This is a genomic window from Streptomyces sp. Act143 (assembly GCF_003143935.1).
Lineage (GTDB): Bacteria > Actinomycetota > Actinomycetes > Streptomycetales > Streptomycetaceae > Streptomyces.
Map to the genome: position 1 here is coordinate 2,074,695 of NZ_QFRX01000001.1, position 56,338 is coordinate 2,131,032.

Genomic DNA, 56,338 nt, shown 5'->3' on the forward strand with positions numbered 1-56,338 from the left:
CGGCTGTGGGCCAACCAGTTCCTGCCCGGTGAGCTGGCCCAGGTGCTGCCCTCGCCGAGCCACTTCGAGCAGGCGCAGTCGCTGGTCACCGAGGACATGGTGCGGGACAAGGCGGTGTGCGGCGACGACGCCGACGAGCACGTGGCGGCCCTGTCCGCCTTCGCGGACGCGGGCTTCGACCGGATCTACGTCAACCAGATCGGCCCCGACCAGCGCGGCTTCTTCGACTTCTACCGTACGAAGGTGCTGCCCCAGCTCCAGCAGGACTGACGATGAAGCTGCACCGGCCGGCGGTGTCGGTCTACACGGTGCCCACCGACGCACCCGAGGCCGACGGGACCCTGAGCTGGGACTCCACGACCATCGTGATCACGGAGGTGACGGCGGGCGACGCGACCGGCACGGGCTGGACGTACGGTCCGCGGGCGGTCGGCGCCTTCCTCGGCGAGCATCTCGCCCCGCTCGTCGAGGGCCGCAGCGCGCTGGACATCCCGGCGACGCACGAGGCGATGTGCCGATCGGTCCGCAACGCGGGGCGCCCGGGCATCGCCGCGTGCGCGATCTCGGCGCTGGACATCGCCCTGTGGGACCTCAAGGCACGGCTCCTGGAACTGCCGCTGGCCCGGCTCCTGGGGACCGTCCGCGAACGGGTCCCGGTCTACGGCAGCGGCGGCTTCACGACGTACGACGACACGCATCTGACGGCGCAGCTGGGCGGTTGGGTGCACGGGCAGCAGATCCCGCGCGTGAAGATCAAGATCGGCGAGAGCGGGGGCCGCGCGGTGCGCCGCGATCTCGCCCGCGTCCGCTCCGCCCGCCAGGTGATCGGCTCGCAGGCCGAGTTGTACGTCGACGCGAACGGCGCGTACGCCCGCAAACAGGCGGTCCGGGTCGGCCGGGAGCTCGACGAACTCGGCGTGAGCTGGTTCGAGGAGCCGGTGTCGTCGGACGACCTGACCGGCCTGCGGCTGGTACGGGACGCGCTGGCGTGCGATGTGACGGCGGGCGAGTACGGCTACGACCTCCCCTATTTCGCCCGCATGATCGCCGCGGGGGCGGTCGACTGCCTCCAGATCGACGCGACCCGCTGCGGCGGCCTGACGGAGTTCCTCCGCGCCGCCGCCCTGGCCCGGGCCCACGGCCTGGAGGTCTCCACCCACTGCGCCCCGCACGCCCACGCGGCGGCGGCCGCCTCCCTGCCCGATCTCCGCCACATGGAGTGGTTCCACGACCACGTCCGCATCGAGGACATGCTCTTCGACGGCGCCCTGGACCCGACGGGCGGAACGATCCGTCCCACCACCGGAATCGGCCACGGCCTGACGCTGCGCGCCGAGGAGGCCCTGGAGTTCAGGGTGGCGTGATGGATGTCCGGGGACGGATGCGGGGGCGTCACCCGCCGGTCACGAAATCCCGGCGGGACGGTGCAAGAACTCAGGCTGGTGCGGTGGTTGTGACGGGGGCGCATTCCGGCGAGCGGCAGACCGTTTGGCGGGTGCATTGATTCAGGTGTGCCGACCATCTTCCGGATTGCGCCGGATTTGCCACCAGTTGCTCATTCAGAAGGGGACGCAGTCGGTCAGCGGCGCACAGGAACTGACGCCATTCCCGCTGCGGAGCCGTGCGTTCCCGAGAATGCCGTTCCGCCGCGTTCGACATCCGTCGCCGGAAGTAAAGCGCATTGCGATCTCCCCGGGACCGGGAGCAGCCTGTGGATTCCATTCCAGGAGCTCCGCCGGAGCTCCATTCGAATTCGGGGGGACAATGTCCGACGGAAACACCAACAGGCGCCCACCGCGCGGGTTCCCGACCGCGGTGGCACAGGTCGTGGCGGCACTGATCGCCGCCACGGGAGTGATCACGGCCGCGTGGGTGGGGATTCAAGAGGTCGCGGCGGACGACGGGGAACAACGGCCTGCCGTGGCGGATCAGACACCGGGACGCCATGAGGAAGAGCCGAACCGGGGCCCGCAGAATTCGCCGAACGGCCATCCGGACAAGAGCGATCCGTCGGACGGGCCGTCGAAAACGCCCCGGCTTCCGGAACCGCCCACCGGCCTGGTCGCGGACGCGACACCGACCTCCTGCACCGTGACCTGGAATGCGGCCGAGGACACGGATGAATTCGCCGTGACACTGGACGGCGAACCGGTCGCCCAGGGACCGGAGACCGACTACACCGCGGAAGGCCTCGAACCGGAGACCACCTACACCTTCTCCGTCACCGCGCTGAACAGCGACGGCGATTCGGACGCCGCCACCGTCGACTGCACGACGGAATCCGACACCACCGACCCCTCGCCCAGCGAGTCACTCCTCGGCTAACCCCGACGCCACACCGCACGGGCGGTCAGGACCCCCGCTCCCACCGCGAGCGCGGCTCCTGCCCGCCCGCGGTTGCGCGAGAACCATTCCTGCGAACTCGCCGGCAGCGACTCCTCGTCGAAGCGCCCGTGAGCTCCGTAGTCCCGGCCATGAGGCCCGTCCGCCGGGCTCCACAGGTTTCCGGTCCCGCCGCCCGTCGCACCGTCCTGCTGGGCGGAGAACGCGTTCCGCGCCAGGTACCGGTCGAGCAGCCCCGGCGCCACCGCGTTGGCGAGCAGCGTCGCCACGGTCGAGCCGCCGACCCAGTACTCCCGCCGCCGGCCGTGGGACGCGGCGTGCACGATCGCCCGTGCCGCCACCTCCGGCTGGTACACCGGCGCCACCGGACGGGCCCGTCCCGGCATCCGGGTCAACACCCAGTCGAACTGCGGGGTGTTGACGGCGGGCAGTTGCACCATCGTGGTGCGGACGCCGCTGCCGGCGTGCAACAGCTCGCAGCGCAGCGACTCGTTGAACCCCTGGATGGCGTGCTTGGCCCCGCAGTACGCGGACTGCAACGGAATCCCGCGGTAGGCGAGCGCCGAACCGACCTGGACCACGGTCCCCCGGTCGCGCGGCAGCATGTGCCGCAGCGCGGCCCGGGTGCCGAACACATAGCCCAGGTACGTCACTTCGGTGACCCGCCGGAACTCGTCCGGGGTGATCTCCGTGAACGGTCCGAAGACCCCGGCGAAGGCGTTGTTGACCCAGACGTCCACGCCGCCGAACGAGTCCGCGACCTTCTGCGCCGCGTCGTCGACCGCCTTGGCGTCGGACATGTCCACGGGGACGACGAGCGCCTCACCCCCGGCGCGCTGCACCTCGTCCGCCGCCGCGGCGAGACCCTCGCGGCCCCGGGCCAGCAGGGCGACCCGGTCGCCCCGGGCGGCGAAGGCCCGGGCCGTGGCCCGTCCCACGCCGCCGCTGGCCCCGGTCACCACGACGGCCCTGCCGTGCCGGGCGAGGCCACTCCAAGGCCGGCCCACCGCGCATCACGCCCGGTGGTGCGGCTGCTCGGGGTCGATGTCGTCGGGGCGCGGCGCCGCACCGCTGCCGGGTGTCCCGCTCGCCGGCGTGCCCGCGCCGGGCGCCCCGGTCGCGCCGCCCGCGCCACCGGGCGCGACCGGCGGCATCGGCGGATACGGCATGCCCAGCCCGCTCGGCGGCGTGCCGGGGGCCGTGCCGCCCAGCACGCGGTCGCGGCCCGTGGCGAGTTCCGCCTCCCGCTCGGGGGTGGGCCGGGAGGCGGCCGGCCGGGCCGCGTTGCGCAGCACGAACGCGACGACGCCGAGGATCGCCGCGGTGATCAGCGCGGCCGCCCAGTCGGGCAGGCCCAGGGCCAGGGCCAGGCCCACCGTGAGGGCCAGGGCCGCGCCCGCGTACAGGGCCACGGCGCCGGACGCGGCGTAGAGCATGGCCGTGCGGCGCTGCTTGCGAGTCTGTTCGCGCAGTTCCTCGCGCACGGTCTCGCGCGCCACCTGCGCCAGCTCGTCGACGAGATGCTTGTCCAGGTGCTCCAGATGATCCAAGCGGTCCATGCCCGCCGAGTACCCGTACACCCGTACGCATAACGCGGTCCGTCACGGCCGATTACCGCCGCGTAGGGCCCGGGGCGCCGGGTACCCGCCCCGCTCGCAAGCCCCCATAGGAGAGAAGAGAAGAGGATGACCGCACGCACCGACGTCGTGGAGCTGCTGAAGGCGCAGCACACGCGGATCCGAGAACTGCTCGACGAGGTGGCGGCCAGCAAGGGCGACGAGCGGAAGCATGCCTTCCATGATCTCGTCCGCCTCCTCGCGGTGCACGAGACCGCAGAGGAAGAGGTCGTCCATCCCTTCGCCCGCAAGAACATCGACGGCGGTGAACTCGTCGTCAAGGACCGCATCGAGGAGGAGGAGAAGGCCAAGCAGGTGCTGGCGCGCCTGGACGACATGGATCCCGACTCCGCCGAGTTCCTCGATCTGTTCGCGGCCCTCAGGCAGGACGTGCTGACGCACGCCGACAACGAGGAGCGCTACGAGTTCGCGCACTTCGACCGCGTCGCCGACCGCGGCAGGCTGGAGAACCTGGCCCGTGCCGTGCAGGCCGCGGAGGCCCTCGCACCGACCCGCCCGCACCCGGGCACCGACACCGCCCTGAAGAACGTGGCGGTGGGCCCGGTCGCGGCCGTGATCGACCGCACCCGGGACGTCGTCCGCAAGGCCATGGGCTGATCCCCGCCCCGTGAGCGGCCGGGGCGGGGAGATCAGGTGAAACGATCTCCCCGCCCCGGCCGCCCCGACTAGGCTCGTCCGTATGGACATTCTGGGAGCCACGCTGCGCGTCTGCGTCGACGACCTGGAGACCGCGGTCCCCTTCTACGAACGGCTGGCGGGCGGTCCGGCGCTCCGCTTCGAGCGCGGCGGCGTCCAGGTCGCCGCCGTCGGCTGCTTCCTGCTGATGAGCGGCCCCGAGGCGGAGTTGGAGATCCTGCGCAAGGTCGCGGCCACGATCGCGGTCAAGGACGTCGACGAAGCCAACCGGGTCCTGACCGAGCTGGGCGCACGGGTGATCGCCGGGCCGGTGGGGACCCCGGCGGGCCGCAATCTGATCGCGGTGCATCCGGACGGGGCGGTGTACGAGTACGTGGACCGGCGGGTGTAGTCAGCGCATCCGGAAGTCGTAGCGCTCGGGCAGGGGTTCGTCGCTGACCCGTTCCCACAGCCGCCCGACGGCCTCCGCCCCCTCCCGGAGGTCGGCGACCTCGAAGTGCTCCTCGAACACGGCCCGCGCCGCGTCGCGCCGCCCCTCGGCCAGCAGCAGTCCGGCCTCGATGAACCGGAAGCGTCCCCGTGCCCGGGTCGCGGGGTGCAGCCGTTCCCACACCGTCCGCGCCTGGCCCGTACGCCGCACCGCGAGCAGTGCCTCGATCGCCTCACGCCCCAGCGCGGCGGTGGCCGCGGTCCACAACTCCCCCGCGTCGCGCCGCTCCCGGCACAGATCGTCGAAGGCCTCCGCGTACCGGTCGGCGGCCCGCTCGTGGTTGTCGATCTGCCGGTCGGCGACCGCGAGACAGCGCAGCAACGGCCAGACGGACGGCGCGAGTTCCAAAGCCCGCTCCCAACTGCGCACCGCCTGTGCGCGATCCCCCGCATGCCACTGGGCGACGCCGAGGTGGTACTCGGTGAGCGGAGTGGCGGGCGCGGTCTCCAGCATGTCCCGCCAGTGCGGGGCGACGAGCGTCCCGCCCGGTGGCCGCACCCGGCGCGGCTCGGGCAGCGAGCCGACCCGGAGCAGGTGCAGCCACGGCTCCTGCTCCTCGCCGAGGGTGCTCTCGTCGAAGGGGGTGCCGGGCATCTTCCAGTCGGCGCGCAGCACTTCGAGCGCACCCCAGCCGGAGCCGGTGGCGAGGGTCTCGCCGGGCTCGCTGTCGGCGTACGGCCTCCAGGCGGCGTACGCGGCATCGACGTCGGCGCGCGGCAGTACGGCTTCGAGCCGCGCCTCCACCTCGCCGGCCTCGGGTGCGCAGCTCAGCGGCCCGTACGCCTCCAGCCACGCGACCTCGCTCTCCGCGTCCAGCCGCACATGCTCCAACTGCGTGCGGGCGAGCCCTGCTTGGATCTCGCAGTAGCCGCCGGTGCCGGGTTCGGTCAGCCACTCCTGCCAGCGCCGCCCGCCCCGCCCCGCGCCCCACACGAACAGCTTGCGCCCGCGCAGCACGTCGGTGGAGGTCTGCACCAGCCCGTGTCCGTCCTCGTCGAGGGCGGCGATCCAGCGGCGCCGGCCCGCGGGAAGGTCGTAGAAGTAGTCGGCCGCGTGCGGCAGTTGCCGTACGTCCGCGTACGACGGGACCGGCACCCTGCGCAGCCGTCGCTCGTACCCGAAGTGGTAGGCCTCGTCCGCGGGCGCCAGCACCCGGCGCTCCTCCGGCACCGCGATGTTGGACCACCAGTACGTCGGCACCGGTTTCTCGTGCGGGTTGCGGACGCGGACGCCGACGTACAGGAAGTCGGAGTCCTCCGGGAGCCACAGGTCGACCTGGAAGGGCAGGTCACGCAGCCGTTCCCACTCCCACAGGCGCAGCATCTCCCCGCCGTCGGGGGCGGTGACGCGGGCGGCGTGCAGGGGTGCGCAGGCGAGGGTGGTGTGGCCGGTGGCGCCGATGTTCCATTCGATGCCGCCGGAGAACCAGGCGCCGTTGAGGGCGAAGTGGGCGGGCTGGAACACCGGGTTGCGGTAGAGCAGTTCGCGGCCGGTCGGCTTGTGGAGGAGGGAGGCGATCCGGCCACCGAGGCCCGGCAGCACGGTGGCCCGCAGCCGGTCGTTCTCGATGACGAGCGTGTCGAGGGCGCGGGGTTCGCGCACCCGCTCGTAGCCGTCCCGCACGTGAACGGGCAGCAGGCTGCGCAGTGGCTCGTACCCGATCTGCCGGGCCATCTCACGCGGCAGGCCGTCCCGGTCCTCGACGCGGTGCGGTTCGTCGAGCGGCCTGAGCGGGGGCAGGGGGTTGTCGGGTCCCAACTCCGCGGCGGGCAGCGTCAGTACGTCACGTCGGATCGTCGTCACGATCACCATGGAAGCCGCTCGCCGGGGAGCTGAACAGGGGCGCTACCGGTCAGGATTGGGCAAAGGCGGACACGACGATGTCCGCGAGGAGAGCGCCCGCCGTGCCGTCCGGGTCGAGGTCGGGGTCGTAGATGGTGACGTTGAGGCCGACACAGTGCGGGGACGCGAGCAACGGCCGGAGCAGGGCGACGAGTTCGTCCGGGAGCAGGCCGTCCGCGTCGGGGCTGTCCACGGCCGGCATCACGGACGGGTCGAGGACGTCGGCGTCCAAGTGGACCCAGAAACCGTCCAGTTCGGGGATCGCGAAGGCCTCGGCAGTGGCCCGCGCCAGCGGCTCCGCGCCCCACTCCCGGATGTCGCCGACGGTGACGACCGGGATCTTCAGGGCCGCGAGTTCAGCACGGTCGTCCTCGAACGCGTCCCGGTTGCCGAAGAGCCGTACGTCCTCGTCCCGCAGATAGGGCTTGAGTCCTTCCAGGTTCGTCAGGTCGTCCTGGCCGCGCCCGGTGCCGAGAGCCACCTCCTCGCCTCCGGCCGCCCCGATCCGGTTCGAGTTGCCGGGGTGCCGGAAGTCGGCTGAGGCGTCCACGGCGACCAGTCCGTAGCGGCCCAGGCGGCGCAGCGCGAGGGAGGCGCCGAGCTGGATCGAGCAGTCACCGCCGAGCACGACCGGGAACTCCCCGGCGCGCACATGCCGCTCGACGCGGTCGGCGAGTTTCACGGTGTAGGAGGCGAGGGCGGCCGCGTTGAAGACGCCGTCGCCCTCCTGCCAGTCACCCCGGTCGTAGCGCGGCGGCACGACCACACCGCCCTCCAGGGCACCCAGGCGCTGCACGATCCGCTGCTCACGCAGCGCCCCGGCCAGCTTGTAGCAGCCGGGGACGGTGCCGGGCGCGGGCGGGCGCAGTCCGAGGTTGGAGGGGGCGTCCAGCACCACACGGGTCCGCATCGGCGCCGTCACTTCGCCTTCCGGATCATCTCGGCGGTGATCGCCCACCGCTCGTGGTCCCGCCAGGCTCCGTCGATGTAGAGCATGTCCGGCGAGAAGCCCTCCAGGCGGAACCCGCAGGAGCGGGCGAGGCCGATCGAGGCGGCGTTGCCGGGCTGCACGTTGATCTCCAGCCGGTGCAGCCGCATCCCGCCGAAGGCGTAGCGCACGACGAGCCCGAGCCCCTCCCGCATCAGCCCCCGCCCGGCGGCATGGGTGAAGGCGCCGTAGCCGAGCGCTCCGCTGAGGAAGGCACCCTCGACGATGTTGTTGATGTTGATGTACCCGGCGACGGCCCCGCTGTCCTTCTCGCACACCAGGAACCCGACCTTGGTCGGGTCCTCGATCAGCCGCTCCGCGAACGCGGCGAAGCCGTTGGCGCTGTCCGGCGGAAAGAGCCATGGCTGATGCAGCTCTTTGCTCTCCCGGGCCCGGGCGGTGAACTCCGGACCGTCCTCGTAGGTGATGTGGCGTATGCCCACGCGGGGGCCCTCGGCGAGATAGCGGGATGCGGTGTGCGGCATCCCGCCACCCTACGTCGGGCTAGCTTCTGCGCTTCATGAAATACGCCCCGCACAGGGCACCGATGACGCCCGTGGCCAGCAGCGCCGTCCACAGCGGCATGGTCACCTCGGGGATCAGCAGTCTGATCTTGGTCTCGCCGGTGTTCTCGAAGATGAAGACGAGGGCGAGGGCGGCGAGCAGCAGGACGACGATCCTCGCGGGCGTCACCGCGTTGTTCTTGCCGCCTGCGGTGCCGCCGCTCGCGGAGGGCTTCGGGCTCATGCGACCAGGGTGGGTCCGAAGCGCCTGGCCCGCGATCCGGGCGCGGCCCACCGGGTGACTCAGCCGCCGGCGACCGGCAGCTCCAGCACCCCGGTGTCCCCGGGCGCGCTCACCACGGTCACCGGCTTGATCCCCCGGTTGCCGAAGTACGCGTCGTCGCTCGCCGCGACCACGAAGCGCAGCCGGTGCCCCTGCTCGTACCGGTGCACGATCCCCGGCAGCGTGACGGTGAAGCTCCGGGTCACGTCGGGCACCCGGACCGGCGCGACCAGCCGGTGCACCAGTGTCCGGGTGCCGTCGGGCGCGACGTCGTACAGCTTGGCGAACAGCACGAGCCGGTCGGCGGCGTTCCCGGAGTGCTGGGTGCGCTCGGCCTTGGGCGAGACGACCTTGAGCGTGGCCTTCGGCGCGCCCACGACGTCGGTGGTGCGGGCGAGCGGCTCGCTGGTCCAGCCGAGGTAGGTGCCCTTGGTGTCGTAGGGCGCGGGGTCGGGCAGTCCGACGATCCCGGCCAGCGAGCTCTCGGAGTGGCTCGTGGGCACGAGCCAGTTGCTGTAGGTCCGGCTGCCGCGGGTGACCTTGGCGCGATTGTCGACGAGCTTGCCGTCACCGGACAGGTACAGCCGCCGGCTGAGCACGGGCAGGCTGTCCGCGGTGGCGTAGGTGCCGTTCGGGTCGGCGATCCAGTCGCGGTAGTAGGCGAACGCCGGGCCGGTGTCGGTGGTCCGCTGCTTGCGCAGGTAGCGGTCGAACCAGGCGAGGACGCGCTTGCCGACGTAGCTGGACTCCAGGTTGCCCTGGCTCAGGTTCAGTTCACCGGCGGCCATGCCTCCGCTGTGGCCCCAGGACTGCCAGATCATCTTGGCGGTCGTGCCCTGCGCCTTGAGCGTCTTGTACGTCGCGGTCGCCTCGTTGAGGTTGAAGAGGCTGTCGGCCTGTCCCTGGACCAGGAGCGTGGGCGCCTTCACCCGGCTCAGGTAGCTGACCGGGGAGACGCTGCGGGCGTAGGCGAGCAGCTCGGCGGTGTCGGCGGCGGGGTAGCTGCCGGAGTTGAGGGTGCGGACGGTGTCGCAGGCGTCGGTGACGAAGTGCAGACAGCCGAGGGAGTTGATGCGGGACGGGTCGAGGTTCGGCGTCGTCAGGGGCTGGCTCTCGCCGATGAGGTAGAAGCCGTTGGTCCACTGCCATTTGAAGGCGCCGGGCACGTCGCGTGCGGCGTTGTTCGGGTCCAGGGAGTACGCCAGGTCGTTCCAGGTGATCATCGGCACGAGCGCGTCCACGCGGTGGTCCACGGCGGCCGTGGCCAGCTGGACGGCGCCGCCGTAGGAACCGCCGATCATGCCGACGCGCGGGTCGCCCTTGCCGTCGAGGGTGACGAAGTCGGCCTTGGTGCCGTCGTCGGCGGCCCGCTCCCCGGCGAGGAAGTCGATGAGCCGGGAGGCGGCCGTGCCGTCGATGTCCGGGTCGTCGAGCGAGATCAGACAGCCGGAGTTGCCGAAGCCGAGTCCGGAGTAGACGAGCGAGACATAGCCGCGTGCGGCGAAGGCCTTGCCGATGGCGTCCGTGGAGCCGTCGGACTTGCTGCCGCCGAAGCCGTTGGTGGCGAGCACGGCGGGCGCGCGGTCGACACCGGCGGGCCGGTACAGGTCGGCGTCGATCGTGCACGCGCGACCGTCGGCCCGGACGGTGAACTTCAGCGGGGTGACGGTGTATTGGCCGGTCGCGGGGGCTGGTGTGGGTGTGGCGAGGGTGGCACCGAGCAGCAGAGCCAGTGGAACGCTGTAGCCGAGCACACGACGGGACACGAGACCTCCACGCTGAGGACAACCCGACCTACCGACCGGTAGGTACCGGCCGGTAGTCATGGTGTGACACGTGTCAGGCGAGGTCAATCACCGTGACGGATGTTTCTTGACGGAAATTCAGCGGAGAGCGGGCTCCACGAGCGTCAACGTGCACGGGCCGGCGTCGAGTTCGGCCGCCACGCCGAACGGGATCGTCAACGCCCCGTCGCAGTGCCCGAACCCGAACCCCTCCACGACGGGCACCCCCAGACCACCGAGCCGGTCGAGCAACAGGGCGCGCACCTTTTCGTACGGTCCGCACTGCTCCCACGACCCGAGCAGCACCCCCCGCACCCCGTCGAGCCATCCGGAGCGCAGCAGTTGGGTGAGGTAGCGGTCGAGTCGGTACGTCTCCTCCCCCACGTCCTCCAGACACAGCAGCCCGCCGCGCGCGGAGCGCCGGGCGTGCGGGGTGCCCAGGTCGGCGGCGAGCAGGCACAGGCAGCCGCCGAGAGTGACGCCCCGCGCGCGGCCGGGGACGAGCGTCGTGCCGGAGGCGATCGTGCGGACGGTCTCCGGTGCGAAGAGGGTGGCCCTCAAGTGGTCCTGCGCCCGCGCGTCCTTGATGAAGTCGATCCCAGCGGCCATCGGTCCGTGCAGCGTGACGAGACCCAGCCGGTTCGCGAACGCCTCGTGCAGGGCGGTGATGTCGCTGAAGCCGACGAAGACCTTCGGCCCGGCCGCCCGCAGGGCGTCCCAGTCGAGCAGGTCGACCATCCGCTGCACGCCGTAGCCGCCGCGGGCGCACAGCACCGCGTCCACGGAGGGATCGCACCAGGCGGCCTGGAGGTCGGCGGCCCGGTGCGCGTCGGTGCCCGCGAGGTAGTCGAACTCGCCGTGCCGGTCCAGCACATGGGGGGCCACCACCGGGTCGAGGTCCCAGCCCCGCAGCACGTCGAGCCCGGCCTGCAACCGCTCCTCGGGCACGGGGCCGCTGGGGGCGACGACGGCCACCCGGGCGCCGGGGGCGAGTCTGGACGGTCGGACCAGTTCTTTCACTTGCTGAGCTCCAGGGTCGGGACGCCGGGCGGATTGAGGACGAAGACCTGTGCGTAGAGGGAGAGTTCGGCCTCCAGGGCCCTGATCATGGTCTCCGCCCGCCGGAAGCCGTGCCCCTCCCCCTCGAAGGCGATGTACGCGTGCGGCACCCGGCGCCCTTGCATCCGGGCCAGGAACCGCTCGCACTGGACGGGCGGGCAGATCACGTCGTCCAGGCCCTGGAGCAGCAGGAAGGGCGCCGTGACCTGGTCGGCGTGCTCGGTGGGCGACCGCTCCGCGTAGCGTGCGGGCACCTCGGCGAGGGGGCCGACGAGTGTCTCCAGGTACTGCGACTCGAAGTCGTGGGTCTCCCCCTCGCCCCACCCGGCCAGGTCGAGGATGGGGTAGATGATCGTGCCGCAGGCGTAGACGTCGGTCGCGGTCAGCGAGGCGGCCGTGGTCCAGCCGCCGGCGCTGCCGCCGCGGATCGCCAGCCGGTCCCGGTCGGCGGTGCCCTCGTCGGCGAGGGCCAGGGCCACCGCGGCGCAGTCCTCGACGTCGACCACGCCCCACTGTTCGCGCAGCCGGTTGCGGTACTCCCGGCCGTGCCCGGTCGAGCCGCCGTAGTTGACCTCGGCGACGCCGATGCCCCGGGAGGTGAAGTAGGCGATGGCCAGGTCGAGGACGAGGGGCGCCCGGCTCGTCGGGCCGCCGTGCGCCCACATGACGTAGGGCGGCAGCTCGTCGCCCGGCGCGACGCAACCGGGATGGTGGGGCGGGTAGACGTGGGCGTGGATCTCCCGTCCGGCGGGCCCGGTGAAGGTGCGGATCTGCGGCTCGGGGTAGTACGCGGGGTCCACGGCGTCGTCGTGGCAGGCGCCGATCACTCGCGCCCGGCCGATGGGGGCGCCCCCGCGCGAGTCCGTTCGAGCGTGGGGGAGGGTGTCGAGCTCCACCACCTCGTAGGCGCTGCGCGGGCTGGCCCCGACGGCGACCACTCGCTCGCCGTGCACGGCGAGGGTGGCCGCGAACTCCGTCCAGGGGCCCGCCGCGTCGACGACCTCCCCGGTCTCCGGGTCCAGGATGCCGAGCGCGGTGGCGCCCCGGCCGTGCACGACGGCGATCAGACCGCTCTCCAGCGGTGCGAACCAGCGCTGGCCCAGCTTCCACAGCGGCCCGCCGAACTCCTCCGCCCGCGGGCAGACCGGCTCGCCGTCGCGGTAGATGTTCCACCAGCCGGTGCGATCGCTCGCGTACAGCAGGGCGCCGTCGTGGGCCCAGTCGACCTGGGCGATCGACTCCTCGGGGCCTCCCGCGACCGTGCGCGGTTCCCGCAGGGTGCCGTCGTCGGCCACGGGGGCGAGGACCAGCTCCGTGCCGTCCCACGGCATCCGCGGGTGGTCCCAGCCGAGCCAGGCGACATGCCGGCCGTCGGGCGAGATGCGCGGCCCGGTGACGAACCGGTGCCGGGCGTCCGTCAGTTCGCGTACGGCGTCCCGGTCCTGGGCGGCCGAGCCGTCCAGCGGCACCGCGGCGAGGACACGGCGGACGTCGGTGGGCCCGTCGCCGGTGAACTCCTCCAGGACGCACCACACTTCACCCAGGTCGAGCCGGAGCACCGGGTCCGCCCAGCGCAGGCCACCGCCCACCGGAGAGACGGGGGTGAGGGGGCGCGGGTCGCCGCCGGGCTCGTACCGGTACAGGCGCTGGTCGGCGAAGTTCACGAACACGACGAGCGGCCGGCCGTCGCGAACCATGGCGCCGGCCCAGGGCTGCCCGCCGTACTCGATGACCCGGCTGCGCACGTTCCACGGCGCGGGCAGCACCGATTCCTCGCTGCCGTCCGCGCGCCGCCGCACCAGGGTCCGCCGGCCGCCCTCGGTGGGCCGGGGTTCCGTCCACCATGCCTCGTCGCCGACGAAGCCCGCCCACTCTGGGTGCCCGTCGTGCGCGGCGGCGAGGGCCGCGTCGATGGGCGAGGGCCACGAACCGTAGGGCAAGGTCTGCACTTCGTCCCCCATGTGCCTAGGCGCTCCGCAGGAAACGGTCGAGGACGCGGACGCCGAAGTGCAGCGCCTCGACCGGGACCCGCTCGTCCACGCCGTGGAAGAGGGCCTGGTAGTCGAAGTCGGCCGGGAGCTTCAGCGGTGCGAATCCGTAGCCGGTGATGCCGAGCCGCGAGAACTGCTTGGCGTCCGTGCCGCCGGACATGCAGTACGGCACCACATGTCCCTCCGGCGCGAACTCCTCGACGGCAGCCCGCATCTTCGCGTACGTCGGTGAGTCCACCGGCGCCTGGAGCGCTACCTCACGGTGGTGGAACTCCCACTCCACATCGGGTCCGGTCAGCAGGTCGAGGGTGGTGCGGAACTCTTCCTCACCGCCCGGGAGATACCGTCCGTCGACGTACGCCACCGCCTCCCCCGGGACCACATTGACCTTGTAACCGGCTTCCAGCATCGTCGGGTTGGCGCTGTTGCGCACGGTCGCCTCGACGAGCCCGGCGGCCGGGCCCAGCTTCTCCAGCAGGGCGTCGATGTCGGTCAGGTCCGGCTCGATGCCGTAGAGGGCGGCGAGTTCGGTGAGGGCGGCCCGGACGGTCGGGGTGAGCCGCAGCGGCCACTCGTGCTCGCCGATGCGGGTGATCGCGGCGGCCAGGCGGGTGACCGCGTTCTCCTTGTTCACCTTCGAGCCGTGTCCGGCCCGGCCGCGCGCGGTGAGCTTCAGCCAGCCGGTACCCCGCTCGCCGGCGGCGATGGGGTAGAGCTGCCGCCCGGCGCCGTCGTGGAACGTGAACGCCCCGGACTCGCTGACGCCCTCGGTGCATCCCTCGAACAGCCCCGGGTGCTGGTCGGCGAGGAACCCTGAGCCGTCCTCGGCGCTGGCCTCCTCGTCGGCGGTGAACGCGACGACGACGTCCCGGCGGGGCCGGACGCCCTCCCGCGCCCAGTTCCGCACCACGGCGAGGATCATCGCGTCCATGTTCTTCATGTCGACCGCGCCCCGGCCCCACACGACGCCGTCGCGGATCTCCCCGGAGAACGGGTGCACGCTCCAGTCCCGGGCCTCGGCGGGCACCACGTCCAGATGACCGTGCACGAGCAGCGCGTCCGCGGACGGGTCGGTGCCCTCGATGCGCGCGACGACGTTCGTACGGCCCTTGGTGCGCTCCAGCAGCACCGGTTCCAGGCCCGCCCCGGCCAGCTGCTCGGCCGCGTACTCGGCGGCGGGGCGTTCCCGGCAGTCGCCGCCGCCCCGGTTGGTGGTGTCGATGCGGATGAGGTCGGAGGTGAACGTCACGACCTCGTCCAGCGCCTGCCCGTCAGCCATACTGCTCCTCCACCGCGGCCGAGACGATCGTGGTGACCGCCTTGAAGGCGCGGATTCCCTCGTACATGGTGGCGCTGGTGTAGGCCACCTTCCGTTCGCCGATCTGCTGCACGCCCGGCACGACGGTCGCGGCCAGGGCGAGATGCTCGGCGTCGAACTCCAGCGCGATCGTGAACGGGCCCGCGTCGACCGGTTCGTGCCGCACCGCCAGCGCCGCCGCCTCCTTGGCCGCCGCGCGGATGTCCGCCGCGGTCCTCGTCGGCGTCCGGCACACCGCCGCGTACCGCGACACATGGTCCTTGACCGCTACCTTCAGCGCCTCCGGCGCGTACCCGAGCGCATCCTCGCAGGCCACGTCGTCGCCGGTGACGAGGACGACGGGTACCCCGTACTCGGCGACCACGCGCGCGTTGAGGAGGCCTTCGCTGGCCCGTTCGTCGTTCACCCACACCCCGGTGATGGAGTTGGCCAGGTAGGTGTGGGCCAGCACGCCCTCCATCCCGGCACCGGCGTGATAGCCGACGAAGGCGATGCCGTCCACGTCGCCGTGCTGCACGCCCTCCACCATGGACAGCGACTTGTGCCGCCCGGTGAGCATCTCGGCGCGGTCGTCGAGGCGCTCCAGGAGGAGGTTGCGCATGGTCCAGTGCGCCTCGTTGATCAGCACCTCGTCGGCTCCCCCGTCGAAGAAGCCCAGCACTGCGGCGTTCACGTCGGAGGTGAACATGGCCCGGCACCGCTCCCACTGCGGGGTGCCGGGCAGCACGTCGGCCGGCCAGGTCACGCCGGTGGCGCCCTCCATGTCGGCGCTGATGAGGATCTTCATGCCGCCTCACGCTACGCGTTTCCGGCAGTTCCCGGCAGGCCTGTGGAAAACTCTCACCGGCCCAGACCAGTGAAGGTCACACCTCAGGCCGTACGCCCCACCACCTGCCACTTCGACGGAAGTTCGATGCGTGCGCCGTCGGCGGTGTACTCGGTGGTGGTGAGCGGCAGTTCGCCGCTCGCGAGGACACTGAGACCGGCGGCCCGCAGATACCCGGGGACCGCGGCGTCGGAGACCTCGCCGGGCGCGATGCCGTGCCGGAAGATCGGCGCCAGTTTGGGCGGCGGCCCCGAAGGGTTCTGGGCCAGGCCCATCAGGACCGGCTTGGCGGCCTCGGAGAGCTCGACGAGGAAGGCCCGGCCGCGCTCGCCGAGGAGGGCCGCGAGACCGTCCACGAAGGGCTGCCGGTCGTCCGGCTCGCACTGGTGCAGCACGCCCCGCACATAGACGTTGGCGTCGCCGATCTCCGCGTGCAGCGACTCCGCCTCGCCCTTCGTTGCGGCGTCGAGCACCCGGTAACCGGCCTGACCCGCGGGGTCGGCGTGCCGGGCGTGCTCGACGGCCGCCTCCGACAGGTCGACGCCGAGGACGCGCGGGAAGCGGTCGGCGAGGTAGCGGGTCTGGGTGCCGTTGCCGCAGCCCAGGTCGACCAGGGGCAGGCCGGGGTCGGTCAGCTGGGGCTCGAAGAGGGCGAGGTGGAGACCGGCCGTGAGCGCGGGCTCCGCGTCCCAGAACACCGCCCCCTGTTCCTCGGGGGCCTCCCGCCAGAAGCCCTCCCAGGCCTCCCGGTACCGACTCGTCACGCTCATGCCCAACTCCCCAGGATGCGTAGCCGGCCCGCCGCAAGTGACGGGCCAGTAAGGTCTATCGCGCCCTGGTGACGGCTACAAGCGCGGAGCGCATTCCTTCACTCCGCGTACGAGCCGGGTACGCCCCCGCGCGCCCCGCGCGCTCCGGGAGGGCGTCACCGTCGCGGCAGCGTCAGTTCGAACCAGACGGTCTTGCCGGCGCTCGTCCGGCTCGTGCCCCACTCCCGCGCCAGGGTGCTGACGATGCGCAGACCGCGCCCGAACTCGTCCGTGGGGCCTGCGCTCAGCAGCGTGGGCAGTTCGTGGTCGTCGTCGTCCACCTCGCACAGCAGTGTCTCGCCCCGCACCAGCCGCAGCTCGATGGGGCGGCTGTGGGAGTGCCGCACGGCGTTGGTGACGAGCTCGCTCACCAGGAGTTCGGTGGGCCGGACGAGCCGCCCGAGCCCCCACTCGTGCAGCTGCTCCCGGACCGCGGCCCGGGCCCGGCCGACCTCGATCGGGTCGAGGGCGAGCCGCCACTCGGCCACGTCGTCCGGCTCGATGCCGTTGAGGCGGGCCATCAGGAGAGCGACGTCGTCCTTGCGCCCGCCACGGGTGTTGAGGGCGCGGATGATGGTGTCGCAGGCGTCGTCCATCGACGCGGCCGGATGGGCGGCTGACTCGCACAGCGTGGCCAGTCCGACGCCGATGTCCTCGCCGCGCACCTCCACCAGCCCGTCGGTGCACATCACGAGCCGGTCGCCGGGCCGCACCCGCACGCGTACCGCCTCGAAGGGCACGCCGCCGACGCCGATGGGCGCGCCCGTGGGGAGATCGAGCAGCTCGCTGCGGCCGTCCTCGGCGTGCACGATCACCGGCGGGATGTGGCCCGCGTTGGCGATGTGCACCTCGCCCGCGATCGGGTCGTAGACGACGTACAGGCAGGTCGCGAGGTAGTTGTCGCCGAGGCGCTGGGCGAGGTCGTCGAGGTTGCGCAGCAACTGGGCGGGCGGCAGGTCCATGGCGGCCATGGTCTGCACGGCCGTCCGCAACTGGCCCATCATCGCCGCCGAGTTGAGCCCGTGTCCCATCACGTCACCGACCACGAGGGCGGTGCGGGCGCCCGGCAGCTTCACCGAGTCGAACCAGTCGCCGCCGACACGTCCGAGCAGGGTGCCCGGCAGATAACGGGTGGCGATGTCGCAGCCCGCCATGCGCGGCGGGATGTGCGGCAGCATGCTGTCCTGGAGGGTCTCGGCGACGCTCTCCTGGTAGGTGTACATGCGCGCGTTGTCCAGCACGAGGCCCGCGCGGGCGGCGAGTTCGGCGCCGGTGACCCGGTCCATGTCGTTGAACTCGACGCGTTCCGGGTGGCGCAGCAGGATCATGAAGCCGAGGACCACATTGCGGGCCTTGAGCGGGACGACCAGCATCGAGCGGTGGGTGATCAGGGGCCGGATGTCGCGCTTCTCGAACTGCGCGGCGATGGCGTGGCCCATCTCCTCGCTGATGCGTGGCACGAGGACGGGTTCGCCGGTGGTCATGCACTGGAAGAAGGGCGTGTGCGCGGGGAACGGCATGGCCTCGCCGACCGGCACGACGTCGTCCCAGCGGCCGGGTTCGTCGGTGTGTTCCAGGGCGACCCGGTGCCACATGGTGGTGGTGTCCGGCACGCCCTCGGGGAACCCCTCGCCGGCGACGACCTGTTCGCGCAGGTAGGTCCCGGCGACGTCGGTGAAGCGGGGTACGACGGCCCGGCTGACCTCGATGATGGTGCGGGACAGGTCGAGTGAGGTGCCGATGCGGCCGCTGACCTCGTTGAGGAACTCCAGGCGCTCGCGCACGGCGGCGTACTCGAGGTCCTCGCCGTCCTCCTCCGCGATGTCCTGCGGCAGCGGCAGTCCGGCGGCCACGGCGCGCGCGGCCCGCTCCCGGCGTGCCTTGCGCTCGGCGCGCCGCGGGACGCCCCAGTCGGGGGTGACGGGCACCCGGTCGTTGTGGCTGAACTCCAGGACGGGGTAGCCCAGTTCCAGTATCTGGCCGACGATCCGGGCGCCTTCCTCGACGCTCATGCTGGGCAGGATCTCGGGGAGCCGGCGGGCCAGTTCCTCGGCGCCGGGGAAGTCGGTGTGCAGCGCGAAGGCGGGGGCGATGCGTTCGACGGCGATCCCGTCGTCGGGGTCGTCGCCCCGCAGGGCGTCCGCGTCGGCGGCCAGCACCAGCAGCCGCTCGGGTCCGGGGCCGACCAGGGGGTAGGCCCACCACAGCACGTCGAGCCGCTCGTCCCCGACGGCCGTGAGACGGGCGCGGCCCGCGGCCGGGTAGAAGAGTCTGCCGTCGAGGGAGGACTCCAGGTCGGGTCCGAGCCCGTCGTAGGCGTCGTACGCCCCGTAGGGCACGGTGTCTTCCTCGTCGGGCAGGGCTCCGGAGACCGGCAGCAGATCGGCGGCGGCCTGGCCGATCGCCTCCTCCTTGGTGACGCCGAACAACCGTCGCGCGCCCCGGCTCCAGTGGGACACGAGGCCGTCGCGGTCCACCACGACCACGGCCAGCGGGACACGTCCGGCAGCGGTGGTCTCCCCCGCCCCGGCCCCGGCTCCGCGGCCGGGAGGTGCGTCCCTCTCACTGCCACGGTCCATGGCCCAGGCCCTCTCTCCCACGGCTCCGCAAAGATCTGTGCCGACTGTTCCACCGTACGGCGGTGGCCGGTTGCGATGTGCGTCAATGCGCGAATTGACCCCGCCGGATCGAACGGCACGCGCCGCGCGCGCCCCCGCACCGGACAGAAACGGCCGGTTGGGGGCACAGTGGGGGTTACTGACGGGTTTTCAGCCCTGCGTCCGGCTTTTCCGGGCCCTCGGCTCAGTCCTCGTGTCCGAGCTGGAGATCCCGTTCCGTGCGGCCGCCGCCCGCGACCTGCAGGACGGTGGCGATGGGCGGGTAGCCCGCGGCGATGACCGTGTACTCGCCGGACGAGAGGTCGACGAACCGGAAGGTTCCGTCGGCGCCGGTGGTGAGCGTGTCCACGACGTTGCCCGCCGCGTCCAGCAGCGTCACGCGCGCGTCCTCGACGGGACGGCCGCCGCTCGCCCGTACCGTGCCGCGCAGCACGGCACCGCCGGCGAGTTCGATGTCCTGGCGGGTCTCCCGGGCGGCCTGGACGGTGACGGGGAGGGCGGCCGGGCGGAAGGCGGGGGCGCTGGCGGCGAGGGTGTACTCGCCGGCCACGAGTTCGCTGATGACATAGCCGCCCTCGCGCCCGCTGCGGGTGCTGGCGACGACCTCGCCGTGCACGTTGGTGAGGGTGACGGTGGCGTCCCGCACGATGGCGCCGTCCGCGGTCACCACACTGCCCGCCAGGCGTCCCGCGCCCCCGAGGACGACGTCGAGCTCGACGGGCCGTTCGCCGACGGTCACGGAGACGGCCTGCGGCTGGTGGCCGCCCGCCGCCGCGATCAGGACGTACGCCCCCGACCCGGGCGTCGACAGCGCGTACCGGCCGTCCTCGCCGCTCGCGCCCCGGCCGATCTGCTGCCCGCCGACGTCGATCAGGGTGAGCGCCGCGCGCGGGACGACGGTCCCGTCGGGGTGCTGCACCGTGCCGCACACCGGGATTCCGGCGGCGTACCCCGAACGGGCCTGCGGGATCGGCGGGTTCAGGGGGGCGGTCTCGGTTTCGGCGGCGTGGTGGGACACCAGTGGTTTCTCCTTGAGGAAGAAGGCGATGAGCAGTCCGAGGACGAGGACCGGCACCAGGTAGAGGAAGATCCGCGGCATGGCGTCGGCGTACGCCTGGATGTAGGCGTCGCGCAGCCGCGGGGGCAGCGTGTGGACGAGCTGCGGGGTGATGGATTCGGCGTCGGGCAGCCCCGCGGCCGGGGGGAGGCGCTCGGCCAGGGCGTCGGTGAGCCGGTCGGCGAAGAGCGTGCCGAAGATCGCCGCGCCGACCGATCCTCCGATCTGCCGGAAGTAGTTGTTGGCGCTCGTCGCCGTGCCGAGGTCGGCGGGGCGCACGGAGTTCTGCACGGCGAGGACGAGGACCGGCATCACCATGCCGATCCCGGCGCCGAGGACGGCCATCCAGAGGCTGTAGTGCAGCCGGGGCGTGTCGACTTCGAGCCGGGACAGCAGCCACATGCCGAGGACGGAGAGCCCGCCGCCGAGGACGGGCCAGAGCTTGTAGCGGCCGGTGTGGCTGATGAGCTGGCCGGAGACGACGGAGGCGCCGACGATGCCGCCCATCATGGGCAGCATCAGCAGCCCCGACTCGGTGGCGCTGGCCCCGTCGACCATCTGCAGGAAGGTGGGCAGATAGCTCGCGGCCCCGAAGAGCGCGACGCCGATCACCAGGCCGACGAGACCGGTGATGTTGAAGACGGAGTCCTTGAACAGTCGCAGCGGGATGAGGGGTTCGGACGCGAAGTGCTCGGCGACGAGGAAGAGCACGGTGGCCGCCGCCGCGCCCGCGCCCAGCCCGAGGATCACCCGGGAGTCCCAGGCGTACTCGGTGCCGCCCCAACTGGTCAGCAGCACCAGGCAGGTGGAGGCGGCGGCGAGGAGCAGCATCCCCAGGATGTCGAGCCTGGCCCTGCCCCGCGGCTTCGGCAGCTTGAGCACGGCGGTGACGACGGCCAGGGTGACCAGGCCGAAGGGGATGTTGATGTAGAAGCACCACCGCCAGGAGAGGTGGTCCGTGAAGTAGCCGCCCAGCAGGGGTCCGGCGACGGAGGCGAGGCCGAACGCGGCGCCGATGAGGCCCATGAACCGGCCGCGCTGCCGGGGCGGCACGATGTCGGCGATGATCGCCTGCACGCCGATCATGAGGCCGCCCGCGCCGACGCCCTGTACCGCGCGGAAGGCGATCAACTGGTCCATGGTCGTGGCCCGTCCGGCGAGGGCGGAGCCGATGACGAAGACGACGATCGCGAACTGGAAGACGCCCTTGCGGCCGAGGAGGTCGCCGAGCTTGCCGTAGACCGGCAGTCCGATCGTGGCGGTGAGGAGGTAGGCGGTGATCGCCCAGGACATCTTGTCCAGGCCGTGCAGCTCGCCGACGATCCTGGGGAGCGCGGTGGCGACGATCATCTGCTCCAGGGCGGCCAGGAGCAGCGCGAGCATCAGCGCGAAGAAGACCAACCGGACCCGGCGCGGGCCGAGTTCCGGGCTTTCGGCGGGTGCGGGGACGGCGAGCCGTGGGGTCTCCGGGGCCGGTTCGTCCCGGAGGTCCTCCTGCACCAGAGTGGTCCCGCCCACGTGTCCGCTCCCCTCGCCGCGCCCTCACAATTCCCGCTTAATGCGACAACTGCGAGCAAGCGCGGCGAGTTACGGCGAACCGGTGCGGCGGGCGGAGATCCACTCGTTCCGGTGAGGAAGCCGGCGAGGAAGCCGGCGGGGAGGTCGGCGGGAAGGCGGCGAGGACGCCGACCCAGGGCCAACGCCCCCCGCTCGCCCGGGACTTACTTCTCGACCTCGGCGGCGAGGTTGGCGAGCACCGCGTCGTAGATCCGGCTGAGGCCCTTGGGCGCGAAGGTCTTCTCGAAGAAGCCGCCGATGCCGCCGGCACCGTTCCAGACGGTGGTCACGACGACGCGGGACTTGCCGTCCCCGGCCGGGGTGACCCGCCAGGTGGTGACCATGGAGGAGTTGCGGTCCTTCTCGACGAGCTCGCCGTCGGTGGGCTCGCCGACCTCCAGGAGGCAGTCGCGCACGCGCTTGCTGGTGGCCTGGAGCTTCCAGTGGACGAGAGTGCCCTCGCCGTCGCCGCCCTCGCGCACCTCGTACTCGCTGAAGTGCTCGGGGAGCAGCTTCTGCCGGGTGCCGCTGTAGTCGGCGAGGGCGTCGAACACCTTCTCCGCGTCCGCCGCGACGACCCGCTCGGTGGTGGCCTCGACCTGCGCCATGGGACTCCTCCAGGACCTGTGTTTAGGGGGTGGGGCCAAGCCAACCACCCCGGTCCCCGGCCGCCCAAATCGGGGTCGCGCGCGACGCGCGGACGCGCCCCCGGAAAAGCCGCTCGCACGATCAAGGGAACATGTGTTCTATTCTCTCCTCAGTGCTACCGAGGAGGCCTCATGCGCTGGGAGAACCTCACAGAATCCGCCGAACACGGCAGGGCCGACGCCGCCCTGTTCGGCGCCGACGCGGTGACCAGCCGGACGTTCGACACGCCCGAGTTCGCCGGCATCACCTTTCACGAGATCCGGGCCCGGTCGATCATCAACCGGGTGCCCGCGGTCTCCCGCATGTCCTTCCAGTGGACGGTCAACCCCTATCGGGGCTGCTCGCACGCGTGCGTCTACTGCTTCGCCCGCAACACGCACAGCTACCTGGACCTGGACACCGGCCTCGGCTTCGACTCGCAGATCGTGGTCAAGACCAACGCCCCGGAGCTGCTGCGCCACCAGCTCGGTTCGCGCCGCTGGCAGGGCGAGCACATAGCGATGGGCACGAACGTCGACTGCTATCAGCGCGCGGAGGGCCGCTACCGCCTGATGCCGGGCATCATCGGCGCCCTCACCGACCACGCGAACCCGTTCTCGATCCTGACCAAGGGCACGCTGATCCTGCGCGACCTCGACCTGCTGAAGCGGGCCCACGAGGTGACCGACGTCGGCATCGCCGTCTCGGTCGGCTTCACCGACCCGGAGCTGTGGCGCACCGTGGAGCCGGGCACGCCCGCCCCGGAGCGCCGCCTGGATGTCGTACGCACCCTGTCCGAGCACGGCATCGGCTGCGGGGTCCTGATGGCGCCGGTGATCCCGTTCCTGAGCGACGAACCGTCCCAACTCCGCGCCACGGTGCGCGCGATCGCGGCGGCCGGGGCGACGTCGGTGACCCCGCTGGTGCTGCATCTGCGGCCCGGCGCACGCGAGTGGTTCATGTCCTGGCTCGGGCACCACCACCCGCACCTGGTGCGCCGCTACGGGCGGCTGTACGCCGACGGCTCCTACGCGCCGAAGTGGTACCAGCGCCGGATCACCCGTCAGGTCCACGAGCTGGCCGGGGAGTACGGCATCGGGCCCGCCGGCACGGGCGTGCCGCGCCGGATTCCGGAGCCCGAGCCGGCCGCGCCCGACGCGCCGGGAGGCACCCAACTCACACTGATCTGAGAGCGTTCGAGCGCATCAGGCGACCCAATTGGGTCAAGTCTTGCCAGAACGCGTTCTTCCGGGCGCGCTTTCCGGGACGATGCGGCGAGGACCGTGAGACTCGCGGTCCGAAACCTCCGTCCTGGGAGGACTCCATGAGAAAACGCGCAGCCGTGCTGTGCGGCGCCGCCGTCGTCATGGCCGGGACCTTCACCGCCCTGCCCGCCGACGCGAGCACTCCGCGCACCGCGGACACCGCTCCGGCCGCGAAGCTCACCTGGAAGAGCTGCGGCACCACGAACTACCCGACGCTCCAGTGCGCGTCCCTCAAGGTCCCACTCGACCACGACCGTCCGCACGGACGGCAGATCACGCTCGCGCTGTCCCGCGTCCCGCACACCGCCAAGAAGTCCCAGGGCCCGCTCCTGGTCAACCCCGGCGGTCCCGGCGGCAGCGGTCTGACGCTGGCCGGCTTCGTCGCCTCCTCGCTGCCCAAGGCGGTCGCGGCGCAGTACGACGTCATCGGCTTCGACCCGCGCGGGGTCGGCAAGAGCAAGCCGGCGCTCGACTGCAAGCCCGGCCACTTCAACCCCGTCCGCCCCGACTCCGTGCCGAGCACCCCCGCGATCGAGAAGGCCAACCTCCGGCGGGCCACGTCCTTCACCGCCGCCTGCGGCAAGAAGTACGCCGACCTGCTGCCGTACATCAACACCGTCCAGGCCGTGCGCGACATGGACTCGATCCGCGCCGCCCTGCACGCGAAGAAGATCAATTACTTCGGTTACTCGTACGGCACCTATCTCGGCGCGGTCTACGCCAAGCTCTTCCCCGAGCGCGTGCGGCGCCTGGTCCTGGACTCGATCGTCGACCCGACCGGCGTCTGGTACGACGACAACCTCGGCCAGGACTACGCCTTCAACGACCGCCACCTCGCCTTCATGGCCTGGGTCGCCAAGTACGACGCCACCTACAAGCTCGGCACCGATCCGGCGAAGATCGAGGCCAAGTGGTACAAGATGCGTGCGCAGCTGGCGAAGAAGCCCGCCGACGGGAAGGTGGGTGCCTCGGAGCTGGAGGACACCTTCATCCCGGGCGGCTACTACAACGGCTACTGGCCCTATCTGGCGGAGGCGTTCGCGGCGTACGTGAACGACAAGAACGCCGATCCGCTGGTCGAGGCGTACGAGAACTTCGCCGCCGTCGACGCCTCCGGCGACAACGGCTACAGCGTCTACACCTCGGTGCAGTGCCGTGACGCCGACTGGCCGCGCGACTGGAGCCAGTGGCGCGACGACAACTGGGCGGTGTACAAGAAGGCGCCGTTCATGACCTGGAACAACGCCTGGTACAACGCGCCGTGCGCGTTCTGGCCGACGGACTCGCTGGACCCGGTGGACGTCGCCAACGGCGACCTGCCGCCGGTGCTGCTGTTCCAGGCGACGAACGACGCGGCCACCCCGTACGAGGGCGGCGTGATGGTCCACCGTCTGCTGCACGGCTCCAGCCTGGTGGTCGAGCAGGGCGGCGGGAACCACGGCATCACGCTGAGCGGGAACGCCTGCCTGGACAAGCACCTGGCGGCGTATCTGACCGACGGCACGGTGCCGCGCAGCGGCGGCGAGGTGGACGCGGTGTGCAACGCGCTGCCCGACCCGAAGCCGCTGAGCTCGGCGTCGACGACGTCGCGGGGCTCGACGCTGCACGGCATGCTGGGCTTCCGCGGCTGAGCGTCACCCGATCCGGCGGGGGCGGGCGTTGTCAGTCCCATGGTCCACCATGGACGCATGAGTGAGCTGACCAGGATTCCCGCCCCCGCCGGGCTCGCCCCCGCGACCCAGTACTCCCATGTCGTCATGGGCACGGGCACCTTCGTCGCCGTCTCCGGCCAGCTCGCACTCGACGAGGACGGAAAGATCGTCGGCGAGGGCGACCCGGCCGCGCAGGCCCGCCAGGTCTTCGAGAACCTCCGCCGCTGCCTCGCGGCCACGGGCGCGACCTTCGACGACGTCGTCAAACTCACCTATTTCGTCACGGACGTGGCCCATCTGCCCGCGATCCGTGCGGCCCGCGCCGCGCACATACCCGACGACCGCCTGCCGGCCGCCTCGGCGGTGCAGGTCGCGGCGCTGGTGCGGCCCGAGTTCCTGATGGAGATCGAGGCCCTCGCGGTACTCGCCCCGTGATCCGGGTCCGGGACATGGCCCTCGCCGACTGCGAGCGCGTCGCCGAGATCCGCATCCGCGGCTGGCAGACCGCGTACCGGGGACTGATGCCGCAGCCCTACCTGGACGGCCTCAGCGTGGCCGAGGACGCCGAGCGGCGTCGCGAGCGCTTTCGGCGGTCCGGCGGCAGCGTGGCGAACCTCGTCGCCGAGCAGGACGGCGACCTCCTGGGCTGGGCCGCGCACGGCCCCTACCGGGACGGCGAAGTGCGCACGGCGGACGCCGAGTTGTACGCGCTCTACGTCGACGCCGCCCGGTTCGGCGCCGGCATCGGCCACGCCCTGCTCCAGGAGTCGGTGCGCCAGTGCACCACCTCCGGGCACGCGCGCATGCGTCTCTGGGTCCTCAAGGGCAACAGCCGCGCCCGCACCTTCTACGAACGGGCCGGGTTCCACCCCGACGGCGCCGAGGAGCCGTTCGAGGTGGCCGGGGTCCCGGTGCCCGAGGTCCGCTACGTCAGGAGCCTCCGCGCGGACCAGTGATCCGCGCCAGCGCGTGCACCGCCGCCTCCGCCAGCGCCGGATGCGCCAGGGCCTCGTTCAGCACGGGTCTGGCCCGGGCGTCGCCGAGGGCGCCCAGGCCCTCCACGCAGGCGAGGGCCACGCGCCGGTAGGGGTCGTGCGGGCGCAGGCGCCGCTCCAGGGTGGTGATGAGGGCCGGCACCGACTCGGGGGCGCGCAGCTCGGTCAGCAGCCGGACCGGGTGCAGGGCGTAGGCCACCCGCAGTTCGTTGGTCGCGAGGGCGGCGGCCGCGCGGGCGGTGCGCGGGTCGCCGAGGCGGGCCAGGGCGTGGGCGGCGGAGGCGCAGCGCTGCGGGTCACGGTGGTTGAGCAGCAGGACGAGCGACTCGAAGGCCCGGGGGTCACCCGCGACCCCCAGCCGGAACGCGGCGAGCTCCCGCGCCCACAGCGGCTGCCCGGGCTCGGTCAGTACCCCCGCCAGTTCGTCGAGCTCCTTGGTCTCCGCCAACCGCTCGTAGGCCGCCGATGCCCCCGACTCCTGCCGTAAGCGCTCCGTGAGTGATCGCAACTCTTCGTCCATGAAGGGCAGCCTAGGCGGGGTGCCGGGGGCGAGGGACGTACATCACAAAGACGAGGGGCTGGCGCGCTCGTTACCCGCGGGTTAAGCTCAATCGAGCGAGTTACCCACTCGCGGAACTCCTTGCGGTGGCCTGGTGACGCAGCCGTCGCAAGAGCAGTCGGTTCGGTATCCGTTCTTCGGTACCTCAGTACGACGCGGCTTGGGACAGGGCCGGTCGGCTTCACCGTTCTCCGGGCGTGTGCGCGTCCGCGACGACGGCATCGCACCACCGGGCGTGTGCGCTCGCAGCCCGGCAACACCCGCATCTCGCATTTTCCACGCACCCGGTGCGCCCTTCGGCGCACCGGGTCGCGCTCCCAGTCGTCACCCTCATTCCTGGAGTCCCGCGATGGCCGCTCCCCTGTCCGACACCCCTCTGTCCGCGATCGAGACCGTCGCCGTCGTCGGCCTCGGCACCATGGGCACCGGCATCGCCGAGGTCCTCGCCAAGGCCGGCCGCACGGTCATCGGCATCGACATCAGCGAGGCCGCGGCCGCCCAGGCCGTCGCCGCCCTGGAGACCTCCACCGGCCGCGCCGTGACACGCGGCCGGCTGACCGAGCAGCAGCGCGCGGACATCCTCGCCCGGGTCCGCACCTCCACCGACCTCCGCACCGCGGCCGACGCGGACCTGGTCATCGAGGTGGCGCCGGAGTCGTACGAGATCAAGCACCAGATCTTCCGCGAACTCGACGGCATCGTGCGGCCGGAGACGATCCTGGCGACCGGCACCAACGCCCTGTCCGTCACCCGGCTCGCCGCCGACTCGGCCCGCCCGGAGCGGGTGCTCGGCCTGCATTTCTTCAACCCGGCACCGGCCATGAAGCTGGTCGAGGTCGTCTCCTCGGTGCTGACCGCGCCGCACGCCGTCACCGCCGTCACCGACCTCGCGCTGGACCTGGGCAAGGAGCCCGTCGCGGTGGGCGACCGGCCCGGATTCGTCGCCGACGGGCTGCTGTTCGGCTACCTCAACCAGGCCGCCGCGATGTACGAGGCGAAGTACGCCTCCCGGGAGGACATCGACGCCGCGATGCGGCTCGGCTGCGGACTGCCGATGGGCCCGCTCGCCCTGCTCGACCTGATCGGCATCGACACCGCGCGGACCGTCCTGGACGCCATGTACGCCGAGTCCCACGACCGGCTGCACGCCCCGGCCCCGATCCTCAAGCAGCTCAGCGAGGCGGGCCTGACGGGCCGTAAGTCGGGGCGCGGTTTCTACTCGTACGAGGGTCCCGGCAGCGCCACGGTCGTGCCGGACGCCCTCACCCCGGCCGAGGGCGGTTCCCGGGCCGCGGGCCGTCCGGTCCGCTCGGTCGGTGTCGCGGGCTCGGGCACCATGGCCTCCGGCATCGCCGAGGTCTTCGCCAAGGCCGGGTACGCGGTCGTCCTGGCCGCCCGCAGCGAGGAGAAGGCGCAGGCCGCCAAGGCCCGCATCGGCAAGTCGCTCTCCCGCTCCGTCGACAAGGGCCGGATGACCGCGGAGGCCGCCGCGCAGACCCTGGACCTGATCACCCCGGCGGGCTCCTACGAGGCGTTCGCCGACGTGGACCTGGCCGTCGAGGCCGTCGCCGAGGACCTGGAGATCAAGCAGCAGCTGTTCCAGACCCTGGACAAGGTCTGCAAGCCGGGCGCGGTCCTGGCCACCACCACCTCCTCGCTCCCGGTCGTCGCCTGCGCCCGCGCCACCTCGCGCCCGCAGGACGTGATCGGCATGCACTTCTTCAACCCGGCGCCCGCGATGAAGCTGGTCGAGGTCGTGCGGACGGTGCTGACCGCCGAGGACGTGCACGCGACGGTCCGCGAGGTCTGCACCAAGATCCGCAAGCACGCGGTGGACTGCGGCGACCGGGCCGGCTTCATCGTGAACGCGCTGCTGTTCCCGTACCTCAACAACGCCATCAAGATGGTCGAGGAGCACTACGCCTCCCTCGACGACATCGACGCCGCGATGAAGCTCGGCGGCGGCTACCCCATGGGCCCCTTCGAGCTGCTGGACGTCGTCGGACTCGATGTCTCGCTCGCCATCGAGAAGGTCCTGCACCGCGAGTTCCGGGACCCCGGTCTGGCGCCGGCCCCGCTCCTGGAGCACCTGGTGGCCGCGGGCTGCCTCGGCCGCAAGACCGGCCGCGGCTTCCGCGAATATGCCCGCCGCTGAGCCGTCCGGCGACTGGTTCAGAGCGAACGAGGACTGGGGCGGACTGCTCGACCCCCACGGAAGCCCCCCGCCCGCAGCGGGCGGGGGCTCCCCCGGATCTGAGCGCCAACCTGCGCACATGCAGTACGTTCGGGTCATGTCCCAGCCCGCCAAGTCCTCACGTACACCAGCTACGCCCGACGCGCCGGAAAGTGCCGCAGGCAGTCGCGCGGCCGCCCAGCGGCTCAAGATGCGCCGAGAACTGGCGGCAGCGGCGATGGAGCTGTTCTCGACCAAGGGGTACGAGGCGACCACCGTCGACGAGATCGCGGCCGCGGCCGGAGTCGCGCGCCGTACGTTCTTCCGCCACTTCCGTTCCAAGGAAGAGGCGATCTTCCCCGATCACGACGACACCCTGGTCCGTGCCGAGGCCGTGCTCAACGCGGCTCCCCCGCACGAGCATCCGCTCGACACGGTGTGCAACGGCATCAAGGAAGTCATGCGGATGTACGCGGCCCGGCCGGAGATCTCGGTCGCCCGCTACAAGCTCACGCGTGAGGTGCCCACCCTGCGCGAGGCGGAGATCGCGTCGGTGGCCCGCTACGAGCGCCTGTTCACCCGCTATCTGCTCGGCCACTTCGACGAGCACGCCCATGACGACGACGCCAACGACGACCCGCTGCTCGCCGAGGTCGCCGCGTCCGCCGTGGTCACCGCCCACAACCACGTGCTGCGGCGCTGGCTGCGGGCCGGCGGCCAGGGCGACGTGGAGGCGCAGCTGGACCACGCCTTCGCGATCGTACGGAAGACGTTCGGGACCGGCATCGGAGCCGGGCGCACCGGCACCCCGCAGCCGTCCGCCGCGACGGTCTCCACCCACGGCGAGGTGCTGGTGACGGTCGCCCGCACCGACGCCCCACTGGACCAGGTGATGCGGACCATCGAAGAGGCGCTCAAGGACCGCTGAGCCCTACACCGCCGCTGTGATGACGGCCACCCTTCGGGGTGGCCGTTTTGGCATGTCAGGGGCCCTTTTCGAGGGAAATTCAAGCCGCGTTCGATCGATCATCGCTCATTTGTTACGTAAAGATTTCATCTGAGAGCGATTGCTGGCACTCAGTGCCTTGCCAGGTGACACGCGGTGTCATACGTTGAAGGTGTCCGGGCGGCCGGCGTGCAGAGACCTTGCGCACGTCGGCTGTCCCAGCAAGTCATCGATTTGCCCGCCCGGACGCCTGCGTCACAGGCAACCTCCCGCGCCACAAAGCGCTGCCGAAGAGCACCAAGAGCTTCACCCCGCCGAACCGACGGCACCCTCACCCACACCCTCAGCAGAACCGACGTAACCCTCAGCACCCCTCCCTCAGGGTGCGTATCGCCGGAGGCAACACCGTGACCACGAAGGACATCCTGGACGCGATCCAGTCGCCGGACTCGACGCCGGCCGACTTCGCCGCCCTGCCGCTCCCCGAGTCCTACCGCGCGATCACCGTGCACAAGGACGAGACGGAGATGTTCGCGAGCCTGGAGACCCGCGACAAGGACCCGCGCAAGTCCATCCACCTCGACGAGGTGCCCCTGCCGGAGCTCGGCCCGGGCGAGGCCCTGGTCGCCGTCATGGCGTCCAGCGTCAACTACAACTCGGTGTGGACCTCGATCTTCGAGCCGCTGTCCACCTTCGGCTTCCTGGAGCGCTACGGCCGCACCAGCGAGCTGGCCAAGCGCCACGACCTGCCGTACCACATCATCGGTTCCGACCTCGCGGGCGTCGTGCTGCGCACCGGCCCGGGCGTGAACTCCTGGAAGCCCGGCGACGAGGTCGTCGCGCACTGCCTCTCCGTCGAGCTGGAGTCCTCCGACGGCCACAACGACACGATGCTCGACCCCGAGCAGCGCATCTGGGGCTTCGAGACCAACTTCGGCGGCCTCGCCGAGATCGCCCTGGTCAAGTCCAACCAGCTGATGCCCAAGCCGGGTCACCTGTCCTGGGAGGAGGCGGCGGCCCCGGGCCTCGTCAACTCCACCGCCTACCGCCAGCTGGTCTCCCGCAACGGCGCCGGCATGAAGCAGGGCGACAACGTCCTGATCTGGGGCGCGAGCGGCGGACTCGGCTCCTACGCCACGCAGTTCGCGCTGGCCGGCGGCGCCAACCCGATCTGTGTCGTGAGCAGCCCGCAGAAGGCGGAGATCTGCCGCGCGATGGGCGCCGACGCGATCATCGACCGCAACGCCGAGGGCTACAAGTTCTGGAAGGACGAGAACACCCAGGACCCCAAGGAGTGGAAGCGCTTCGGCAAGCGCATCCGCGAGCTCACCGGCGGCGAGGACATCGACATCGTCTTCGAGCACCCCGGCCGCGAGACCTTCGGCGCCTCGGTGTTCGTCACCCGCAAGGGCGGCACCATCACCACCTGCGCCTCCACCTCGGGCTACATGCACGAGTACGACAACCGCTACCTGTGGATGTCGCTGAAGCGGATCATCGGCTCGCACTTCGCCAACTACCGCGAGGCCTGGGAGGCCAACCGGCTCATCGCGAAGGGCAAGATCCACCCGACGCTGTCGAAGACCTACTCCCTGGAGGAGACCGGTCAGGCCGCGTACGACGTGCACCGCAACCTCCACCAGGGCAAGGTCGGCGTGCTGTGCCTGGCCCCCGAGGAGGGTCTCGGCGTGCGCGACGAGGAGATGCGCGACCGGCACATCGACGCCATCAACCGCTTCCGCAACATCTGAGACACCCGGGGTCATAGATGACTGAGCGTCAGCCCGCCGACGGCGCGCGGGAGAAGGACCGGCCGTGGCTCATGCGCACGTACGCCGGCCACTCCACGGCCGAGGCGTCCAACGAGCTGTACCGGCGCAACCTCGCCAAGGGCCAGACCGGTCTGTCGGTCGCGTTCGACCTTCCGACGCAGACCGGCTACGACTCCGACCACATCCTCGCCCGCGGCGAGGTCGGCCGGGTCGGAGTGCCGATCGCGCACCTCGGTGACATGCGCCGGCTGTTCCAGGACATCCCCCTGGAGCAGATGAACACCTCGATGACGATCAACGCCACCGCCATGTGGCTGCTGGCGCTCTACCAGGTCGTCGCCGAGGAGCAGGGCGCCGACATCACCAAGCTCCAGGGCACGACCCAGAACGACATCGTCAAGGAGTACCTGTCCCGGGGGACGCACGTCTTCCCGCCGGGACCGTCGCTCCGGCTGACGACCGACATGATCGCGTACACGGTCTCCCACATCCCGAAGTGGAACCCGATCAACATCTGCAGCTACCACCTGCAGGAGGCCGGGGCCACACCGGTCCAGGAGATCGCGTACGCGATGTCGACGGCGATCGCGGTCCTGGACGCCGTCCGGGACTCCGGTCAGGTGCCGCAGGAGAAGTTCGGTGACGTCGTCGCCCGGATCTCCTTCTTCGTGAACGCGGGCGTCCGCTTCATCGAGGAGATGTGCAAGATGCGCGCCTTCGGCCGCATCTGGGACCAGGTCACCCGCGAGCGGTACGGCATCGAGAACCCCAAGCAGCGCCGCTTCCGGTACGGCGTCCAGGTCAACTCCCTGGGCCTGACCGAGGCGCAGCCGGAGAACAACGTCCAGCGGATCGTCCTGGAGATGCTGGCCGTGACCCTCTCCAAGGACGCACGCGCGCGTGCCGTCCAGCTCCCCGCCTGGAACGAGGCCCTCGGCCTCCCCCGGCCCTGGGACCAGCAGTGGTCGCTGCGCATCCAGCAGGTGCTGGCGCACGAGAGCGACCTGCTGGAGTACGAGGACATCTTCGAGGGCTCGCACGTCATCGAGGCGAAGGTGAGCAGGCTCGTCGAGGAGTCCCTCGCCGAGATCGAACGCATCCAGGAGATGGGCGGCGCCATGGCCGCCGTCGAGTCCGGCTACCTCAAGTCGCAGCTGGTCTCCTCGCACGCCGAGCGCCGGGCCCGGATCGAGTCCGGCCAGGAGAAGATCATCGGCGTCAACATCTTCGAGACGACCGAGCCGAACCCGCTGACGGCCGACCTGGACACCGCGATCCAGACGGTCGACCCGGCGGTCGAGGCCCGCGTCATCGCCGGCCTCCGGAACTGGCGCGACACCCGCTACCAGCCGCCCTTCAACCACCCGCGCCCCTGCAAGGCGCTGGAGAAGCTGAAGGAGGCCGCGAAGGGCACCGGCAACCTCATGGAGGCCACCCTGGAGTGCGCCCGCGCCGGTGTCACGACCGGCGAGTGGGCCGGGGCGCTGCGCGAGGTCTTCGGCGAGTTCCGCGCCCCCACGGGCGTCTCCTCGGCGCCGGTCGCGATCCCCGCCGAGGAGGGCTCCCCGCTCGCCGAGGTGCGCCGCAAGGTCGACCGCACGGCCAGGGACCTCGGGGTCGGCAAGCTCCGCTTCCTGGTCGGCAAGCCTGGCCTGGACGGACACTCCAACGGGGCCGAGCAGATCGCCGTGCGGGCCCGCGACGCCGGGTTCGAGGTGGTCTACCAGGGCATCCGGCTCACCCCGGAGCAGATCGTGGACGCGGCCCTCGCCGAGGACGTGCACGCGGTCGGCCTGTCGATCCTCTCCGGATCGCACGCCCAGCTGGTGCCGGACGTGCTGGAGCGGCTCCATGTGGCCGGTGCCACAGATATCCCGGTGATCGCCGGTGGCATCATCCCGAATGGCGACGCCGAGCAGCTCAGGGCCGCCGGAGTGGCCGCCGTCTTCACCCCGAAGGACTTCGACATCACCGGAATCATCGGCCGCATCGTCGACGAGATCCGGAAAGCGAACAAGCTCGACCCCCTGGAGGTCCCCGCATGACCGTCAACCGTCTCCGCCCGCGGCGCTCCTGCCTGGCCGTGCCGGGCTCGAACCCCCGCTTCCTGGAGAAGGCCCAGGGTCTGCCCGCCGACCAGGTCTTCCTCGACCTGGAGGACGCGTGCGCCCCGCTCGCCAAGCCCGAGGCGCGGCACACCATCGTGAAGTTCCTCAACGAGGGTGACTGGACCGGCAAGACGAGGGTCGTGCGCGTCAACGACTGGACGACCGAGTGGACGTACCGCGACGTCGTCACGGTCGTCGAGGGGGCCGGGCAGAACCTCGACTGCATCATGCTGCCGAAGGTGCAGACGGCCGAGCAGATCGTCGCGCTCGACCTTCTGCTCACCCAGATCGAGAAGACCATGGGCTTCGAGGTCGGCAAGATCGGCATCGAGGCGCAGATCGAGAACGCGCAGGGCCTGAACAACGTCAACGAGATCGCGACGGCCTCCCAGCGCGTCGAGACGATCATCTTCGGCCCGGCCGACTTCATGGCGTCGATCAACATGAAGTCGCTGGTCGTGGGCGAGCAGCCGCCCGGCTACCCGGCGGACGCCTACCACTACATCCTGATGAAGATCCTGATGGCCGCCCGCGCCAACAACCTCCAGGCGATCGACGGCCCCTACCTCCAGATCCGCAACATCGACGGCTACCGCGAGGTCGCCCAGCGCGCCGCCGCGCTCGGTTTCGACGGCAAGTGGGTGCTGCACCCGGGCCAGGTCGAGGCGTCCAACGAGATCTTCTCGCCCTCGCAGGAGGACTACGACCACGCCGAGCTGATCCTGGACGCGTACGACTACTACACGTCCGAGGCGGGCGGCAAGAAGGGCTCGGCGATGCTCGGCGACGAGATGATCGACGAGGCCAGCCGCAAGATGGCGCTCGTCATCTCCGGCAAGGGCCGCGCGGCCGGCATGCAGCGCACCAGCAAGTTCGAGATTCCGGAGGCGTGAGCATGCAGTTCGGGCGCACCTACGAGGAGTTCGAGGTCGGGGCGACGTACAAGCACTGGCCGGGGAAGACGGTCACGGAGTACGACGACCACCTGTTCTGTCTCCTCACCATGAACCACCACCCGCTCCACATGGACACCAACTATGCGGAGAAGACGACGGACTTCGGCAAGAACGTCGTCGTCGGGAACTACATCTACTCGCTGCTGCTCGGCATGAGCGTGCCGGACATCTCCGGCAAGGCGATCGCCAACCTGGAGATCGAGTCGCTCAAGCACGTGGCGCCGACCTTCCACGGCGACACGATCTACGGCCAGACGACCGTCCTCGACAAGTGGCCGTCGAAGTCGAAGAACGACCGCGGCATCGTCTACGTCGAGACCAAGGGCTACAAGCAGGACGGCACGCTGGTCTGCGTGTTCCGCCGCAAGGTCATGGTCCCGACCGAGACGTACATCAAGGAGCGCGGCGGCGAACAGCCCGGCCGCCCGGAACTTCAGGAGGGCTGAGCCCGATGGCACGCCTCGCCCGGACCGCCGGTCTGACCGACGTCCAGCAGGAAATCCTCTCCACCGTCCGCGACTTCGTGGACAAGGAGATCATCCCGGTCGCGACCGAGCTGGAGCACCGCGACGAGTACCCGCAGGCGATCGTCGACGGGCTCAAGGAGTTGGGCCTGTTCGGGCTCATGATCCCGGAGGAGTACGGCGGTCTGGGCGAGTCGCTCCTGACGTACGCGCTGTGCGTCGAGGAGATCGCCCGCGGGTGGATGTCGGTGTCCGGCATCATCAACACCCACTTCATCGTGGCGTACATGCTCAAGCAGCACGGCACGCAGGAGCAGAAGGACCACTTCCTGCCGCGCATGGCGGCCGGCGACATCCGGGGCGCCTTCTCGATGTCGGAGCCGGGCCTGGGTTCGGATGTGTCGGCCATCACGTCCAAGGCGGTCAAGGACGGCGACGAATACGTCCTGAACGGCCAGAAGATGTGGCTGACGAACGGCGGGACGTCAAGTCTGGTCGCCGTTCTCGTCCGAAGTGATGAAGGACACCCTGAGGGCACCGCGCCCCACAAGTCGATGACGACCTTCCTCGTCGAGAAGGAGCCCGGCTTCGGAGAGGTCCGCCCCGGCCTCACCATCCCCGGGAAGATCGACAAGATGGGGTACAAGGGCGTCGACACCACCGAGTTGATCATGGATGGCCTGCGGATTCCGGCCGATCGCGTGCTCGGCGGCGTCACCGGCCGAGGTTTTTACCAAATGATGGACGGCGTGGAAGTCGGCCGCGTCAATGTCGCGGCACGTGGCTGCGGCGTCGCTCAGCGTGCCTTCGAACTCGGCGTCCAGTACGCCCAGCAGCGTCACACTTTCGGCAAACCGATCGCCCAGCACCAGGCGATCCAGTTCAAGCTGGCCGAGATGGCTACCAAGGTCGAGGCCGCTCATGCGATGATGGTCAACGCGGCACGCAAAAAGGACTCCGGGGAGCGAAACGACCTTGAGGCTGGGATGGCGAAGTACCTCGCCTCCGAGTACTGCAAGGAGGTCGTGGAGGACTCCTTCCGGATCCACGGCGGCTACGGCTTCTCCAAGGAGTACGAGATCGAGCGCCTCTACCGAGAGGCACCGATGCTGCTCATCGGTGAAGGTACCGCCGAGATCCAGAAAATGATCATCGGTCGCAGGCTGCTCGAAGAGTATCGATTCCAGGGCTAGATGTCCGGATACGGGGTGTTTTCTTGGAGAAGAAGATCACACCCCGTCAACACTCTTCAGCCGCCGACTCGGCTTCCTGGCTTGCCCAGTTGTGGTCACCGACCGGTACGATCCCCGGAAAGCCGCCGTCCCCCGTCACAGCGCGGCATCATCCGCTACGAAGGTCATCCATGCCCCACAGCCAAACCTCTGCACCTCGCGACAGCCAGGTCGGCGTACGCCTCGCGCGCGGAGCATCGCCGTGGCTTCTCCCGACCGTCGCCACCGCAGCCCTCAGCCTGGTGCGCGCGCGCAAGTCCGGCGCCGCCAAGGCCGTCGCCGTGCCCGCCACCGCGCTCGCGGCGGGCATGCTGTGGTTCTTCCGCGACCCCGAGCGCGAGATCGCCACGGGCAGGGTCATCTCGCCCGCCGACGGTGTGGTGCAGAGCATCATGCCGTGGAAGGACGGCCGCACCCGCGTCGCGATCTTCATGAGCCCGCTCAACGTCCACGTCAACCGCGCGCCCCTCTCCGGCACGGTGACGTCGGTCGAGCACATCCCGGGTGGGTTCGTTCCGGCGTTCAACAAGGAGAGCGAGAACAACGAGCGCGTAGTCTGGCATTTCGACACCGAACTCGGTGACATCGAGATGATCCAGATCGCCGGCGCGGTGGCCCGCCGCATCGTCCCCTACATCCCGCAGGGCACGAAGGTCGAGCAGGGTGACCGCATCGGTCTGATCCGCTTCGGGTCGCGCGTCGACATCTACCTGCCCGAGGGCGTGGATGTCGCGGTCGAGGTCGGTCAGAAGACCGTGGCTGGGGTGACTCGCATTGACCGTGATTGATCCGGAGACACAGGCGGGCTGGGTGCCCGAGGCCGACGAGGTCGACGACGAGGAGGAGATGCCTCTTTCTCTCCGCCTCTCAATAGCGGACACCCTCACCCTCGGCAATGCCACGTGCGGCTTCATGGCGGTGTACTTCACCACCACCGGCATCCTGATCCCGCACCTCACCGGCAGCCAGGAGTCCGGCATGGCCCGCCACAGCGCGGCCACGGCGGTCATCCTGATGCTGTGCGCGGCGGTCTTCGACCTGTTCGACGGCCTGGTGGCACGCAAGCTGCGCTCCTCCCCCATGGGCGCGGAGCTGGACAACCTCTCGGACCTGATCAGCTTCGGTCTGGCACCGGCGTACTTCGTCCTCGTCTACGGGATGGTCGCCGACGACGCCCACCAGAGAGTGGCCGCGGTCGGGGCGATCGTGGTGCTCCTGGCCGTGGTGCTGCGGCTGGCGCGGTTCTCCTGTGTGACGGTGCCGAACGGCATGTTCCAGGGCATGCCCTCGCCGTTCGGGGCGCTGACGGTGGTCTCGATCGTTCTGCTGGAGCTGCCCTTCGTGGCGACGCTCCTGGCGATCCTGGGCACCGCCTGGCTGATGGTGAGCCGGGTCGAGTACCCGAAGCCGAGGGGCCGCCTCGCGGTCGCGATGCTCTCCTGGATCGTGGCGGCGATGGGCCTGCTGGCCGGCTGGGCGTTCGACGCCCCGAGCGGTCAGCTGCTCCTCCAGACCGGCTGTGCGCTGCAGCTGGTCATGGGCGCGGTCATCCCGCTGTTCGCCACGGCCCGCCGGGTGAACAACTTCCGCGACAACCGTCGCGAGGCGCGGGCGGCGCAGCTGCCGTAGGCGAGATGTGCGAGAGGGCCCGAACCGATTCCGGTTCGGGCCCTCTCCGCGTTCTCAGGGGGTGTACGACTGTGCCGCCTCCGAGGCCTCCGCCTCCCGGACGACCTTCATGCCGCCCGTCACGCTCTTGTCGGGCTGAAGGATCACGCTCTCCCGGGAGGAGGGCGCCTTGGGATCGGTGAAGTTCTGGACGGGGCCGAAGCCGAGGTCGAAGGAGTCGATCGTGAGCAGGGCCTTGTCGACGCCGGCCCGGGTGAGGTCCTTGTTCGCGCAGGCCTTCTTCAGGGCCTCGCCGAAGGCGGACGCGGCGGTCCAGCCGGCCACGATGCCGTTGTCGAGGGCGTCCTTCGGGTAGGCGGCCCGGTAGTCGGCGACGAGCTTCTTCGCCTGCGGGGTGTCGGCACCGATGGGGAGCGAGGGCGAGGCCACGTAGTAGTTCTTCATCAGGGCCGGGCCCGCCTGGGTGGCGAGGAGCTGGGGGGCGAAGGCGGAGTTGTTGCCGATGACCGGCACGTCGAAGCCGCTCGCCGCGGAGACGCCGACGAGCGAGGCGGCCTGACGCGGGCCCGCGCTGAGGACGATCGCCTTGACGCCGGCCTGCTTGAGGGCGGCGACCTGGGCGGTCATGTCGTTGTCGGTCGGTTTGATCTTCTGCTCGACGACGGTCAGGCCGGCCTCCTTCGCCATGTGCTTCGAGCCGGCCAGGGCGCTCTCGCCGTAGTCGCCCTCGAAGTACACATGGCCGATCTTGTCGCCCTTCCTGATGCCCTTGTCCTTCATCAGGAAGTCGACGGCGTTGATCGTCTCGATGTCGTACGTGGAGCCGATGACCCGGATGTACGGGCTGCCCAGCAGCGCCGCCGACCAGGCCTGCGGCAGCACCAGGCCCTTGTCCTGGCCGTCGACGCGCTGCTTGACCGCGGCGACGAACGGGGAGCCGATGAACTGCGCGAAGCCCAGCACCTTCGGCTCCAGCTCGGTGTAGCCGGAGACGGCCTTCTGCGGGTCGTAGCCGTGGTCGCGGACGGTGAGGGCCACCTTGTAGCCGCAGACGCCTCCGGCGGCGTTCAGCTGCTTCACGTACAGCTGCTGGGCCTGGGTGACGCTCTTGCCGAGAGTGGCGTAGACGCCGGTCATGTCGGTGAGGGCGCCGAGGCTGATCGTCTTGCCGGAGATGCCCTCCGCGGTCTTCACCCCGCCAGCGGACTGCTCGCCGCTGTCGTCGTCCTTGGCCTTGGAGCTGCAACCGGCCAGCAGGAGCAGGGCGGCGAGGGCGCCGGCGGCGGCCCTGGTCGGGTACGTCGTGGTGGTCATCGTTCCTCCGTGAGGGTTCTGGTGCGACGCCGGGCGGCCGGTCCGACCAGGCCGCCGGGCAGGAACAGCACCACCAGCACGACGGCGGCGCCGTAGAGGTACCGGGACGCCTCGCCCGGTGCGATCCCGCCCGTGCCGGGGGCGGAGACCAGGGGCAGCGCGTCGCTGTAGCGGGTCAGCAGCTGCGGCAGCAGGGAGACGAACACAGCCCCGGCGACCGCGCCGGAGACCGATCCGAGCCCGCCGATGACGATCATGGCGAGGTATTCGAGGGACAGCGTGATGCCGAAGTAGTCCGGCACGGTCCGCTGGAAGACCAGGGCGAGGACCACGCCCGCCAGGCCCGCGTACATCGAGGACAGCACGAAGACGGCGGCGCGGTACCGGGCCACCGGCACCCCGATCACGCCGGCCGCGATGCGATGGTCGCGGATGGCGTTCATGGCCCGGCCCGGACGGCCGCGCAGGACGCCCCGGGCGAACAGCGCGCCGGCCAGGAGGGCGAGCAGACCGGCGTACCAGAGTTTCTCCACCGAGCCGAACGGGACGTCGGCGACGAGGAGTTCGCGATCGTCGAAGGTGAGGCCGAAGAGGTTCAGGGGCGGTACGTCGCGGCCGTTGGCGCCGCCGGTCAGGTCGTGGGCGTTGAACATCACGTGCTGGCCGATGAAGACCAGGGCGAGGGTGGCGATGCCCAGGTAGGCGCCGCTGAGGCGGCCGGAGATGGGGCTGAACAGGCCGCCCGCGGCGCCGGCCACCAGCACCGCCAGCACGGCCGCGAGCCAGGTCGGCAGGCCCAGGCCGGTCAGGCCGTCGCCGCCGTCGGCCGCGAAGACGCAGTAGCCGTAGGCGCCGACGGCGAGGAAGAAGGCGTGGCCCATGGAGAGCTGGCCGGTGGCGCCGGTGAGGAGGTTGATGCCGATCGCGCCGAGGGCGGCGGCCATGGCGAACAGGCCCGCCTGGAGCCAGAAACGGTCGAGGTAGAAGGGGAGGGCCAGGAGGAGGACGGCCGCGGCGGTCCACAGGTACGTCCGCGCGCCGAGGAGCCGGAGCGGCCTCACGAGGGCTTCAGACACGGGCCAGCTCCTTCGTGCCGAACAGCCCGGCGGGCCGGACGAGCAGGATCGCGACCATGACCAGGTACGGCGCGAGATCGCCCAACCCCCGGCCCAGGAAGGTCAGATCGCTCTGGTAGCCGGTGGCCAGCGACTCGGTGACACCGACGAGCAGGCCGCCCACCAGCGCGCCCGTCGTGGAGTCCAGGCCGCCGAGGATCGCCGCCGGGAAGGCTTTGAGCGCGGCCAGTGACGTGGCCCGCTCCAGGCCCGGTGTCGGGAAGACGGTGAGGAACAGCGCGGCGACGGCGGCCAGGCCCCCGGCCACCGCCCAGGCGCCGAGCGACACCCTGCCCAGCCGTACGCCCATCAGCGCGGCCGTCTCGGCGCTCTCCGCCGCCGCCCGCATCGCCACGCCCCACGAGGTGTACCGGAAGACCAGCAGGAACCCGGTGATGAGCAGCGCCGCCGCGACGAACGCGGCGATCCGGGTGTGGGCGAGGGACACCGGTCCGAGGTGGAGGACCGCGTCGCCCCACGGGTCGCCGAGCGCCAGGACGTCCGTGCCGATACGGCGGGTCAGTTCGGTGGTGAGCAGGATGTCGACGCCGATCGTGACGATGGCGAGGACGCTGTGGTCGGAGCCCCGGTAGCGCCGCATCACCAGGAACTCCACGGCCGCCCCGACCAGCGCGGCACCCGCGATCCCGAACAGCAGCGCGGGCCAGAAGCCGAGGTCGTCGTGGAGGGTGGCGGTGACGTAGCCGCCCGCCAGCAGCAGTGACGCGTGGGCGAAGTTCACCACCTCGGTGGCGCGGAAGATCACCACGAATCCGAGGGCGATCAGCGCGTACACCGACCCCAACGACACGCCGTTGAGGAGGATTTCGGCGAAGGTGCTCATGTTCCGGCTCCCAGGTAGGCCGCTACGACGGCCGGGTCGTTCTGTACGTCGGCGGGGGCGCCGTCGGCGATGCGGCGCCCGAAGTCCAGTACGGTCACCGCGTCCGCGAGCCGCATCACCACCCCCATGTCGTGTTCCACCAGCACGATCGAGATGCCGAGACCGTCACGGACTCCCGCGATCACGGCGGCCGTCCGGCGGCGTTCGGCGGCGTTCATCCCGGCGACGGGTTCGTCGAGGAGCAGCAGCCGCGGCTCCATGCAGAGCGCGCGGGCGAGTTCGGCGAGCTTCTGCTGCCCGTAGGGCAGGGAGCCCGCCGGGCGGTCCAGGCAGTCCGTGATGCCGACGAACTCGGCTATCTCGCGGACGCGTTCGCGGTGGACGCGTTCCTCGCGGGCGGCCGCGGGGAGGCGAAGTCCGGCCGCGAGGAAGCCGGTTCGGGTCAGGCGGTGCCGCCCCAGCAGGAGGCTGTCCTCGACCGTGGCGCGCGGCGGCAGGGCGAGGTTCTGGAAGATGCGGGCGATCCCGAGGCCGGCGATGCGGTGCGGAGGCATGCCGATGAGCTCGTGGTCGCCGAAGCGGACGCTGCCTTCGGTTGCCCGGTAGACGCCGGACAGGACGTTGAAACAGGTGGACTTGCCCGCACCGTTGGGGCCGATCAGGGCGTGGACGGTGCCGGGGCGGACGGTGAAGGAGACGTCGTCGAGGGCGGTGAGACCGGCGAAGCGGACGGTCAGACCGCGTACGTCGAGAGTGTCCACCGGGGTCACCCCTTCCATCGTGTGAGGGTCCGGGCGCCCGCCGTCTCCGCGTCGGCCGCCGCGTCCTCGTCGACCACGCCCAGGTAGCGGCGGCGGACCTCGTCGGAGGCGGATAGTTCGGCGGCCGGGCCCTCCAAGGTCACCTCGCCGACTTCGAGGACGTACGCGTGCGTGGCCAGGCGCAGGGCGAGGGCGGCGTTCTGCTCGACGAGGAGGACCGCGGTGCCCTGTGCGTTGATCTCGCGGACGGTGTCGGCGATCCGCTCGGCCATCAGCGGGGCGAGGCCGAGGGCGGGCTCGTCAAGGAGGAGGAAGCCGGGGGCGGCCATCAGGGCGCGGGCGACGGCGAGCATCTGCTGTTCGCCGCCGGAGAGCAACCCGGCGCGCTGGCGGGCGCGCTCGGCCAGTACGGGGAAGAGTTCGTGGACGCGGGCCAGGGACTCGGCGCGGCCCGCGCGGTCGCCGCCGAGGGCGCCCGCGCGCAGGTTGTCGGCGACCGTCATCCGGGCGAACACCCGCCTCCCCTCCGGGACCTGGGAGACACCGGCGGCCACCACCCGGTCCGGCGGCAGCCGGTCGAGGCGCCGGCCGCCCAGCCGCACCTCGCCGCCGGTGACCGTGCCGCCCTGGAAGGACAGCGTGCGGCTGATCGCGCGCAGCAGCGTCGACTTGCCCGCGCCGTTGCTGCCGAGGACCGTCACCACGGCCCCCTCCGGCACCTCCAGGGACACCCGGCGCAGGGCGCGCACGGGCCCGTACCCGACCGACAGGTCCCGCACCACGAGTCCGGATCCGACCATGGACTTCCCTTCTGTCCTCACTCGGTGTGGCGCTCACCCCAGCACCGGCGGGAGCCCCCGTCCACGGCCCGCGGCGGAATCGCTGCGGGTGCCCAGCGGGCCGGTGCCGCGGTTGTGCGCGCGCACAACGCTGCGTGTCAGGGGCCTGTGCGGGGCCGGGCCCAGGTGGCATCCTCCGGGCATGGGAGGGCGACGGCCGCGTACCGGTCATGACTGGAAGCTGCTCGCGGAGTCCTGCACGGCTCTGCTGGAACGGGTGCCGGAGCTCGTCGACGAGCACCTCAGGCAACTCTTCGACCACTCCCCCGTCTACGCGCAGGTGCTGCCGTACGACCAGCAGTGGCGGGAGGCGGAGGAAGCGATACGGATCGGGATCGAGACGATCTCCGCGCCGCGGGACTCGCCCCGCCGCGACCTGGACTACGCCGAGGACGCGGGGCGGCGCCGCGCCCAGCAGGGGCTGCCCCTGGACCTGCTGGTCCACGCCTACCGCAACGCGGGCTATCTGGTGTGGGACGCGCTGGTGGAGGGCGCGGCGGGGCGGGAGCCGGAGCGGCTGGCGGCGCTGATGCGGTCGACGACGATGGTGTGGTCGGCGGTGGACGCGCAGGCGGAGGCCGCGTCGGAGGCGTACCGGGCGACGGAGGCGGAGCTGCGGCGGCGCACGGACGAGCAGTTGCAGGCGCTGCTCGACGCGCTGCTGGAGGGCAAGGCGACGCCGGGGCTCGCGGCGCGGGCGGCGGCGGGGCTGGATCTGCCGGAGCACGGTCCGTACGCGGTGGTGGTGCTGCGGGCCGAGCGGCGGGACGCGGGCGAGCGGCCGGTGCAGGGGGCCGGGTTCCGGTTCATCTGGCGGATGCGGGCCGACGGCGAGGTGGGGGTGGTGGCCCTCTCCCCCGGTCAGGGGCTGGACGGGGTGGCGCGGGTGCTGGACGGGCGGTGCTCGGGACCGGGCGGGATCAGTCCGGTGGTGCCGGGGCTGGCCGAGCTGGGGCGGGCCCGGCGGTTGGCCGAGCTGGCGCTGCGGACCTGCCCGCCGGACGGTACCGCCGTCGTACGTCTCGATCAGCGCATGCCGACGGCGCTCGTGGTGAGTCAGCCGGAGCTGGCCGACCGGCTGGTGTCGGACGTGTTCGGCGGCCTCCTCGAACTGGAGCCGGCCGACCGGGCCGTGCTGCTGGAGACCCTCGATGTGTGGCTGGTCTGCGAGGGTTCGGCGGGCCGGGCCGCCGGGCGGCTGTACTGCCACCGCAACACGGTCTTCAACCGGCTGCGGCGCCTGGAACAGCTGACGTCGCGGTCGCTGGCCCGGCCCCGGGACCTGATCGAGATGACGCTGGCGCTGGACGCGTACCGGTTGTCCGGCGCCAGGAGGTGAGCCTCACGCCGCGGCGGCCCGTCCCGGGAGGTGGGCCTTTCAGGTGGTCGTTCACAGGAGATGGGCCGTGGCTGTCCCAGGGGGTGGGCAGGCCGCGGAGCCTTCCCAGGAGGAGGACTGGGTGGCCCGTCCCAGGAGGTAAAATCCGGCAACCCGTCCCGGAAGGTAGGACCCGGAGGTAAGCCCGGGAGACCCACCGCAGAAGGTGAGCCCCAGCAACCCGTCCCTGGAGGTGAGCCCCAGAGGCCCACCCCAGATGGTGAGCCCCGGCGGCTCGTCCCAGGCGGTTGGGTGGGGTCAGCTCAGGAAGTCCCGGGCGATCTGTTCCGCCACCCGTTCCAGGATCGGGCCGGCGTCCGCGATGCACTTCGCCACGTCCGGCTCGACCTCGGTGAGCGGGTAGGCCCGTCGGATGCCGGCCTTGCCGAGGGCCTCCGGGGGCAGGGTGAGGCGGCCGCACACCGCGACGACCTCCTTGTCGGCGGCGCGGGCCGCGGCGGCGACGCCCGCGGGGGCCTTGCCGTGCAGGGTCTGCTCGTCGAGGGAGCCCTCGCCGGTGATGACCAGGTCGGCCTGTTCCAGCGCGGGCGTGAAGCCGAGGACGTCGAGCATGACGTCGATGCCGGCCCGGAACCGGGCGCCGAGGAGGAGCGCGCCGTAGCCGATGCCGCCCGCGGCGCCCGCGCCCGGTGACGCGGCGTACTCGGCGGCCCGGGAGCCGACCGCGTCCTCCAGCACGCGCGCGTAGTGGGCGAGCGCGGCGTCCAGGGTCGCCACGTCGTCCGGGGAGGCGCCCTTCTGCGGGCCGTAGACCGCGGGCGCGCCCTTCGGGCCGGTCAGCGGGTTGTCGACGTCGCTGGCGAGGACCAGCTCCACGTCGGCGAAGCGCGGGTCGAGGCCGGACAGGTCGGCCGCGGCCAGCTCGGCGAGGCCGCCGCCGCCCGGGGCGACCGGCTCGCCGTTCCTGTCCAGGAACCGGGCGCCGAGGGCGGTGAGCATGCCGGCGCCGCCGTCGGTGGTGGCGCTGCCGCCGACGCCGAAGACGATGGTGCGGGCGCCCGCGTCGAGCGCGGCCCGCAGCAGCTCGCCGGAGCCGTAGGTGGACGAGGTGAGGGGGGCGAAGACGCCCTTCGGGAGCCGCTGGAGGCCGCTGGCCTCGGCCATCTCCACCACGGCGGTGTCGCCGCGCAGCGCGAAAGCGGCCGTGACCTCCTGGCCGAGGGGCCCGGCGACCTTGATCTCGTGCCGTTCGAAACCGGCCGCGACCGCCGCGTCCACGGTGCCGTCGCCGCCGTCGGCCACGGGCAGCGCCTCGACGACGAGATCCGGCACGACCCGGCGCAGCCCGGCCGTCACCCGCTCGGCGACCTGCACGGCCGTCAGCGATCCCTTGAACTTGTCCGCGGCGATGAGCACCCTCTCCGTGCCCCTGCCTGCAGCGTCAGCCACTTGCCATCCCCTTGCTCTCCGGGCCCGACGCACGTCGGGGCCAGTCGCGCCGCTGTGACCATAACCGGAGCCCGCCCTCGCCGTCATGCCCTGCCCGGACCTTGAGAAGCTGCTGCGCCCCCGCTGTGCAGGGGCCCGGAATCGGGTAAACCGGTCCTATGACCCCTGTGGGCACCGCACCAGAGCTCGCCGACCGCGTCCTCGGGGGCTGGCTGGGCCGGATCGCGGGCAACATGCTCGGCAAGCCGGTCGAGCAGGGCGACCTGTGGACGCGGGACCGGATCGACGCCTATCTCCGGCAGGCCGCCGCCCTGCCGCTGACCGACTATCTGCCGGAGCCGCCGAGCGAGAGCGAGGGCTTCGAGCTGCGCCCGGAGTGGCGCCAGTGCGTACGCGGCCGCATCCACGGCAGCTGCCGTGACGACGACGTGGACTACGCCATCCTCGGCCTGGACCTGCTGGAGACCCACGGCTTCGACTTCAGCACCGAACAGGTCGGCGACCTGTGGCTGCTCAGGCTGCCGTACCTCCAGACGTTCACCGCCGAGCGGGCCGCCTACCGCAATCTCGCCAACGGGCTGAAGCCGCCGCTGACGGCGACCTACGACAACCCCTACCAGGAGTGGATCGGGGCGCTGATCCGCGCCGACATCTACGGCTGGACCTGCCCCGGCGTGCCGCGCCGGGCGGCCTCGCTGGCCCGGCGGGACGCGGTGCTCTCGCACACCGGCAACGGCGTGTACGGGGCGATGTGGGCGGCGGCGCTGGTGTCGGCGGCGTTCACGGCGGCGACCGTGCGGCAGGCCCTGGACCAGGCGCTGACCGTCGTACCGGCGAGCAGCCGGCTGGCCCGGACCGTGCGCCGGGTGATCTCCCTGCACGACACCCGGATGGCCTGGGAGGACACCCTGACGACGGTCGCCGCGGAGACCGCCGGGCTGGGCTGGATCCACACGATCCCGAACGCCGCGGTGCTCACCGCCGGGCTGCTCTACGGCGACGGCGACTTCACCCGGACCGTCGCGCTGACGGTCCGCGGCGGACTGGACACCGACTCCAACGGGGCCACGGCCGGGTCCGTGGCCGGGGTGCTGACCGGCGCGGCGGCCATTCCGGCGCAGTGGAAGGACCCGCTGGAGGACACGGTGCGCAGCGCGGTGTTCGGGTTCGACGGGGTGCGGATCAGCGAGCTGGCGGAGCGGACCGTGCGGTTGATCGACGGTGAGTGATGCGCCGTGACGGAACTACCCTTCAGAGATGACCAGCGCTCAGGACTTCGCCACGTACATCGCCGGCCTGCCCCGCATCCTGGCCGGTGCCGCCGCCCTCTTCCGCGACAGCGCGGGGCGGGTGCTGCTCGTCGAGCCCAACTACCGTGACGGCTGGGCGCTTCCGGGCGGCACCATCGAGTCGGACGACGGCGAGACCCCGCGTCAGGGGGCGCGTCGCGAGACGCTCGAGGAGATCGGCCTGGACCGCGAACTCGGGCGGCTGCTGGCCGTGGACTGGGTGTACCGGGCGGGCATGCCGCCGCTGGTGGCGTACTTGTACGACGGCGGGGTCCTCGGCGAGGACGACTTCAAGGCGATCCGGCTCCAGGAGGAGGAGCTGCTGTCGTGGCGGCTCGTGCCGCGGGAGGAGCTGGACGACTATCTGCTGGGTTTCCTGGGCGGCCGGGTGCGGGCCGCGCTGGACGTTCTCGCGGACGGTGCGGGAACGGCCGAGCTGGAAAACGGCCGACGGGTTTTCTGACGCCTGCTGATTCACGTGTTCCGCACCGTGAATCACCCTGCCCGAGCGCGTTCCAGAAGCTACGCCCTTGCGCGTATGGACCCCCTGTATCCACGCCAATAGCGTGCGACTCCTCGCCTTATCCGCAGGTACCGGTGGCACGCGTTTGCCGTGCCGCCGGATTCGATCACAGGGGGAAACATGCGGGTAATCGTTCAGATGCGCCCGGAACCCGATGTCGTCCAGGCCGTCGTGGATCCGTCCGTCAGCACTCCGCCGGCCTCCGACGTCGCCGGTTCACTGCCCGGTGTCGTCCTGGATGCGGAGTTCGTGCCGGTGCCGGTGCCGCAGCCCAAGCCGGCGTTCCCCGACGGCGATCCGCTGTCGCTGGACCAGCCGCTCACCTTCTCGCTGGCTCCCGAGGAGGCGAGCGTCCTGGTGCGCGGCGAGATCGAGGACCGTGACGGCGCCGCCCGGCTGGCGATGCTGGGCAGCAGGCGGGCGGACGTCGTCGGGGTCTCCGCCGACCCGGTCGTCGAGACGATGCCCACCTGCGGCAACACGCCTCCGGTCGGCGACTGGCACGACGTGCAGCGGCTCGTCACGGACGCGCTGAAGAGCGAGGGGCTGGACGGGACGGGCGTTCCGCTGGCCATCGTCGACACCGGCATCAACGTCGCCCACCTCGGTCAGGTCCTCGGCTCGCCCGTCACGGTCGACGCGGCGCGCAGCTGGAAGCCGCCGGGTGTGACCGGCGACTTCGGGCAGTTCCCGGTGAACCACGGCACGATGTGCGCGTTCGACGCGCTGATCGTGGCCCGCAAGGCGTCGCTCCTCGACATTCCCGTGCTGCTCTCGCAGCGCCAGGGCGCCACCGTGATGGAGGGCCTGCTCTCCGACGCGATCTCCGCGTACGCGCATCTGTGGGGGCTGCTGGAGCAGATGCCGCGCGAGCAGCGCCGGATGGTCATCAGCAACAGCTGGGGGTCGTTCAAGCCGACGTGGGACTTCCCGCCGGGGCACCCGGGCAACTACTCCGACAACCGCGCCCACCCCTTCAACCTGATCGTCGCCGCCCTGGAGGGGTCCGGCGCGGACATCCTGTTCGCCGCGGGCAACTGCGGTACGGAGTGCCCCGACGGGCGCTGCGGGTTCCCGAGCCGGCCCGTCAACGGGGCGAACTCGCACCCGGGCGTGCTGTCCGTGGCCGGTGTGGACACCCGCGACGCCCGGGTCGGCTACTCGTCCCAGGGGCCGGGGCGGCTCGCCGTCCGCAAGCCGGACATCGCCACGTACACGCACTTCAGCGGCTCGAAGGCGTTCGGCCAGAACAGCCCCGACTCGGGGACCTCGGCGGCCTGTCCGGTCGCGGCGGGTGTGGTCGCCGCGGTACGCGGCAAGGTGTCGGTGAAGGAGCTGTCGCCGTCCCGGATGCGTACGCTGATCCGCCGGTCCGCGCACGACGCGGGCGGGCACGGCTACGACTTCGACTACGGGTACGGCATCATCAACACCCCGTCGCTGGTCGACGCGGTGCGCCGGCTCGGCAAGACCAACGCCCGCCTGTAGGAGACCCATGGCTCCCGAGCGCCCGACCGTCCTCATCACCGTGACCCTGCCGCCGGGGGCGGCGCTCGCGGACGCCCGGCGCCGTCTCGGCCTCGCCGACGACGAGGTCGACACGGCGTACGGCCTGGTCCCCGTGGACCCGGCCCACGGCACCTATGCGCTGCTGGTGACCGAGGAGGCCGCGGCGAGGCTCCCGGGAGCGCCGGAGGCGAAGGGGGCGTACCAGGGGCCCTTCGCCAACCCGAAGATCGAGCCGTTCGGGCCGGTGCAGCCGAAGGAGGAGGAGACGGGCGGGGGCGAAGGCGAGGGCTGACATAACCGCTCGCCCTGCCCCACCCCGCCGATCTACTCTCGGCCGCATGAACAAGCCCCTCGTGGCGCTTCTCAGTGGCGCAGGTATTTCGACCGACTCGGGGATTCCGGACTATCGCGGCCCGAACGGGTTGTGGCGCCGTGACCCCGAGGCGGAAAAGCTCGTGACGTACGACTACTACATGAGCGATCCGGATATTCGGCGCCGGTCGTGGCTGATGCGCAAGGAGAGTCAGGCGCTCGCGGCGGAGCCGAACGCCGCGCATTTCGCGGTGGCCGAACTGGAGAAGTCCGGGGTGCCGGTGCGGGTCATCACGCAGAATGTCGACGGATTGCATCAGCTCGCCGGAATGCCGGCCCGCAAGGTGCTCGAACTGCACGGCACCGCACGGCAGGTGGTGTGCACCCGGTGCCAGGTGCGCGGCCCCATGGACGACGTGCTCGCGCGGCTCGACGCCGGGGAGGACGACCCGGCCTGTCCGGCGTGCGGCGGAATCCTGAAGTCCGCGACGGTGATGTTCGGCGAGCGCCTCGACCCCGTCGTGCTCGGCGAGGCCGTCGCGATCACCAAGGCCTGCCAGGTCTTCATCGCCGTCGGCAGCAGCCTCCAGGTGCAGCCCGCCGCGGGGCTGGCCGGTGTCGCCGCGGAGCACGGAGCCCGCCTGATCATCGTCAACGCCGAGCCGACCCCGTACGACGAAGTCGCCGACGAGGTCGTACGGGAACCGATCGGTACGGCGCTGCCCGAACTGCTGCGACGACTCCGGGAGCAGCCGGCCGACGTGTAGGGCCCTAGAAGAGCGCCGCCCCGCGCTCGAAGTCCAGCAGTCGCTGCTTGCGTTCCAGACCGCCGCCGTAGCCGGTCAGGCTGCCGTCGGAGCCCACGACGCGGTGGCAGGGGACGATGATGCTGATCGGGTTCTTGCCGTTGGCGAGGCCCACCGCGCGGGAGGCGCCGGGGTTGCCGAGGGCCTCGGCGAGGTCGCCGTAGGAGCGGGTCTCGCCGTAGGGGATGCGCAGGAGTTGTTCCCAGACGCTGCGCTGGAACGGGGTTCCGTGCAGGTGGAGTTCGAGGGTGAAGTCCTTCAACTCGGAGGCGAAGTAGGCCTCCAGCTGGTCCACCGCCGCGCCGAAGGGGCGGTCGTCGCGTTCGCCGAAGGTCTCCTGGCCGGGGCGGTGGCGCTGGTCGGTCATGTAGAGGTTGCTCAGGATGCCGTCGGTCGCGACCAGGGTCAGGGCGCCGTACGGGCTGTCGATGACGGTGTGCTGCTTGTGCTGGGTCACGGAAGATCCTTATACCGGAAGGAAGTTGATCGGGTGGCTGTCGGTCGCCCACAGGTACTGGACGGCGTACGCCCGCCACGGCCGCCAGGCCGCCGCCCGGGCCGTCAGCGCCGCCGGGGTGGAGGGCAGGCCCAGCTCCTGGGCGGCCTTGCGGATGCCGAGGTCGGTGGGGAGGAAGGCGTCGGGGTCGCCGAGGGCGCGCATCGCGATGACGTCGGCCGTCCAGGGGCCGAAGCCGGGCAGGGCGAGGAGGCGGGCGCGGGTCTCCGTCCAGTCGCTCTCCACGCCCAGGTTCAGGGCGCCGTCGGCCAGTTGGCCGACGAGGGTGGTGAAGGTGGTGCGACGGGTGCGGGGCATGGCCAGTGACTCGGGGTCCAGGCGGGCCAGTTGCTCCGGAGACGGGAAGAGATGGGTGAGTCCGCCCTCGGGGTCGTCGACGGGATCGCCGTGGGCCGCGACCAGGCGGGCCGCGTGGGTGCGGGCGGCGGCCGTCGACACCTGCTGGCCGAGGACCGCCCGTACCGCGAACTCCGCCTCGTCCACCGTGCGCGGCACCCGTCGTCCGGGGGCTTTCGCGACCAGCGGCGCCAGTACCGGGTCCGTGCGCAACTGGTCGTCGATCGCCACCGGATCGGCGTCCAGGTCGAGCAGGCGGCGGCAGCGGCTGATGGCGACCGTCAGATCGCGCAGGTCGCTCAGGGTGAGGCGGCAGGCGACGTGGTCGGGGTTGGGGCTCAGCGCCACGACGCCGTGGCCGTACGGCAGCCGGAGCGTGCGGCGGTAGGCGCCGTCCCGCCACTCCTCCACCCCCGGCACGGCGGTCGCCGCGAGGTGGCCGAAGAGGTTGTCGGGGTTGAGGGGAGCACGGAACGGCAGCCGGAGGGTCAGGGATCCGGCGGTGCCCGAGACCTGTCCCGCCGCCCTGCGCGGCACCCGTGCCCGCAGCTCGCTGGGTGAGAGGGCGAACACCTCGCGCACGGTGTCGTTGAAGGCGCGGATCGAGGAGAAGCCGGCGGCGAACGCGATCTCCGCCATCGGCAGGGCCGTCGTCTCGATCAACAGCCGTGCCGTCTGGGCACGTTGGGCGCGGGCCAAGGCGAGGGGGCCCGCGCCCAGCTCGGCGAGGAGCTGGCGTTCGACCTGCCGGGTGCTGTAGCCGAGGCGCGCGGCGAGTCCGGGTACGCCTTCGCGGTCCACGACGCCGTCGGCGATCAGGCGCATGGCCCGGGCGACCAGGTCCGCGCGCTCGTTCCACTCGGGGGAGCCGGGGCTGGTGTCCGGGCGGCAGCGCTTGCAGGCCCGGAACCCGGCCTGCTGGCAGGCCGCCGCACTGGGGTAGAACGTCATGTTCCCGGGCTTGGGCGGCACGACCGGGCAGCTGGGCCGGCAGTAGATGCGGGTGGTCAGGACCGCCGTGAAGAACCACCCGTCGAACCGGGCGTCCTTCGACTGGACGGCGCGCACGCAGCGCTCGGTGTCGGTGTGCATCCCCTTCTGCATGGGTCCAGCATGGTGCAGCGGGGGCCGGGCGGCTGGCGGGAATCCGACATCAGCCTTACGCTTGCTGCACCTGTCCGGATCGCCAGGCCGACTCCCGCAGCAGCCGCAGCCCGTTCAGGCCGACGAGGACGGTGGAGCCCTCGTGGCCCGCGACGCCGAGCGGCAGGGGCAGGTGTCCCACCAGGTCCCACACCACCAGGACGGTGATGAAGGTGCCCGCGATCACGAGATTCTGCACGACCAGCCGGCGGGCGGCCCGGGACAGCCGTACGACCGCCGGCACGGCCGTCAGCTCGTCCCGCACCACGACCGCGTCCGCGGTCTCCAGCGCGAGGTCGGAGCCCGCGCGGCCCATCGCGAGGCCGGAGTGGGCGGCGGCGAGCGCGGGGGCGTCGTTGACGCCGTCGCCGACGAAGAGCACCTTGCGGCCGGCGTCCTGCAGCTCCCGCACGGCCTTCACCTTGTCCTCGGGGAGCAGGCCGGCGCGGATGTCACCGAGACCGGCGGCCTCGGCGACGCGGGCGGCCGAGCGGGCGTTGTCGCCGGTCAGCAGGACGGGCGCGGTGCCGGTCAGGGCGGTGAGGGCGGCGGTCGTGGCGGGGGCGGCGGGGCGGAGGCGGTCGGTGAGGGCGAGGGTGCCGACGGGGGTGCCGTCGCGGGTGACCTGGACGACGGTGGCGTCGCTGTCGGCGCTCTCCGCCCGGCCGACGCTCACGGACCGCCCCGCCACGGTGGCGGCGACCCCGCTCCCCGGGACCGCGGTGAAGTCCTCGGCGTGCGTGATCCGCAGGTCCCGTGTCCGCGCCGCCGTCACGATCGCCCGGGCCAGCGGATGCTCACTGGGCAGTTCGGCCGCGGCGGCCAGGGCGAGCAGGGCGTCCGCGTCGAGGCCGGAGTCAGGCGCCGGGCGTACGGCCGTCACCTCGGGCGCGCCCTCGGTCAGCGTGCCGGTCTTGTCGAGGGCGGCCAGGTCGATCTCGCCCAGCCGCTCCATCGCGACCGCCGACTTGACCAGCACTCCGTGCCGGCCGGCGTTGGCGATGGCGGACAGCAGGGGCGGCATGGTCGCGAGGACGACCGCGCACGGCGAGGCGACGATCATGAACGTCATGGCACGGAGCAGCGCGTCGGCGAGGTCGGCGCCGAGGGCGAGCGGGACGGCGAAGACGGCGAGCGTGGCGGCCACGATCGCGACGGCGTAGCGCTGTTCGATCCGCTCGATGAAGAGCTGGGTCGGCGCCTTGGTACGGGACGCCTCCTCGACCAGGGTCACGATGCGGGCGATGACGGACTCGGCGGGGTCGCGCTCGACGCGGACGCGGAGGGCACCGGTGCCGTTGAGGGTGCCGGCGAAGACCTCGTCGCCGGGGCGCTTGACCACGGGGAGCGGTTCGCCGGTGATGGTCGCCTGGTCGGCCTCGCTGGTTCCGTCCAGGACCCGTCCGTCGGCGCCGATCCGCTCCCCCGGGCGGATCAACAGGAGGTCCCCGACGGCGAGTTCGGCGGTCGGCACGACGGTCTCCGCGCCGGAGCCGGCGACCCGGGTCGCGGTGGCGGGCGCGAGGTCGAGCAGGCCGCGCACCGAGTCGGCGGTGCGGGCGGTCGCCAGGGCCTCCAGGGCGCCGGAGGTGGCGAAGATGACGATCAGCAGGGCGCCGTCGAGGACCTGTCCGATGGCGGCGGCGCCGAGGGCGGCGACGATCATCAGCAGGTCGACGTCGAGGGTCTTCGCGCGCAGCGCCCGCAGCCCTTCGAGCGCGGGCTCCCAGCCGCCGGTGACATAGGCGACCGCGTACAGCGGCCCGGACGCCCAGGCGGGGGCGCCGGTCAGGTCCAGAGCCAGGCCGGCCAGGAAGGCGAGCGTCGCCGCGAGGGCCCAGCGGGCCTCGGGGAGGGCGAGGACGCGGGTGCGGCGGTGGGGTGCGGCGGGCGCGGGGGCAGGGGTGCGGTGGGGGGCGAGAGTCGCTGACACCTGGCTCACCATACAGGAACACATGAAGACTCATTCATCTGTTCATGTGCGGTGGGTAAGATGCCCCGCATGGGTCATGGAGCCGTCACCAGCACCGCCGAGGAGCGCGTACGCCTCGACGCGGGCAACGTCGCGAAGGTCGCCACCACGCTCCAGGCCCTGTCGACGCCCTCCCGGCTGCTGATCCTGGCGCGGCTGCGCGAAGGGCCGCTGCCCGCCACGGAGTTGGCGGCCGAGGTGGGCATGGAGCAGTCGGCCTGCTCGCACCAGCTGCGGCTGCTGCGCAACCTAGGCATGGTGGTCGGTGAGCGGCGCGGGCGCTCGGTCGTCTACGCGCTGCACGACCACCATGTCGCCGAACTCCTCGACCAGGCCGTCTACCACGTGGAGCACCTGCGGCTGGGGCTCAGTGACACGTCCGACTGAGACACCGTCGGCCGAGGCCGCGCGGCACCGCATGTGGCCGCTGTACGCGGCCGGGTTCACCACCGCGTTCGGCGCGCACGGCATCGCCGCGAACCTCGGCGCCGACACCGACGACGCCGTCACCTCGCTGCTCGTCCTGGGCGGACTGCTGGCGCTGTACGACGGCGCCGAGGTCGTGCTGAAGCCGGTGTTCGGCACCCTCGCCGACCGGATCGGGGCGCGGCCGGTGCTGCTGGGCGGGCTGCTGGCGTTCGCCGCGGCGTCCGCGCTGTACGCCGTCGCCGGCAGTCCGGGGTGGCTGTGGGCCGCCCGGCTCGGGCAGGGCGCGGCGGCCTCCGCCTTCTCCCCCGCCGCGTCGGCTCTGGTGGCCCGGCTGAATCCGGCGGTCAAGCACGGTCGGGCGTTCGGGAGTTACGGCTTCCACAAGTCGATCGGCTACACGCTGGGCCCGCTGCTCGGCGGGGTGCTGGTGTGGGCGGGCGGGTTGCGGCTGCTGTTCACCGTGCTGGCGCTGCTGGGCGCGGCGGTGGCGGTGTGGGCGCTGGTCGCCGTACCCGTCGTACCACCGTTGCCGCGGACTCGGCAGACGGTGCTGGACCTGGTGCGGCGGCTCGCCGACCCGGCGTTCCTGGTGCCGACGGCAGCGCTGGCCGGGGCGACCGCCGCGCTGTCGGTGGGTGTCGGGTTCCTGCCGGTGTCCGGGGCGGTGGCCGGGCTGGGGACGGTGGCGACCGGGGCGGCGGTGTCGGTGCTGGCCGCGGGTGCGGCGGTCGCACAGCCGCGGGCGGGGCGGGCGCTGGACACGGGGCGGATCTCCGCTCGGGGCGGGTCGGCCGCCGGGCTGCTGCTCGCGGCGGCGGGGCTGGGGTGCGCGATGCTGCCCGGCCTGACGGGCGTCCTGCTCGCCGCCGCGCTCATCGGCGCGGGCACCGGCCTCATCACTCCGCTGGGCTTCGCGGCACTCGCCGCCGCGACCCCTCGCGAGCGGCTGGGACAGACGATGGGCGCGGCCGAGCTGGGCCGTGAACTGGGCGACGCGGGCGGCCCGTTGCTGGTCGCGGGGGTGGCCACGGCGGCAACGCTCACGTACGGGTACGGGGTGCTGGCGGTGCTGCTGGCGTGCGGGCCGGTGGTGGCGCTGGGGGCGGGGGTACGGCGGCGGACGGGGACCGGGGCGTCCTGAGGCTCCCCGTGCCACGGTGGTCTCGGCGCGGCGCCCGGGGCTTGCGGCACCGGGCACGCACCGGCGCTCCCCCGGTGCCCTGCCGGCGGCCCGGTCCCACCTGGGCCCCCGAAGTACCGCCCTACACTTGCCGCACCCGGGCCGCCAGCAGCGCGATGTCGTCGTGGACCGAGCCCGTCGCCGCGTGCGCCAGGATGCCGTCGAGGATCTCGTCCAGGGCGCCGCCGGGCGGCAGGCGCAGGTCGGTCAGGCGGGCGAGGGAGATGTCGATGTCCTCGTCACGCCGTTCCACCAGGCCGTCGGTGTAGAGGAGCAGGGTGCCGCCGGGCAGGCCGGAGCGGGTGACCGTCTCGTAGGCGCCGAGGCCGGTGCCGAGCGGGGGGCCCGCGGGCAGCGGAACCAGTTCCACGCGGCCTTCCGGGGTGATCCGCAGCGGGGGCAGGTGGCCGGCGTTGGCGTAGCTGATCGTGTCGGTGGCCGGGTCGCCGAGGGCGAGCAGGCAGGTGGCGACGCGGTCGAAGCCGGAGGCGGCGATCATGCGGTCGGCGGCGTGCAGCATCTCGTGGAGGGGCAGCCCGGAG

At 71.8% G+C, this 56,338-nt stretch carries 52 protein-coding genes (2 of these 52 only partly in view); 26 read left to right on the forward strand and 26 right to left on the reverse strand.

Going from position 1 to position 56,338, the window contains the following annotated elements; genetic code table 11:
- From DI272_RS09285 to DI272_RS09295, 3 genes are all read left to right on the forward strand, one after another.
- Positions 1 to 270 carry the final stretch of an LLM class F420-dependent oxidoreductase gene (locus DI272_RS09285; protein ID WP_109494889.1) on the forward strand. The gene continues 690 nt to the left of window position 1, outside the view, so the window shows 270 of its 960 coding nt (coding positions 691–960); its start codon lies off the left edge, out of view; the stop codon is at positions 268 to 270.
- 2 nt (positions 271 to 272) lie between these two features.
- Positions 273 to 1,364: an enolase C-terminal domain-like protein gene (locus tag DI272_RS09290; protein ID WP_109494890.1), complete on the forward strand. Its 1,092-nt coding sequence runs from the start codon at positions 273 to 275 to the stop codon at positions 1,362 to 1,364.
- A 451-nt stretch (positions 1,365 to 1,815) separates the two neighbouring features.
- Positions 1,816 to 2,325, forward strand: coding sequence for a fibronectin type III domain-containing protein (locus DI272_RS09295; protein ID WP_181387130.1), 510 nt, complete (start codon positions 1,816 to 1,818; stop codon positions 2,323 to 2,325).
- On the opposite strand, the gene DI272_RS09300 is transcribed toward DI272_RS09295, so the two are convergent.
- On the reverse strand, positions 2,322 to 3,350 hold the full coding sequence (locus DI272_RS09300; protein ID WP_109494892.1) for an SDR family oxidoreductase: 1,029 nt from the start codon (positions 3,348 to 3,350) through the stop codon (positions 2,322 to 2,324). The two genes, DI272_RS09295 and DI272_RS09300, sit on opposite strands and share 4 nt — an antisense overlap.
- A 6-nt stretch (positions 3,351 to 3,356) precedes the next feature.
- Positions 3,357 to 3,902 carry a phage holin family protein gene (locus DI272_RS09305; protein ID WP_109500751.1) on the reverse strand — a complete coding sequence of 182 codons (546 nt, stop codon included), beginning with the start codon at positions 3,900 to 3,902 and terminating at the stop codon, positions 3,357 to 3,359.
- A 126-nt stretch (positions 3,903 to 4,028) separates the two neighbouring features.
- Between DI272_RS09305 and DI272_RS09310 the strand changes: the two genes are divergently transcribed.
- Positions 4,029 to 4,577, forward strand: coding sequence for a hemerythrin domain-containing protein (locus DI272_RS09310; protein WP_109494893.1), 549 nt, complete (start codon positions 4,029 to 4,031; stop codon positions 4,575 to 4,577).
- A gap of 82 nt (positions 4,578 to 4,659) precedes the next feature.
- Positions 4,660 to 5,007, forward strand: coding sequence for a VOC family protein (locus DI272_RS09315; protein WP_109494894.1), 348 nt, complete (start codon positions 4,660 to 4,662; stop codon positions 5,005 to 5,007).
- Here the strand turns inward: DI272_RS09315 and DI272_RS09320 are convergent, their stop codons facing one another.
- From DI272_RS09320 to DI272_RS09380, 13 genes are all read right to left on the reverse strand, one after another.
- Entirely contained in the window at positions 5,008 to 6,918 is a 1,911-nt protein-coding gene (locus DI272_RS09320) for a DUF5107 domain-containing protein (protein WP_109494895.1), read from the reverse strand.
- A gap of 40 nt (positions 6,919 to 6,958) precedes the next feature.
- Positions 6,959 to 7,858 (reverse strand): arginase family protein, encoded by a 900-nt coding sequence (locus DI272_RS09325; protein WP_109500752.1) that lies wholly within the window; start codon positions 7,856 to 7,858, stop codon positions 6,959 to 6,961.
- An 8-nt stretch (positions 7,859 to 7,866) separates the two neighbouring features.
- On the reverse strand, positions 7,867 to 8,421 hold the full coding sequence (locus DI272_RS09330) for a GNAT family N-acetyltransferase (protein WP_109494896.1): 555 nt from the start codon (positions 8,419 to 8,421) through the stop codon (positions 7,867 to 7,869).
- 19 nt (positions 8,422 to 8,440) lie between these two features.
- On the reverse strand, positions 8,441 to 8,683 hold the full coding sequence (locus DI272_RS09335; RefSeq protein ID WP_109494897.1) for a LapA family protein: 243 nt from the start codon (positions 8,681 to 8,683) through the stop codon (positions 8,441 to 8,443).
- A 59-nt stretch (positions 8,684 to 8,742) separates the two neighbouring features.
- Positions 8,743 to 10,488, reverse strand: coding sequence for a CocE/NonD family hydrolase (locus tag DI272_RS09340; protein ID WP_375138034.1), 1,746 nt, complete (start codon positions 10,486 to 10,488; stop codon positions 8,743 to 8,745).
- 117 nt (positions 10,489 to 10,605) lie between these two features.
- Entirely contained in the window at positions 10,606 to 11,526 is a 921-nt protein-coding gene (locus tag DI272_RS09345; RefSeq protein WP_109494899.1) for an LD-carboxypeptidase, read from the reverse strand.
- Positions 11,523 to 13,526, reverse strand: coding sequence for a prolyl oligopeptidase family serine peptidase (locus DI272_RS09350; protein ID WP_109494900.1), 2,004 nt, complete (start codon positions 13,524 to 13,526; stop codon positions 11,523 to 11,525). The genes DI272_RS09345 and DI272_RS09350 overlap by 4 nt, the downstream gene beginning before the upstream one ends.
- Before the next feature lie 4 nt (positions 13,527 to 13,530).
- Entirely contained in the window at positions 13,531 to 14,835 is a 1,305-nt protein-coding gene (locus DI272_RS09355; protein ID WP_109494901.1) for a M20/M25/M40 family metallo-hydrolase, read from the reverse strand.
- Complete coding sequence (locus DI272_RS09360) at positions 14,828 to 15,661, reverse strand: M55 family metallopeptidase (protein ID WP_109494902.1); 834 nt, start codon at positions 15,659 to 15,661, stop codon at positions 14,828 to 14,830. Before DI272_RS09360 ends, DI272_RS09355 begins: the two co-directional genes overlap by 8 nt.
- A gap of 83 nt (positions 15,662 to 15,744) precedes the next feature.
- Positions 15,745 to 16,470: a class I SAM-dependent methyltransferase gene (locus tag DI272_RS09365; protein ID WP_109494903.1), complete on the reverse strand. Its 726-nt coding sequence runs from the start codon at positions 16,468 to 16,470 to the stop codon at positions 15,745 to 15,747.
- Positions 16,471 to 16,625: 155 nt separating this feature from the next.
- Positions 16,626 to 19,088 carry a SpoIIE family protein phosphatase gene (locus DI272_RS09370; RefSeq protein ID WP_109494904.1) on the reverse strand — a complete coding sequence of 821 codons (2,463 nt, stop codon included), beginning with the start codon at positions 19,086 to 19,088 and terminating at the stop codon, positions 16,626 to 16,628.
- Between the two features lie 223 nt (positions 19,089 to 19,311).
- A complete protein-coding gene (locus tag DI272_RS09375) occupies positions 19,312 to 21,702 on the reverse strand; it encodes an MFS transporter (protein WP_109494905.1) in 2,391 nt (796 codons plus the stop codon).
- Between the two features lie 203 nt (positions 21,703 to 21,905).
- Positions 21,906 to 22,349, reverse strand: a complete 444-nt coding sequence (locus DI272_RS09380) for an SRPBCC family protein (RefSeq protein WP_109494906.1) — start codon at positions 22,347 to 22,349, stop codon at positions 21,906 to 21,908.
- 171 nt (positions 22,350 to 22,520) lie between these two features.
- On the opposite strand from DI272_RS09380, the gene DI272_RS09385 reads away from it, so the two are divergent.
- The 4 genes from DI272_RS09385 to DI272_RS09400 all read left to right on the forward strand — a co-directional run bounded on the left by DI272_RS09385 (position 22,521) and on the right by DI272_RS09400 (position 26,241).
- The gene (locus DI272_RS09385) at positions 22,521 to 23,558 is read left to right on the forward strand and encodes an Rv2578c family radical SAM protein (protein WP_109494907.1); all 1,038 of its coding nucleotides are present in this window, start codon (positions 22,521 to 22,523) and stop codon (positions 23,556 to 23,558) included.
- Positions 23,559 to 23,692: 134 nt separating this feature from the next.
- A complete protein-coding gene (locus tag DI272_RS09390) occupies positions 23,693 to 25,264 on the forward strand; it encodes an alpha/beta hydrolase (RefSeq protein ID WP_109494908.1) in 1,572 nt (523 codons plus the stop codon).
- 57 nt (positions 25,265 to 25,321) lie between these two features.
- Positions 25,322 to 25,720: a RidA family protein gene (locus DI272_RS09395; RefSeq protein WP_109494909.1), complete on the forward strand. Its 399-nt coding sequence runs from the start codon at positions 25,322 to 25,324 to the stop codon at positions 25,718 to 25,720.
- 14 nt (positions 25,721 to 25,734) lie between these two features.
- Positions 25,735 to 26,241: a GNAT family N-acetyltransferase gene (locus DI272_RS09400; protein ID WP_109500753.1), complete on the forward strand. Its 507-nt coding sequence runs from the start codon at positions 25,735 to 25,737 to the stop codon at positions 26,239 to 26,241.
- On the opposite strand, the gene DI272_RS09405 is transcribed toward DI272_RS09400, so the two are convergent.
- The gene (locus DI272_RS09405) at positions 26,216 to 26,800 is read right to left on the reverse strand and encodes an adenylosuccinate lyase (protein ID WP_109494910.1); all 585 of its coding nucleotides are present in this window, start codon (positions 26,798 to 26,800) and stop codon (positions 26,216 to 26,218) included. The two genes, DI272_RS09400 and DI272_RS09405, sit on opposite strands and share 26 nt — an antisense overlap.
- 388 nt (positions 26,801 to 27,188) lie before the next feature.
- Between DI272_RS09405 and DI272_RS09410 the strand changes: the two genes are divergently transcribed.
- From DI272_RS09410 to pssA, 9 genes are all read left to right on the forward strand, one after another.
- Entirely contained in the window at positions 27,189 to 28,994 is a 1,806-nt protein-coding gene (locus DI272_RS09410; RefSeq protein WP_109494911.1) for a 3-hydroxyacyl-CoA dehydrogenase family protein, read from the forward strand.
- Positions 28,995 to 29,130: 136 nt separating this feature from the next.
- Entirely contained in the window at positions 29,131 to 29,940 is an 810-nt protein-coding gene (locus DI272_RS09415; RefSeq protein WP_181387132.1) for a TetR family transcriptional regulator, read from the forward strand.
- Between the two features lie 425 nt (positions 29,941 to 30,365).
- Positions 30,366 to 31,709, forward strand: a complete 1,344-nt coding sequence (gene ccrA, locus DI272_RS09420; protein WP_109494913.1) for a crotonyl-CoA carboxylase/reductase — start codon at positions 30,366 to 30,368, stop codon at positions 31,707 to 31,709.
- A 17-nt stretch (positions 31,710 to 31,726) separates the two neighbouring features.
- Positions 31,727 to 33,775 (forward strand): protein meaA, encoded by a 2,049-nt coding sequence (locus DI272_RS09425; RefSeq protein WP_109494914.1) that lies wholly within the window; start codon positions 31,727 to 31,729, stop codon positions 33,773 to 33,775.
- Positions 33,772 to 34,731 carry a CoA ester lyase gene (locus tag DI272_RS09430; protein ID WP_031475710.1) on the forward strand — a complete coding sequence of 320 codons (960 nt, stop codon included), beginning with the start codon at positions 33,772 to 33,774 and terminating at the stop codon, positions 34,729 to 34,731. Before DI272_RS09425 ends, DI272_RS09430 begins: the two co-directional genes overlap by 4 nt.
- A gap of 2 nt (positions 34,732 to 34,733) precedes the next feature.
- Positions 34,734 to 35,240: a MaoC family dehydratase gene (locus DI272_RS09435; RefSeq protein ID WP_059195327.1), complete on the forward strand. Its 507-nt coding sequence runs from the start codon at positions 34,734 to 34,736 to the stop codon at positions 35,238 to 35,240.
- Between the two features lie 5 nt (positions 35,241 to 35,245).
- Positions 35,246 to 36,451, forward strand: a complete 1,206-nt coding sequence (locus tag DI272_RS09440) for an acyl-CoA dehydrogenase family protein (protein ID WP_109494915.1) — start codon at positions 35,246 to 35,248, stop codon at positions 36,449 to 36,451.
- Between the two features lie 170 nt (positions 36,452 to 36,621).
- Positions 36,622 to 37,278: a phosphatidylserine decarboxylase gene (locus DI272_RS09445; protein WP_059195329.1), complete on the forward strand. Its 657-nt coding sequence runs from the start codon at positions 36,622 to 36,624 to the stop codon at positions 37,276 to 37,278.
- Positions 37,279 to 37,300: 22 nt separating this feature from the next.
- Positions 37,301 to 38,119: a CDP-diacylglycerol--serine O-phosphatidyltransferase gene (pssA, locus tag DI272_RS09450; protein ID WP_109494916.1), complete on the forward strand. Its 819-nt coding sequence runs from the start codon at positions 37,301 to 37,303 to the stop codon at positions 38,117 to 38,119.
- Between the two features lie 54 nt (positions 38,120 to 38,173).
- On the opposite strand, the gene DI272_RS09455 is transcribed toward pssA, so the two are convergent.
- From DI272_RS09455 to DI272_RS09475, 5 genes are read right to left on the reverse strand one after another with little or no spacing between them, the layout of a single operon-like run.
- Complete coding sequence (locus tag DI272_RS09455) at positions 38,174 to 39,433, reverse strand: ABC transporter substrate-binding protein (RefSeq protein ID WP_109494917.1); 1,260 nt, start codon at positions 39,431 to 39,433, stop codon at positions 38,174 to 38,176.
- Entirely contained in the window at positions 39,430 to 40,509 is a 1,080-nt protein-coding gene (locus tag DI272_RS09460; RefSeq protein ID WP_109494918.1) for a branched-chain amino acid ABC transporter permease, read from the reverse strand. Before DI272_RS09460 ends, DI272_RS09455 begins: the two co-directional genes overlap by 4 nt.
- Positions 40,502 to 41,392, reverse strand: a complete 891-nt coding sequence (locus DI272_RS09465) for a branched-chain amino acid ABC transporter permease (RefSeq protein WP_109494919.1) — start codon at positions 41,390 to 41,392, stop codon at positions 40,502 to 40,504. Before DI272_RS09465 ends, DI272_RS09460 begins: the two co-directional genes overlap by 8 nt.
- The gene (locus DI272_RS09470) at positions 41,389 to 42,171 is read right to left on the reverse strand and encodes an ABC transporter ATP-binding protein (protein ID WP_109494920.1); all 783 of its coding nucleotides are present in this window, start codon (positions 42,169 to 42,171) and stop codon (positions 41,389 to 41,391) included. Before DI272_RS09470 ends, DI272_RS09465 begins: the two co-directional genes overlap by 4 nt.
- Positions 42,159 to 42,953 carry an ABC transporter ATP-binding protein gene (locus tag DI272_RS09475; protein WP_109494921.1) on the reverse strand — a complete coding sequence of 265 codons (795 nt, stop codon included), beginning with the start codon at positions 42,951 to 42,953 and terminating at the stop codon, positions 42,159 to 42,161. The genes DI272_RS09470 and DI272_RS09475 overlap by 13 nt, the downstream gene beginning before the upstream one ends.
- 181 nt (positions 42,954 to 43,134) lie before the next feature.
- On the opposite strand from DI272_RS09475, the gene DI272_RS09480 reads away from it, so the two are divergent.
- On the forward strand, positions 43,135 to 44,331 hold the full coding sequence (locus tag DI272_RS09480; RefSeq protein WP_109494922.1) for a CdaR family transcriptional regulator: 1,197 nt from the start codon (positions 43,135 to 43,137) through the stop codon (positions 44,329 to 44,331).
- Between the two features lie 297 nt (positions 44,332 to 44,628).
- Here the strand turns inward: DI272_RS09480 and DI272_RS09485 are convergent, their stop codons facing one another.
- Positions 44,629 to 45,747 (reverse strand): glycerate kinase, encoded by a 1,119-nt coding sequence (locus tag DI272_RS09485; protein ID WP_109494923.1) that lies wholly within the window; start codon positions 45,745 to 45,747, stop codon positions 44,629 to 44,631.
- Positions 45,748 to 45,938: 191 nt separating this feature from the next.
- Here DI272_RS09485 and DI272_RS09490 point away from each other — a divergent pair, with 191 nt between their 5' ends.
- The 5 genes from DI272_RS09490 (at position 45,939) to DI272_RS09510 (ending at position 50,180) form a co-directional block, all read left to right on the forward strand.
- A complete protein-coding gene (locus DI272_RS09490) occupies positions 45,939 to 47,009 on the forward strand; it encodes an ADP-ribosylglycohydrolase family protein (RefSeq protein WP_109494924.1) in 1,071 nt (356 codons plus the stop codon).
- A gap of 28 nt (positions 47,010 to 47,037) precedes the next feature.
- On the forward strand, positions 47,038 to 47,532 hold the full coding sequence (locus tag DI272_RS09495; RefSeq protein ID WP_109494925.1) for an NUDIX hydrolase: 495 nt from the start codon (positions 47,038 to 47,040) through the stop codon (positions 47,530 to 47,532).
- A 180-nt stretch (positions 47,533 to 47,712) separates the two neighbouring features.
- Positions 47,713 to 49,080, forward strand: a complete 1,368-nt coding sequence (locus tag DI272_RS09500) for a S8 family serine peptidase (protein ID WP_109494926.1) — start codon at positions 47,713 to 47,715, stop codon at positions 49,078 to 49,080.
- A 7-nt stretch (positions 49,081 to 49,087) separates the two neighbouring features.
- Positions 49,088 to 49,393: a hypothetical protein gene (locus DI272_RS09505; protein WP_109494927.1), complete on the forward strand. Its 306-nt coding sequence runs from the start codon at positions 49,088 to 49,090 to the stop codon at positions 49,391 to 49,393.
- Positions 49,394 to 49,439: 46 nt separating this feature from the next.
- A complete protein-coding gene (locus DI272_RS09510; RefSeq protein WP_109494928.1) occupies positions 49,440 to 50,180 on the forward strand; it encodes a Sir2 family NAD-dependent protein deacetylase in 741 nt (246 codons plus the stop codon).
- A gap of 4 nt (positions 50,181 to 50,184) precedes the next feature.
- Here DI272_RS09510 and DI272_RS09515 read toward each other — a convergent pair whose 3' ends face one another.
- The 3 genes from DI272_RS09515 to DI272_RS09525 are packed head-to-tail and all read right to left on the reverse strand — an operon-like array spanning position 50,185 to position 54,160.
- On the reverse strand, positions 50,185 to 50,676 hold the full coding sequence (locus tag DI272_RS09515; protein ID WP_109494929.1) for a methylated-DNA--[protein]-cysteine S-methyltransferase: 492 nt from the start codon (positions 50,674 to 50,676) through the stop codon (positions 50,185 to 50,187).
- Positions 50,677 to 50,685: 9 nt separating this feature from the next.
- Positions 50,686 to 52,176: an AlkA N-terminal domain-containing protein gene (locus DI272_RS09520; RefSeq protein WP_309221651.1), complete on the reverse strand. Its 1,491-nt coding sequence runs from the start codon at positions 52,174 to 52,176 to the stop codon at positions 50,686 to 50,688.
- 55 nt (positions 52,177 to 52,231) lie between these two features.
- Entirely contained in the window at positions 52,232 to 54,160 is a 1,929-nt protein-coding gene (locus tag DI272_RS09525; protein WP_181387520.1) for a heavy metal translocating P-type ATPase, read from the reverse strand.
- Between the two features lie 57 nt (positions 54,161 to 54,217).
- On the opposite strand from DI272_RS09525, the gene DI272_RS09530 reads away from it, so the two are divergent.
- Together DI272_RS09530 and DI272_RS09535 are read left to right on the forward strand one after the other, a co-directional pair.
- Entirely contained in the window at positions 54,218 to 54,574 is a 357-nt protein-coding gene (locus DI272_RS09530) for a metalloregulator ArsR/SmtB family transcription factor (protein WP_109500756.1), read from the forward strand.
- A gap of 31 nt (positions 54,575 to 54,605) precedes the next feature.
- Complete coding sequence (locus DI272_RS09535; RefSeq protein WP_109494930.1) at positions 54,606 to 55,757, forward strand: MFS transporter; 1,152 nt, start codon at positions 54,606 to 54,608, stop codon at positions 55,755 to 55,757.
- A 121-nt stretch (positions 55,758 to 55,878) separates the two neighbouring features.
- Here DI272_RS09535 and DI272_RS09540 read toward each other — a convergent pair whose 3' ends face one another.
- On the reverse strand, positions 55,879 to 56,338 hold the 3' end of the coding sequence (locus tag DI272_RS09540) for a SpoIIE family protein phosphatase (RefSeq protein ID WP_258314497.1). Its footprint extends 1,280 nt past the window's final position; 460 of the gene's 1,740 nt are visible here — the last part of the coding sequence; its start codon lies beyond the right edge, outside the window; its stop codon occupies positions 55,879 to 55,881.

Coding starts and splice junctions, on each gene's coding strand:
- DI272_RS09350 (WP_109494900.1), bottom strand. CDS start 13,526: ATGGGGGACGAAGTGCAGACCTTGCCCTACGGTTCGTGGCCCTCGCCC.
- DI272_RS09330 (WP_109494896.1), bottom strand. CDS start 8,421: ATGCCGCACACCGCATCCCGCTATCTCGCCGAGGGCCCCCGCGTGGGC.
- DI272_RS09455 (WP_109494917.1), bottom strand. CDS start 39,433: ATGACCACCACGACGTACCCGACCAGGGCCGCCGCCGGCGCCCTCGCC.
- DI272_RS09390 (WP_109494908.1), top strand. CDS start 23,693: ATGAGAAAACGCGCAGCCGTGCTGTGCGGCGCCGCCGTCGTCATGGCC.
- DI272_RS09380 (WP_109494906.1), bottom strand. CDS start 22,349: ATGGCGCAGGTCGAGGCCACCACCGAGCGGGTCGTCGCGGCGGACGCG.
- DI272_RS09480 (WP_109494922.1), top strand. CDS start 43,135: ATGGGAGGGCGACGGCCGCGTACCGGTCATGACTGGAAGCTGCTCGCG.
- DI272_RS09395 (WP_109494909.1), top strand. CDS start 25,322: ATGAGTGAGCTGACCAGGATTCCCGCCCCCGCCGGGCTCGCCCCCGCG.
- DI272_RS09415 (WP_181387132.1), top strand. CDS start 29,131: ATGTCCCAGCCCGCCAAGTCCTCACGTACACCAGCTACGCCCGACGCG.
- DI272_RS09520 (WP_309221651.1), bottom strand. CDS start 52,176: ATGCAGAAGGGGATGCACACCGACACCGAGCGCTGCGTGCGCGCCGTC.
- DI272_RS09500 (WP_109494926.1), top strand. CDS start 47,713: ATGCGGGTAATCGTTCAGATGCGCCCGGAACCCGATGTCGTCCAGGCC.
- DI272_RS09495 (WP_109494925.1), top strand. CDS start 47,038: ATGACCAGCGCTCAGGACTTCGCCACGTACATCGCCGGCCTGCCCCGC.
- DI272_RS09290 (WP_109494890.1), top strand. CDS start 273: ATGAAGCTGCACCGGCCGGCGGTGTCGGTCTACACGGTGCCCACCGAC.
- DI272_RS09475 (WP_109494921.1), bottom strand. CDS start 42,953: ATGGTCGGATCCGGACTCGTGGTGCGGGACCTGTCGGTCGGGTACGGG.
- DI272_RS09430 (WP_031475710.1), top strand. CDS start 33,772: ATGACCGTCAACCGTCTCCGCCCGCGGCGCTCCTGCCTGGCCGTGCCG.
- DI272_RS09525 (WP_181387520.1), bottom strand. CDS start 54,160: ATGGTGAGCCAGGTGTCAGCGACTCTCGCCCCCCACCGCACCCCTGCC.
- DI272_RS09310 (WP_109494893.1), top strand. CDS start 4,029: ATGACCGCACGCACCGACGTCGTGGAGCTGCTGAAGGCGCAGCACACG.
- DI272_RS09360 (WP_109494902.1), bottom strand. CDS start 15,661: ATGAAGATCCTCATCAGCGCCGACATGGAGGGCGCCACCGGCGTGACC.
- DI272_RS09470 (WP_109494920.1), bottom strand. CDS start 42,171: ATGGAAGGGGTGACCCCGGTGGACACTCTCGACGTACGCGGTCTGACC.
- DI272_RS09490 (WP_109494924.1), top strand. CDS start 45,939: ATGACCCCTGTGGGCACCGCACCAGAGCTCGCCGACCGCGTCCTCGGG.
- DI272_RS09385 (WP_109494907.1), top strand. CDS start 22,521: ATGCGCTGGGAGAACCTCACAGAATCCGCCGAACACGGCAGGGCCGAC.
- DI272_RS09440 (WP_109494915.1), top strand. CDS start 35,246: ATGGCACGCCTCGCCCGGACCGCCGGTCTGACCGACGTCCAGCAGGAA.
- DI272_RS09315 (WP_109494894.1), top strand. CDS start 4,660: ATGGACATTCTGGGAGCCACGCTGCGCGTCTGCGTCGACGACCTGGAG.
- DI272_RS09325 (WP_109500752.1), bottom strand. CDS start 7,858: ATGCGGACCCGTGTGGTGCTGGACGCCCCCTCCAACCTCGGACTGCGC.
- DI272_RS09445 (WP_059195329.1), top strand. CDS start 36,622: ATGCCCCACAGCCAAACCTCTGCACCTCGCGACAGCCAGGTCGGCGTA.
- DI272_RS09400 (WP_109500753.1), top strand. CDS start 25,735: ATGGCCCTCGCCGACTGCGAGCGCGTCGCCGAGATCCGCATCCGCGGC.
- DI272_RS09410 (WP_109494911.1), top strand. CDS start 27,189: ATGGCCGCTCCCCTGTCCGACACCCCTCTGTCCGCGATCGAGACCGTC.
- DI272_RS09320 (WP_109494895.1), bottom strand. CDS start 6,918: ATGGTGATCGTGACGACGATCCGACGTGACGTACTGACGCTGCCCGCC.
- DI272_RS09465 (WP_109494919.1), bottom strand. CDS start 41,392: ATGAGCACCTTCGCCGAAATCCTCCTCAACGGCGTGTCGTTGGGGTCG.
- DI272_RS09435 (WP_059195327.1), top strand. CDS start 34,734: ATGCAGTTCGGGCGCACCTACGAGGAGTTCGAGGTCGGGGCGACGTAC.
- DI272_RS09305 (WP_109500751.1), bottom strand. CDS start 3,902: ATGGACCGCTTGGATCATCTGGAGCACCTGGACAAGCATCTCGTCGAC.
- DI272_RS09355 (WP_109494901.1), bottom strand. CDS start 14,835: ATGGCTGACGGGCAGGCGCTGGACGAGGTCGTGACGTTCACCTCCGAC.
- DI272_RS09405 (WP_109494910.1), bottom strand. CDS start 26,800: ATGGACGAAGAGTTGCGATCACTCACGGAGCGCTTACGGCAGGAGTCG.
- DI272_RS09535 (WP_109494930.1), top strand. CDS start 54,606: ATGTGGCCGCTGTACGCGGCCGGGTTCACCACCGCGTTCGGCGCGCAC.
- DI272_RS09425 (WP_109494914.1), top strand. CDS start 31,727: ATGACTGAGCGTCAGCCCGCCGACGGCGCGCGGGAGAAGGACCGGCCG.
- DI272_RS09335 (WP_109494897.1), bottom strand. CDS start 8,683: ATGAGCCCGAAGCCCTCCGCGAGCGGCGGCACCGCAGGCGGCAAGAAC.
- DI272_RS09365 (WP_109494903.1), bottom strand. CDS start 16,470: ATGAGCGTGACGAGTCGGTACCGGGAGGCCTGGGAGGGCTTCTGGCGG.
- DI272_RS09510 (WP_109494928.1), top strand. CDS start 49,440: ATGAACAAGCCCCTCGTGGCGCTTCTCAGTGGCGCAGGTATTTCGACC.
- DI272_RS09505 (WP_109494927.1), top strand. CDS start 49,088: ATGGCTCCCGAGCGCCCGACCGTCCTCATCACCGTGACCCTGCCGCCG.
- DI272_RS09370 (WP_109494904.1), bottom strand. CDS start 19,088: ATGGACCGTGGCAGTGAGAGGGACGCACCTCCCGGCCGCGGAGCCGGG.
- DI272_RS09530 (WP_109500756.1), top strand. CDS start 54,218: ATGGGTCATGGAGCCGTCACCAGCACCGCCGAGGAGCGCGTACGCCTC.